The organism is Thalassobacter sp. (genome assembly GCF_982993085.1).
In genome coordinates, this window is the sequence record NZ_CEZFMW010000010.1 from 1 (window position 1) to 51,239 (window position 51,239).

The following is a 51,239-nucleotide window of genomic DNA, read 5'->3' on the forward strand; positions in this document are numbered from 1 at the left end:
CAATGAATGGGCGGGCTTTACGGGGCCATGTGGGGGGAGTCAAGCGCGATAGCCTCGACACGAGCTTGAACCCATGACGCAGACACCACGAAGCCAACCATTGCCGGGTATATATAGTAGAAAAAGCAAAAGGCGCCCGGTTCCTTGCGTGGAACCCAAAGCGCCCGGTCAGCACCACAGTGATGCGTCTATCACAGGTCCGTCCCGGGTGCGGTGTTCCACCATCTCCCCGGGAGTTCGCCAATGCACTGAGCATCGGGCTTGCGCCTCGAATACTCATGGCCTGTTATCGCCTGCCTACGATATTCGTTCTTATTTCTGGCTGCTCAAAGAACTTCCAACAAGGCTAACACAGCCGAATCACCCTGGGAAGGGGGTGATTCGCTACTGTGGATAAATATGTTGATTTTTTGTGGGCAGATTGTGGATAAGCGCCCAGATCGCGCTAAGCCAGAACCGCACCAGCAGGCCGCAAGCCCAGCACATAGCGCGCCAGAACAGCACCAGTGACAATCGCGGCCAACGCCAGCATGGCCGATAGGCTCAGAGTGGCAACGCCGCTAAGGCCCGCACCGATTGTACAGCCGCCGGCCAAAACACCGCCAACGCCCATCAAGACACCGCCTGCGCCGTAGCGCACGGTTTGCTGAGGCTCGGCAAAGCTGACCAAGGCCAGTTCAGACCGCACAAGCGCGCTCAGGAACGCCCCCACCATCACGCCACCAATTAGACCGGTGCCAAACCCAGCAGGAATGGCCGTTGAGGCGATGACCCAAAACAGGCTGTCCGTCCAAGGCAAGGTAAAAGCGATAGATTGCACCGGGGACGGATCGAACTCATCCATCAGCAGGGTTGAGGTGCCGACCCAGCCAGCAGCCACCAGCAGGCCAATAAACGCCCCCAGCGTCAGATGCGTGACAGATGCGCCGCCCCGCTTTGCCAACCACACACTACCTGCAACCAAGCCAAGCGGCAGCACAACGCCAATGCCCGGAACCGCCGCGATCGTGGCAAACGGCAGCTCAAATGAGATATCGCCAAGCGTCGTACGCAGCGGCGCCAGAATACCCTTCATCATCGCGTGGGCCGTGATGGCAAAAACCACCAAAACCGTCAGTGCGCGCATGTTTCCGGTCGCTGTCAGCACCGTCAGGCGCGTGACGCAACCGCGCGTCAGCACCATCCCAACCCCAAACGCGAGCCCCCCCAGCACAATCGCAAGTGCAGGGATATCGGGATTGAGATAGCGGGTTTCGTCCAGAACCGCATAGCCCGCGCCCACCGCGAATTGCACGGCGGCAATCGCCGTCGCAAGCGCCAGAAGCCAGACGGCCAGGCCCGCCCGATCCATGCCATCTTCGCCAGCAACCGAGCGCCGCAAACAAAACCGGGTAATCTGCGCTGCAATGCCAAACAGCACGCCCAGCGCCAATCCAAACAGAAGTTGAATATTCAGATCAGAGGGGATGTAATCCAGCAGCATGGGCGTACCTATTTCTTTGTGTTCGCACCATATGCGTTCTCACAAAGCAGAATACAAAGCCTCTGATCGGAAATATATTCCACCATTACGGCTGATGCCGGACGCACGTTCCGCTTTCTCAAGGATCACAGGCCAACGCGCGTGCAGCCCAGCCTCTGGGCAACACGCGCGTCCCTTTTTCGCTCCAAAAGGCGGGTTAGCCCCGCTGCCCCACGTAGCGCCCTGCCCCCTCGGGCCGGGGCATCCCCGCATGCGCCTGTGCAAACGTGGCCAACGCCTCGGCCACATCCCCCCGCGCAGGCGCGCTGCGCCGTGTGCTTAGGTCAACATGCAGAAGGAACGTTTCCATGGTGGCCGCGACATCACCCTCGGGGGTCATCATCCGGTGAAACAGATGCATCTTTTTGGGCCCGCCCTCTAGCACTTGAGTGCTCACACGGACGTGGTCGCCTGCGTGCATCTCATCCAAGTACTGCAAGTGATTTTCAGTGGTGAAATAGCTCAATCCTGTGGCGATATAGGCGGCATCGGCACCGATCATCTCCATAAAGCGGTCGGTCGCGGCTGCCCCTAGTTCAAGGTAATGCGCCTCATTCATGTGCCCATTGTAGTCGGTCCATGTCTGCGGGATCACCCGATCTTGGGTAATGGGCAAGGCCTCTGGCGTCGCACTTGCTTGCGGCAAGCTGGCCTCATGGGCCGCGATTACCCCACCCGCCGCGGCATTGGTCCGCTTAAGGCTGCGTAGAATGCCCACAAGGTTATCGTCGCGCAAACGCTCCAACTCCCGGATAGACAGGTGCCCCGACTGGGCGTCGGATTGCCCCGCGATCAGATCAACCAACTCATCCGTAAACTCGGGCACATCCATCAGCTTGGTCCACGGCCACTGCAACGCGGGGCCGAACTGCGCCATAAAATGCTTCATCCCGGCCTCTCCGCCCGCCACGCGGTAGGTTTCAAACAGCCCCATCTGCGCCCACCGCAGGCCAAAGCCCATCCGAATCGACTCATCGATTTCTTCCGTGGTCGCGACACCATCTTTGACCAGCCAAAGCGCCTCACGCCAAACCGCTTCAAGGAAACGATCCGCAATATGGGCGTCGATCTCTTTGCGCACATGCAGGGGCGAAAACCCGACGCCGCGCAACAGGTCCGCAGCCCCCGCAGGCACGTCGCCCACCAGTTCGATCAGCGGCAGCAGGTACACCGGGTTAAACGGGTGCGCCACGATACACCGCGCGCCTTGCGCCGTCAGCTCGGACGGTTTGAACCCACTGGTCGAAGACGCGATCACCGCACTTTCCGGGGCCGCCGCGTTCAACTGCGCCAAAACCGCGTGCTTAATATCCAACCGCTCCGGAACACTTTCCTGCACCCAATCGGCGCCTTCACAGGCGTCCTCTAGCGAACAAAAGCTCAGCGTGCCCTCGCTCGGCAACGCCCGATCATACAACGCGGGCAAGGACCGCCGCGCACCCGCCAACACTTCGTTGATCTTGCGCTCAGCCTCTGGGTCGGGGTCGGCCACCGCCACGTCCCACCCGTTCAACAGGAACCGTGCTGCCCAACCGCCGCCAATTACGCCGCCGCCAATAATTGCTGCCTTCATGTCATCCGCTCCGTATGGCCATCAACGGCCAGTGTTTGTCCTGAAATTCGCTTGCCCGCATCCGAAGTCACGAACAAAACCATATCCGCGATGTCCTCTGCGGTGACCCATGTGCGCAGGGATGTGCCCTCGGCATAAAGCGCGCGCATGTCCTCAACCGTGCAGCCCTTTGCGGCTGCCTCCTTGGCCAAGACCCGCTCCATCCGGGGGCCTTCAACCGCACCGGGCGCCACCGCGTTGACGCGTACGCCCGCCGGGCCCAATTCCATCGCGAGGGTCTTCATCAAGCCGATCACCCCCCATTTCGCCACGACGTAGGGCGCGCGCGAGGGCACGCCCCACAGCCCAGATGTTGAGGAAGTCAACATGATTGACCCCGCCCCCTGCGCAGCCATCAACGGCGCAGCCCAGCGCGTGGCCAGAAACGCGCCGTCCAGATTGGCCGCCAAAGTGGCGCGCCAATCCCCAAGGCTCATGTCCGCAATGCCCGCCGCAGGCCCACCGATGCCTGCATTCGCACACAACACATCCACGCCGCCCATCGCCTCCTCAACGCGGGCGAAAAACGCAGCCATCTGCGCCTCATCCGTGACGTCAGCAGCCACCCCCAACATGCCCTCGGGCACCTCGCCGGGATCAACATCACAATAGGCGACCCGCGCCCCTTGCTCTGCAAACCGCCTCGCCAAACAGGCACCAATCCCGGCGCCGCCAGCGGTGATGACAACCCGCGCACCTTCGTGCGTCATCGGGATGACTTATACGTGCCAGCCTCAATCGATGGCCAAGCTTGATCAAACGGCATGACACCCTCATGCTTCAGGTGCCAATGCGTGTCGATGCCGTCCCAGCCCTTGCCCCGGAACACATGCCCACACTCAGGGCAAGTCTTGCGCCCGGACGCGCTCTCCGCCGACACAGGGCCCGCAACACTGCGCGCATCGCGCAGATCATCACGCGGCGCACGCTTCACAAGCCCCAGCTTTTCGCGCACCTCAGCGGGGCCAATCACCCGCGCGCCCATGCCCTCGATCACTCCAACCGCACGCTCAACAAGCTGTGCATTGGTGGCCAAAACACCTTTTTCCAGCCAAAGGTTGTCCTCAAGACCCACCCGAACGTTGCCACCCGCCAGAACACTCGCCGCAACATAAGCCATCTGATTGCGCCCCAGCCCAAACGCACTGAACGTCCAATCCGACGGCACATTATTCACCATTGCCATAAATGTGTTCAGGTCATCCGGCGCCCCCCAAGGCACCCCCATGCACAATTGCACCAAGGCGTCAGAGGTCAAAATACCCTCAGCCACCAATTGCTTGGCAAACCAAAGATGCCCGGTATCAAATGCCTCAATCTCGGGCTTCACGCCCAAATCGGTCATCATCTGCCCCATTGCCCGCAACATACCGGGCGTGTTGGTCATCACATAATCCGCTTCGGCAAAGTTCATCGTCCCACAGTCAAGCGTGCAGATTTCCGGCAAGCACTCCGCAATATGCGCAACCCGTTCTGTCGCCCCCACCATGTCGGTACCCGAAGTCACAGGGAACGGCGCCTCGACACCACCAAACACGATGTCACCGCCCATACCGGCGGTCAGATTCAACACAACATCAACGTCCGCATCGCGGATCCGGTCCGTAACCTCCCGGTACAACCCCAAATCACGCGAAGGCACGCCGGTTTCAGGATCCCGCACATGGCAATGCACCACTGCCGCACCGGCCTTCGCCGCCTCAATCGCACTCTCCGCAATCTGGGCAGGCGAACGCGGCACATGCGGACTGCGATCCTGTGTTCTGCCGGATCCTGTGACGGCACAGGTGACAAACACCTCTCGGTTCATCGTCAGTGGCATGTCTTACTTCCTCGTCATCTTTGGTTTCAAAATATCCCCGCTGGAGGCCAGATTTTTCCTAAAAATCTGTGGCCACCCTAGCGCCCCGTCCAGACGGGATCGCGCTTCTCAGCAAAAGCACGCGCACCTTCTAGCTGATCCTCAGATCGGTACAGCCGTTCCACACTCTCGAACTGGCTGGATTTAATCCGCAGCAATGCATCCTGGAACTTCATGTCTTCCGCTTCGCGCACCACTTCTTTGATCGCCGCAAACACCAGCGGCGGCCCACTCGCAAGACTATCCGCCAAGGCCCGCGCCTCAGCCATCAAATCTTCAGCAGCGACCACCCGGTTTACCAGTCCCCAACGCGCGGCTTCCTCAGCCTCCAGCCAGCGCCCGGTCAACAACATTTCCATGGCGATGTGGTATGGAATGCGCTTGGGCAACTTGATTGACGCCGCATCCGCGACAGTCCCCGAGCGGATTTCCGGCAAGGCAAATGATGCACCCTCAGCGGCCAAGATGATGTCGCCCGACAAAGCCAGCTCCAACCCGCCACCACAGCAAATGCCGTTCACAGCCATGATCACCGGCTTGTTCAGCCCGCGCAGCTCTTGCAAGCCGCCGAAACCACCCTTGCCATAATCCCCGTCCACGGCGTCGCCATCGGCTGCGGCCTTCAAATCCCAACCGGGGCAGAAAAACTTCTCTCCCGCGCCCGTGACCAAAGCCACTCGCATCTCTGGGTCGTCCCGAAATGCTGTGAACGCCTCGCCCATGGCCCGGCTTGTCTCAAGATCAATCGCATTGGCCTTGGGCCGGTTAAGCGTGAATTCAAACACGCCACCGCGACGCTCGATGTGAAAAGGGGTGTCCATTTAGTTCTCCGCCATGCGCACCAATGCGTCCACTGCCACCGCACGGGTGGGTGTGCACAACACCGGGTTAATCTCAACTTCCCACAACGCATCCGCATGGGCCTGCGCGAAGTCCTGCACGGATTGCACCAAAGCCACAAGACCCTCCCGGTCAACACCCCGCGCCCCGCGCCAGCCCGCCAATTTCGGCGCAATCGCCAAGCGGCTAAGGGCTGCGTCAATCTCATCCGCAGTGCTGGGCACCAATAGCTGGACCGTATCGCCCCACAACTCCGTATCGACCCCGCCAGCCCCCAGCGTCAGCACAAAGCCATGGGCCGGGTCGCGCACTACAGCGACCAGCACTTCGGCCGCAGCGTCGGCAATCATTTCCTCCACCAAAACCTCACCACCCAGCGTCGCCTTGGCCTGCGCCAAATCACCCGCCGCGACGTTCAGCATCACGCCCCCGGCCTCAGTTTTGTGGGCAAGCCCCGTGGCCTTTACCACGAACGGCCCGGCCCCATCACCGCGCGGTACGACCACGCCATGCGCCGCCAAAGCCGCCTTGGACCGTGCCTCGCCCCACACCACGGGCAACCTGCTGCTCGGCACAGGCAGCAAAGGCGGCGGACCGTCATCGCGTGCCATCGAACCGACCACAGCAATAGCGGCCAAGGCCTCAGACATGCCCAAAAACGGCACAATACCCTTCGCAATCAACCGCTGTGCGACATCCTCCGGCAAAGCCTCTGGCAAACTCGACACCAACCCCATGGGGGTATCACTCGCTGCAGCGGCGGCCTCAAGCGCTTCAATCGCAGGCGTCCACGCATCCACGTCGCAGCGATCCCCGCGCGGAAAGTCCAACACCAGCACGCCCATATCCACGGCACCCGCCATCATGGCCGTATAGGTAGCTGTCATCGCTTCGCGGTCAGCCCAAATGTAGGTGTGGTAATCTAGCGGGTTGGCCAGCGCGACCTTGGGGCCCAGCGCCGCGCGCAGCCCATCTGATTGCCCCTGACACAGTGCGGGAAACGTCACACCCAATCGCGCACCCAAATCCGCCATCAGGCTCGCTTCGCCGCCCGAACATGACGCTGACACAACACGCGCACCCGCCAAACCGGCGGTGCAATGCAACAGCTTCAACGCCTCCAACAGCACCGGAAGGCTCTCAACCTCTCCAATTCCAAGGCGTGCAAACAACGCCGACGCCCCGGCACTTGATCCGACCAAAGATGCGGTATGCGACACCGCCCCCGCCTGCGCCTGCGCCGACCGGCCCACCTTCAATGCAACGATCGGCACCTCGACTTCGCGGGCAACTCCCACAAACCGGTCCAGATCATCGATCCCCTCAAGGTATAGCCCGATCGCGCTGACCCTTGGGTCGGCCGCCAACTCAGCGATCACGTCACTCACACCACGGCTCGCCTGATTGCCAAGCGTCACCACATAGGCAATCGGTAATCCCCGCGCCTGCATGGTAATGTTGAGCGCGATGTTCGAACTCTGCGCCACAATCGCCACGCCCCGTTCGACGGGCACGCCACCATGCTGATCAGGCCACAACCCAACCCCATCCAGATAGTTCAAAAGCCCATAGCAATTGGGCCCCAAGAAGGGCATTCCCCCTGCAGCTGCCAACAACGCGGCCTGCATTTCACCGCCGTCCGCCAACTCCGCCACGGCTTCCGAAAAGCCGGAGGCAAAACACACCGCCCCCCCGGCTCCCATCGCGGACAACGCAGCCACCGCCTCGACGGTTGCGGCCCGGTTCACCCCCAAAAACACAGCATCCGGCACGCCCGGCAGATCCTCGATCCGCGCGACATCCCCACGGGTGGGATGCACCCACCACACCGGCCCGTCAAAATCCCGGCAATTCGCAAGGACCGACGCACACCATGCGCCGCCCCCCACAACAGCAATGGACCGAGGCCGCAAAAGCCGCCCCAACCCATCCTTTGTTCCCAAAATACTCCCGCCGGAGGCTCCCACGCCTCAGCCCTCCAAAGGCCGCAACAACTCGCGCGATATGATGTGACGCTGTATCTCGCTGGTCCCGTCCCAAATGCGCTCCACCCGCGCATCGCGCCAGAACCGCTCAATCGGATAATCATCCATCAGGCCCATCCCACCATGGATTTGCAACACAGCATCCGTGACCCGCGCCAACATCTCCGAAGCATAGAGCTTTGCACTCGCAATCTCACGGTTCGCGGGCAGCCCCTCATCCAAACGCCACGCGCTCGCAAGCGTCAGATAATCGGCGGCATCAATTTCCGTGACCATATCCGCCAGCTGAAAACTCACCCCCTGAAACTTACCAATCGCTTGTCCGAACTGCCGACGCTCTGCGGAATAGCTCAGCCCCAAATCAAAACAGCGCCGCGCCCGGCCCACCGCCATCGCCGCCACCGTGATCCGGGTCGCATAAAGCCACTCGTTCATCACCGCAAAACCACCATCCACCTCACCCAAGACTTGGGCATCCGGCAGGCGGCAGTTGTCGAACTCAAGGATCATGTTCTTGTAGCCCCGGTGGCTGACGCTCTTATAGCCGTCCCGGATCGTGAACCCCGGCGTGCCGCGGTCCACCAAAAACGTGGTGAGCCGCTTTTTGGGGCCCTTTGGGGTTTGGTCCTCACCGGTCGCGACAAACACAATCACGAAGTCCGCGTGCTCCGCCCCCGAGATAAAATGCTTAGTCCCGTTCAGCACCCAATCGCCGCCATCGCGCACCGCCGCACAGGTCATGCCCCGCACGTCCGACCCCGCGCCGGGTTCGGTCATCGCCAACGCATCCATCCGCTCACCGCGCACAGCCGGCATCAGATACCGCTCGCGCTGCTCGCCTTCGCAGGCCATCAGAATATTCTGGGGCCGCCCAAAGAAATGCGTCAACGCCATGGACCCACGGCCCAATTCCCGCTCAACCAACGCAAAATCAACGTGGTTCAGCCCAGCGCCACCAACCTCTTCGGGAAAATTACAGGCGTAAAAGCCCAACTCTAGCGTCTTGGACTTGATCGCTTCGGCCACGGCGGGCGGCACTTCACCGGTCCGCTCAACCTCCGCCTCATGCGGATAAATCTCAGTTTCTACAAACGACCGGACCGTATCCACGATCATCTGTTGCTCGTCGCTCAACCCAAAGTGCATGGAATGTCCCCAGTTTTAGGGGCACCCTAGCAACCAAAACCGCAGATACCAGCCCGATAAAGACGTCCTAAACGCAGTTAGCGGCACCGCCGCTTGAATGCCCTAACCGCATTTTGAGTGGCCACAGTCCCGGCACGTCATGCACCCTTCGATCATCTGCATCCCGTATTGGCCACAACTCGGACAGGCAGGCCCCGCCGCTTGTCCGGGTAAGTTAACCACCTCGGCCTTTGGGTCGGCCTTTAGCCCCATCCCTTCACCCTCAATGAACCCGATAGAGATCAGGTGCTGCTCAATCACGCCCCCAATCGCCGCAAGAATCGATGGGATATATTTCCCCTCCACCCAAGCGCCCCCGCGCGGATCAAACACCGCTTTCAGTTCCTCAACCACAAACGACACATCCCCACCCCGCCGGAACACCGCCGAAATCATCCGCGTCAACGCAACCGTCCACGCAAAATGCTCCATGTTCTTGGAGTTGATGAACACCTCGAACGGACGCCGATGCCCGTTCAGGATCACGTCATTAATGGTGATATAAATCGCGTGCTCGGTGTTGGGCCACTTCACCTTATAGGTCTGCCCCTCCAACGACGCGGGTCGCCGCAACGGCTCCGACAGGTGAACAACCTCCGCTCCAGTTTCATAGGGCAGTATCGTCTCGGGGTCGCTGGGTCCATCGCCAAAAAGAAGCCATCCTGGAGAAACATTCAGCAATGTTGAAAACTGTTGCGCGCGACCTTTTGATAGCTCCTGCCTACCGCTCAAAACACGCGACACATGTGTACGCTCAATTCCCAATTTATCTGCAAAAACAGACGGCTTATCGAAACCAGCACGTGTCATCGCCCACTTCACACGTTCAATAACTGTCGGAAGTTCTGGCACTACCTCCTTCTCCTCCGATACACTCAACACCGATCCCGTCACCGCGTTCGGCCGGTACGTCGTACAGCCCTTACAGCCCTGATCCCAAGCCGCCATGTAGACGTCCTTAAAATCCTCAAAGCTGATATCTTCGGGGCAGTTGATCGTCTTTGAGATACTCGAATCGATCCACTTCTGCGCCGCCGCCTGCATCCGCACGTGATCTTGCGGCGCCAGCGTTTGGGCATTCACAAAGTAATCGGGCAGTTCCCGATCGCCAAACTTTTCGCGCCACATCTGAACGGCGTAGTCCACGACTTCCTCTTCGGTCCGCGATCCGTCTTTTTGCAACACCTTGCGCGTGTAGGCATAGGCGAACACCGGCTCGATGCCCGAACTGACGTTGCCCGCATATAGCGAAATGGTCCCCGTCGGCGCGATTGAGGTCAACAGCGCGTTGCGAATGCCGTGCTCTGCGATTGCGGCGCGGACATCGTCATCCATCGCCTCCATCGTGCCGCTGGCCAAATAGGCCTCCGCGTCAAACAAAGGAAACGGCCCCTTTTCCTGCGCCAATTGCACCGAACTCAGGTACGCGGCGCGTGCGATCCGGTGCAACCAGCGGTCCGTCAGACGCGCCGCCTCCTGTGATCCATAGCGAGATCCCACCATCAACAACGCATCCGCCAACCCGGTCACGCCCAACCCAATGCGCCGTTTCGCGCGGGCCTCCGCGGCCTGTGCCTCTAGCGGAAAGCGGGACGCATCAACCACGTTGTCCATCATCCGCACCGCAGTTCCGACCAAGGAAACCAAAGCCTCCTCATCCAAATCCGCCCCGTCCTCAAACGGCCGATCCACCAGCCTCGCCAGATTGATCGAGCCCAGCAAACACGCGCCATACGGCGGCAAAGGCTGCTCACCGCAGGGGTTCGTCGCCGCGATCGTCTCACAATAATTCAAGTTGTTAGCCGCATTGATCCGATCGATGAAAATCACGCCCGGCTCGGCATATTCAAACGTGGCCTGCATGATCCGGTTCCACAGATCACGCGCATCCATCGTGCGGTACACACGGCCGTCAAACACCAAATCCCAAGGCGCATCGGCCTTCACCGCCTCCATAAAGGCATCCGTGACCAACACACTCACGTTGAACATCCGCAACCGCGCCGGGTCCGACTTGGCTTCGATGAAATCAATGATATCGGGGTGGTCGCAGCGCATCGTGGCCATCATCGCACCGCGACGTGATCCCGCCGACATGATGGTGCGGCACATCGAATCCCACACATCCATGAACGACAACGGCCCGCTGGCGTCCGCTGCCACACCGGTCACGCTCGCGCCCTTGGGGCGGATGGTCGAAAAATCGTACCCAATGCCGCCACCCTGCTGCATCGTCAGAGCAGCCTCCTTCAGCATGTCGAAAATCCCGCCCATGCTGTCGGGGACCGTGCCCATGACAAAACAGTTGAACAAGGTCACCGACCGCGCCGTACCAGCACCCGCCGTAATCCGCCCCGCGGGCAGATACTTGAAATCCTCTAGCGCCGCATAAAACCGCGGCTCCCAAACCTCTGGCTCCGCCTCAACCGCCGCCAAGGCCCGCGCGATCCGCCGCCATGTGTCCTCCACCGAACGGTCCAGCGGCGTCCCATCCGCCTTCTTGAACCGATATTTCATATCCCAAATCTGTTCAGCAATCGGAGCGGTAAAACGGGTCATGGCAGTGATCCTTGTTTTCAATAACAGCGGAGACACACAATAGCTTGAAGACCTCTCAAAATCCACTACCATATGTTGTGAATTATGGGGACGACTCTGTGGATAAGCCTGTGCATCTTATCAAACTCTGCGTTGGAGCAGAAGCGGTTGAGGACCTTCTGGCGTGGCAAAACCACCCCCGCGCCAAAGGCCCAGACGGCATGCCGCGCCACGTCACACGCATGTGGCCCAAACGCGAACCCGAGATCGTGGGCCAAGGCTCGCTGTTTTGGGTGTTCAAGGGCCTTATCCTATGCCGCCAACCGATAGTCCGTTTCGATGAGGTGATCGGCCACGATGGCATCCGCCGCTGCGGCATCGTGCTGGACCCAACGATTACCCGCGTCACGCCCGTTCCCAAACGCCCGTTCCAAGGGTGGCGCTACCTCCAAGCCGCCGACGCGCCACTCGATCTGCGCGAAGGCCGTGAGGCTGACGACCCCTTGCCCGACACACTGGCACGCGAACTGGCGGACATCGGGCTGCTCTAACGCCGCCCGGCCTCCTTTGTTCCCAAAATACTCAAATGCTGCACCAGCGGCTATCTGGGGCCGCGCCCCAGATCCCCAGACACTTAGTCCCCAGTAACCGGGCGACCTACCAATGCGGCGGGCGCTGATCGGCCAGCGGAACGGTGCCGCCTGCGTCCAATTCGCTCTCGGCGGCGCGGCGCATCAACGCTTCAATCCGACGCTCCGCGACGTCCAGCGTCTTGGCGTGTCCGGCCACCACATCCGACAAATCTTCGACCACACGGGTCAGGTGCGCCACCTTTTCCTGCAACGCAATCATTTCCACATCACTCATCTCTCACCTCGTCCAATTGTCCCATTGCTTGCCCCCACGTACTGGGGCGGGTAAAGGCGGGGCACCTGATCAATCATCGGACCGACCCATGGCCAAACCCAAGAAATCCCCGCGCCCCAAGGCCGAACCGCCCAAGGGCTTTCGCGACTATTTCGGCACCGAGGTGTCCGAACGCAAGGCTATGTTGGATCAGATCGCCGCTGTCTACCATTTGTATGGGTTTGAGGCACTCGAATCTTCGGCCGTAGAAACGGTCGAAGCCTTGGGCAAATTCCTCCCCGACGTGGACCGCCCCAATGAAGGCGTCTTTGCGTGGCAAGAAGCCGACGAGCACGACAAGGGTGACTGGATGGCCCTGCGCTATGACCTGACCGCGCCGTTGGCCCGCGTCTATGCACAACACCGCAATGACCTGCCCATGCCCTATCGCCGCTTTGCGATGGGCCCCGTTTGGCGCAACGAAAAACCCGGCCCCGGTCGGTTCCGTCAGTTTTATCAATGCGATGCCGATACCGTCGGCGCCCCTTCGGTCGCAGCGGACGCAGAAATCTGCGCCATGCTCTCGGACACGCTCGAGGCCGTGGGCATTCCGCGCGGCGACTACCTGATCCGGATCAACAACCGCAAAGTGCTCAACGGCGTGCTTGAGGCCACAGGCGTCACGGATGACACCCAACAGGCCGACGTTTTGCGCACTATCGACAAGTTCGACAAAGTCGGTGAGGCAGGCGTACGCGAGCTGCTGGGCAAGGGCCGCTTGGACGCGTCCGGCGCCTATATCGACGGCGTTGGCCTGACCGACGCGCAGGCCGAACCGGTCCTCGCGTTCCTTACCTCCAAGGGCGCGACCTCTGCCGACACGCTCGCCAACTTGCGCGCGGCCATCGGCGACAGTGCAGTAGGCACCGAAGGCGTAGAAGAGTTGCAAACCATCGCAACCCTGCTCGAAGCCCAGGGCTACGCCGCCGACAGGATCGTGATTGACCCTTCGGTCGTCCGCGGCCTCGGCTACTACACGGGCCCAGTCTATGAAGCCGAACTCACCTTTGAGATCAAAGACGAAAAGGGGCGACCTCGGCAGTTCGGCTCCGTCGCAGGGGGCGGTCGCTACAACGGCCTTGTGCAACGTTTCACCGGCCAAGAGGTTCCCGCAACCGGCGTATCCATCGGCGTTGACCGCTTGCTCGCAGCGCTCCGCATGAAGGGCCGCGTCGCCGCCACTCCCCCCGGTCCTGTGGTCGTCACGGTCATGGACAAGGCCCGCATGGCCGACTACCAACAAATGGTGTCTGAACTGCGCGCCGCAGGCATCCGGGCCGAGGTGTACTTGGGCAACCCCAAGAACTTTGGCAACCAGCTGAAGTACGCAGACAAGCGGCTTAGCCCGGTGGCAATCATCCAAGGTTCAGACGAGGCAGAGCGCGGCGTGGTGCAAATCAAGGACCTGATCCTTGGGGCCAAAATCGCCGAGAGCGCCTCACTTGAGGAATGGAAAGCCCAACCCGCCCAACGCGAAATTTCGCGCGCCGATCTGGTGGAAGAGGTTCGCAAGTGCCTGGAGCAGTAGACAAAATCGCAGACCGGGCCGAAGCCGCACGGGTGCTAGAGGCGTTTCAACACGCCGGTGCCACCCCGGTGGAAACCGACCTTTTGCAGCCCGCCGAAACCCTGTTGGACCTATACGGCGAAGACATTCGGGGCCGTGCCTTCATCACCCAAGACCCCGATCAGGGTGAGATGATGCTGCGCCCCGATTTCACAGTACCCGTCGTGCAAATGCACATGGACAACATCGAGGCCGGCGGCCCCGAGCCCGCGCGCTACGCCTATATGGGTGAGGTGTTTCGCAAGCAAGAAAGCGACGCGACCCGCGCCCGTGAATACCTACAGGTTGGCTTTGAGCTGTTTGATCGTACCGATCCCGCGCGCGCCGACGCTGAGGTTTTTGCTCTGTTTTCAGAGGTTTTGTCGCCGCTCAATGTGCGGGCTGTGACCGGGGATATTGGCATCCTGATTGCGGTCGTAAATGGGCTGTCCACGTCCGAACGTCGCCGCGCAGCCCTGCGACGCCACATCTGGCGTCCGCGCCGGTTCCGCACGTTGCTAGACCGCTTTACGGGGCGCAACCCGGTGCCCGCGCACCGCGCAGCCCTAATCGCGGACCCGCGAGCGGCCTTGGCCGTGGCTCGGGACGCCGTGCAAGTCGGCAAACGCGCCCCGCAGGAGGTCGCGGACCGGATCGAAGCCCTTCGGGTCGACGCCGCAACCCCGCCCATCGGCGAAGCTGAGGCAGATGTGATCGACGCGGTGCTGGACCTTAAGGCCCCGCTGTCCGGCGCGCTGCAAATCCTGCGCGACATCGCCATCGACCTGCCCGCAATTTCGTATGCTACCGACATGTTTGAAGCCCGGCTTGAGGCACTAGACGCGGCCGGTATCACAATCGCCGACATCCCGTTTGAGGCCACCTATGGGCGCACCTCGATGGAATATTACGACGGTTTTGTGTTTGGATTTACCGGCGCACCACATCTGCCGCCTGTGGCCACTGGCGGGCGCTATGACGCACTGACCTCGGTGTTGGGCCAGGGCCGCGCAATCCCGGCTGTGGGCGGCGTCATTCGCCCCGCCCTTGTCCGCCAAATGCGGGAGAACCTCACATGACGCTCAAGCTGGGGGTGCCGTCCAAGGGGCGGCTGATGGAAAAGACATTTCAATGGTTTGGCAAGCGTGGGTTGACGCTGTCGCGCACTGGATCGGAGCGGGAATATGCTGGCGCGGTTGAGGGGGCAGACATCGAGCTGGTCCTGCTTTCGGCAGGTGAAATCCCGCGCGAATTATCCGCCGGGCGCATCCATTTGGGCGTCACGGGGTCGGACCTTGTGCGGGAAAAACTGAGCCTTTGGGACCAGCGGGTCGAAGAGCTTGCGCTGATGGGTTTTGGTCATGCGGACCTGATCCTAGCGGTGCCGGTCGCGTGGGCGGATGTGGACACCTTGGATGATCTGGACGCGGTTGCCGCCGCGTTTCGTGCGCAGCACGGTCATCGTCTGCGGATTGCCACGAAATATCACCGTCTGGTGCGTGACTATTTGCGCGACGCGGGCGTGGCCGACTATCAACTTGTCGATAGCCAAGGCGCGACGGAGGGCACTGTCAAGAATGAGACGGCAGAGGCCATCGCGGACATCACCTCAACCGGCGAAACGCTGCGTGCGAACCACCTGAAAGTTTTGGGCGGCGGGCCGATCCATCAAAGCCAAGCGACGCTGTTTCGGTCACGGGCGGCAGATTGGACAGTTGAAGACCGCGCTGAGCTAAAGCGACTTGAGGGTATTTTGGGCCTCTGACCCAATAGGTCACGCCTTATGTCCTATTGTTGCGCGCGCGCAACAAAGGGTCAGTCTATATTACTGATAATTAACGTATATTTAACAAAGTCCACATCGCATTAACCACAAGATGTGGGGCGGTGTCCCTCTATTTTGCGGTACGTTGGTGTCTTGATGCAACCGCGATCTGGTCATTGTGTTCATGTGTATTAAATGCCTGATCAGTGCAACCTGAGGCGCTGCATAATTCAGACCGCCTGCCCCCTATTTTGACGGCCAAATTCAGACGCCTTTACCCTCCCGCATCTCCACCATTGACCAAGCCCGAAAACCGCATCATATCCCCATCATGACCGACATCGACAAAATCCGAAATTTCTCCATCGTCGCGCACATCGACCACGGAAAATCCACGCTCGCTGATCGCCTGATCCAGGAGACGAACACCGTCGCCGTTCGGGACATGAAAGAGCAACTGCTTGATTCCATGGACATTGAGCGCGAGCGTGGCATCACAATCAAGGCCAACACCGTGCGGATCGATTACACCGCCGACGATGGTCAGGATTATGTGCTGAACCTGATCGATACCCCCGGCCACGTCGACTTTGCCTATGAGGTCTCCCGCTCTATGCGTGCGGTTGAGGGTTCTTTGTTGGTGGTCGACAGCACGCAAGGTGTTGAGGCGCAGACGCTGGCTAACGTGTATCACGCGCTGGATGCAGACCACGAAATCGTGCCGGTTTTGAACAAAATCGACCTGCCCGCGTCAGATTGTGACCGTGTGGCCGAGCAGATTGAGGATGTGATCGGGATTGATGCCTCTGAGGCCATTCAGGTTTCGGCCAAGACAGGCGTCGGCATCCGTGAAACGCTTGAGTCCATTGTCAAACATCTGCCTGCGCCCAAGGGCGATCCGGATGCGCCGCTTAAGGCGATGCTGGTGGACAGTTGGTACGATTCGTATCTGGGCGTGATCGTTTTGATCCGCGTTATTGATGGCCGCCTGAAAAAAGGTGAACGCGTTAAGTTTTTGTCGAATGGGACCACGCACCATGTGGACCGGATTGGCGTGTTCCGCCCGGCGATGGCCGAAATCGATAGCCTCGGCCCCGGTGAAATCGGGTTCCTGACGGCGTCAATCAAGCAGGTCCGTGACACGCGCGTGGGTGATACGATCACCCATCAAAAGTCCGAAGTTGAGGCTTTGCCCGGCTTTAAGCCCGCACAGCCAGTGGTGTTTTGTGGGCTGTTCCCCGTGGACGCCGCCCAGTTTGAGGACATGCGCGACAGCATCGACAAACTCGCGCTGAACGACGCATCCTTTAGCTTTGAGATGGAAACATCCGCGGCTCTTGGGTTTGGTTTCCGCTGTGGTTTCCTTGGGTTGCTGCACCTTGAGGTGATCCGTGACCGGATTGAGCGCGAGTATGACATCGATCTGATAACCACCGCGCCGAGCGTTATTTATGACATTCACATGAAGGACGGCACGGTCGAGCAGCTGCATAACCCTGCGGATATGCCAGACCTGACCGTTGTAGATCACATCGAAGAGCCGCGGATCAAGGCCACGATCCTGGTGCCCGATGAATACTTGGGCGACGTTCTGAAACTGTGCCAAGACCGTCGCGGCCTACAGTTGGATCTGACCTATGCAGGGTCACGGGCGATGGTTGTGTATGACCTGCCTCTGAACGAGGTCGTGTTTGATTTCTACGACCGCCTGAAATCGGTGACGAAGGGCTATGCCTCGTTCGACTACCAAATGATTGGTTACCGCGAAGACAATTTGGTTAAGATGTCAGTGCTGGTCAACGACGAGCCCGTGGACGCCTTGTCAATGATGGTGCACCGCGAACGCGCCGAAACACGCGGTCGTGCGATGGTCGAAAAGCTCAAGGAGCTGATCCCGCGCCACATGTTCAAAATCCCGATCCAAGCGGCCATCGGCGGCAAGGTAATCGCGCGCGAAACCCTGTCGGCCATGCGTAAGGACGTGACCGCCAAGTGTTACGGCGGTGATGCCACTCGGAAGAAGAAGCTGCTTGAAAAGCAGAAAGCCGGTAAGAAAAAGATGCGCCAGTTCGGCAAGGTAGAGATCCCGCAGCAGGCGTTTATCAATGCATTGAAAATGGATAGCTAAGGCTGTCCGTTTTGGCGGCTGTGCTGGCCATAAGGCGCGCACAGCCACCGATCCAGTTGACCCATATCAACGCGAGCGTCTGAGGCCGGGCGCATAGTTCATCCGCATAACGGAGGATGAACCCATGGCTGCAAGCCCAACCTATGCTGAAATAAAAACCCGACTGCTGGACAGACGTGCTCAGTTAACCCGTCAGATGCAGATCATCGAACGGGATCTGGACCAGCCCGCCCCCCGAGACGCGGAAGACGCTGCAAGTGAGCGGCAGGGTGATGAGGTCATGGAGGCGCTTGGCATCCATGACGCCCAAGAGGTTCGCGCGATTGATGCCGCCCTCGCCCGGATCGAAACCGGCGAATACGGCATCTGTCAAAAGTGTGGTGACGACATTTCCGCCGCGCGCCTAGAGGCCGTGCCCACCGCATCGCTGTGTCGAAACTGCGCGCGGTAGCAAAGCGGCAGTTCGCTATTGTACAGCGCGTTCGATGGCCTGCCCGGCGCTCGTGATGTCACGGCCCACGCCTTGGATTGTTCCACAGGCAGTCAGGGCCACCAACATTGCCACCATCACACAAATACGGGTCATGCCGCGTTCTCCTTTGGTCTTCATATGTATTAACCATATCCAAACGAGCGCGACCAGCGCCCTAGACTGGGTCGGCGAAAGGGTGCTGTTAGATATCCAGCACGCAAATGCCTTTGGCGCCGCCCTCACACATCGCGACCAATTGCGCCCCTGCGGTAATGTGATCGGGGTGAACTAAATACGCGTCACGGGCGGCCGCATCCTCAAAATCGATGGTGACGGCATGGGTATAGCCGCGCGCGGCGCCCTCACGGCTCGTATTTGGGCCGGCACGGACCGGGCCCATGCCAGCGACGGCGCTGCGCAGATCCTCTAGTTTCGCCCAAAGTGCGTCGATCTCAGCCTGCGGAATGCTGGCTTTGATCTGGCACAAAACGATGTGGCGTACGGGGTCGGGGGCTGGGCGCAGGCGGCCATTGATCTCTAGCAGATTGCCCTCTGGATCCTCGACATAGACGTGGCGCAGCCCGGGGATTGCGAACTCTCCGGTGACGGAATGGGGCACGCCCGCCGCGGCTAGCCGCGCGATCACACCGTCCAGATCATCGACCTGAAGCGCCACGTGGCCACCAATACTGGGGTTATGGGCCATGTTGTTTTTGGCCGCAAATTCCGGGTCTGGCGCGATCAGATGTAGGCCAGTGTGGCCCTCACGCCCGTCACCCAAAAGCGCGAGCTTGTCTGGATCACCCGGAAGGTAGCCGCGCGTTTCGGGAAAGGCCCATGTGCCCAGCGTCATGCCCAGAATTTCGGTATAGAACCGAGCGGTTTGCGGCACGTTGCGTGCCTCTAGATTGACGTGATGTATGGACCAAGCCATGCGCATCCCCCCGTTTCGCAGCAAGTCTATTGCGGGCAGCTTGCGACGTACGCTGAGGATTATCCAGCGTTCTTTGGCGGCAGGGCGGCTGCGTTAACGGATTGGCCACAATGGTTAAGGAATACCCCAACTTGACCACCCTAGCGTCACATTCTGGCCCTTTACCAAGGGCAGGCTGATCTTAGGCTTTTCGAAGCATGACCTCCTCCCATTGGGACCCGGTTGAGCCGAACGTTTTTGGCCCACCGGCGTTTCCAGAAAGGTCCGCGTGTCCCTCGCACGCGGGCCTTTTTGCGGCTTGGGACTGGCGGAGGGCAGGCAGCACCCCTAGCTTGAGGTCAAAGGAGATTTCCCATGACCAACCCGTTACTTGCCGATTGGACTGCCCCGCACGCCCTGCCCCCGTTTGAGGCACTGGAGGATGCGCATTTTGGCCCCGCGTTTGACGCCGCCGAAGCAGAAGGCCGCGCTGCAATTGCGGCGATTGCCGACGCCCCAGAGCCGCCGACATTCGCCAACACAATCGAAGCGTTGGAACGCGCGGACAAGCTGCTCGACCGGGTGGCGGGCGTGTTTTACAATATCGTAGGTTCGGACAGTAACCCCGAGCGTGAGGCGCTGATGCGCGATCTGGCCCCGCGCATGTCGGCCTATGCCAGCGAAATCACCAACAACGCGGCCCTGTTTGCCCGCATTCAAACTCTGTGGGATGCGCGCGATGATCTGGGCCTTAGCCCGGAACAGGCACGGGTTTTGATGCTGTATCACCGCAGTTTTGTACGCTCGGGTGCCGCACTAGAAGGTGCGGCTCGCGATAGGCTGACGGAGGTGAAATCACGTCTGGCAACACTGGGAACAACGTTCACCCAAAACCTGCTGGCCGATGAGCGGTCGTGGTTTATGACGTTGTCCGAGGATGATCTAGAGGGCCTACCTGATTTTGTGGTAGCCTCGGCGCGTGCCGCGGGTGAGGAAAAGGACGCAGGCGGGCCGGTCGTGACGCTGTCACGGTCATTGATCACGCCGTTTCTACAGTTTTCGCCGCGCCGGGATCTACGTGCCAAGGCCTTTGCGGCATGGACCGCGCGGGGCGCAAACGGCGGCGACACGGACAACCGCGCCATCTGCGCCGAGATCCTAGCCTTGCGCGCGGAGCGTGCCCAGTTGCTCGGCTACGACACCTTTGCCGACTATAAGCTTGAAACCGAGATGGCCCGCACACCGGACGCGGTACGCGGTTTGTTGATGCAAGTCTGGGAACCCGCGAAAGCCGCCGCCGACAAGGACGCGAAAATCCTAGAAGCGATGCTGCACAAGGACGGATACGAAGGTCCGTTGGAGCCATGGGATTGGCGCTATTACGCATCGATCCGGCGCAAGGCTGAGCATGACTTGGATGAGGCAGAGCTAAAGCCGTATTTGCAACTGGACCGCATGATTGAGGCGTCGTTTGCCTGTGCGAACCGGCTGTTTGGGTTGGAGTTTGCGCCCCTCGACGTCCCGCTTTACCACCCTGATGCCCGCGCATGGGAGGTCACGCGCAACGGCGCGCCTGTCGCGGTTTTCGTTGGCGATTACTTTGCCCGTGGGTCCAAACGGTCGGGGGCGTGGTGTTCAGCGATGCGGTCACAGTCCAAGCTGGACGGGGCCGTGACGCCGATCGTCGTGAATGTTTGCAACTTCGCCAAATCTGACCCCGCGCTGCTGTCCTATGACGATGCGCGCACCTTGTTCCATGAATTCGGCCACGCCCTGCACCAGATGTTGTCGAACGTCACCTATGGGCTGATTTCCGGGACCTCGGTGGCCCGTGATTTCGTGGAACTGCCCAGCCAACTTTATGAGCATTGGCTGGAGGTGCCCGAGGTGTTGGAAGAATTCGCAACCCACGCCGACACAGGCGCGCCGATGCCACGCGACCTGTTGGACCGCCTGTTGGGCGCGGCCACCTATGACATGGGCTTTTCCACCGTGGAATACGTAGCCTCGGCGCTGGTCGATTTGGCGTTCCATGAGGCCGCCGACGCCCCAGCCGACCCGATGCAAAAACAGGCCGAAGTGCTTGAGGCGATTGGCATGCCCCGCGCAATCCCGATGCGCCATGCGACGCCGCATTTTGCCCATGTGTTCGCAGGCGACGGATATTCCGCCGGGTACTACAGCTATATGTGGTCCGAGGTGATGGACGCCGACGCATTCGATGCCTTTGGCGAAGCGGGCGGCCCGTTTGACCCCGAAATCGCCGCCAAGCTAGAGGAATTCATCCTATCGGCGGGCGGCTCGGAAGAGGCGGATGTGCTGTATACCAAGTTCCGGGGCCGGATGCCGGGGGTTGAGGCTTTGCTCAAGGGACGGGGGCTGTTGACAGCCTGATCCATCCGTTAGGGGGCGGGTGCGCCTGCCCCCCACAAATGCGCCATGGGTGACCAGCCTTCGATGCCGCTGACGCGGACCTCGCACCAGCCGTCGGCGCATTCGCCCAAACGTGCCACCACACCTTCTTGGGCGTAGGCGACGATACGGGTGCTGGGGTCGGGTTTCGCGTGCAGGGGCAGTTTATCGAGCGTCACAATAGCGGTACGCGCCCCCGAAAGCAGCGAATAATGCATCCAACCGCCTGCCCCGTCGCGATCAACTACACGGCGCCAATGGCCATATTCACTGACGACTTGCAGGGGCATGTTGCGCCGTTTGAACACCCAATCCACCCGGTGCGTGCGCGAAGGGCCGCGCCGCACATTGCCCTCAGCCGCCTTGAGCGAGACAAAGCGCGGCAAAGGCAGATTGGTCACAGGGCCGCGTTCGGCGGCGGGTTGGGCCACGACCTCGGTGGCTTGTGCAACGGGCGCCCATGCCGTCAGCCCGATCAGTAGTGCGAACGCAAGCCTGCGCATCATGTGTGAGGTCCTGTATCGTCTGATCTGCGCCCGTTTCGGGCTGCGTTTCACGCCTTGCACGTGGCTGTCAGTTTGTCACTATGGGGGTTATAAATCTAGAGCAGAGCGCGTTTATGGCGCGACAAATCCTAAGCCAAGCGCACCAGCGGCGCGACAATTCCAACGGAGAGCGGTCAAATGGCAGGCAAAAAGCTGACAGTTGTGGTCACCCGGAGACTGCCTGAGGCGGTTGAGACCCGCATGATGGAGCTTTTTGATGTCGAGCTGCGCGAAGATGACACGCCGATGTCTCGTGCGGAACTGGTCGCTGCGATGGGGCGCGCCGACGTCTTGGTGCCTACGATCACCGACACGATTGACGCGGGCCTGTTGGGTCAAGCCGGGGACAGACTGAAGCTGATTGCGAACTACGGTGCGGGTGTCGACAACATTGATGTTTCCACCGCGCGGCAGCGAGGCATTTTGGTCAGCAACACGCCTGGCGTTTTGACCGAAGACACCGCCGATATGACCATGGCCCTCATGCTGTCCGTCACGCGGCGCATCCCTGAGGGCATGGCCGTGATGCAAAAGGGCAATTGGGATGGATGGTCGCCCACTGCCCTTTTGGGGGGCCGCTTGGCCGGGCGACGGCTGGGTATTTTGGGCATGGGGCGGATTGGGCAGGCTGTGGCGAGACGTGCGGCGGCCTTTGGGATGCAGGTGCATTATCACAACCGACGCCGCCTACATGCGGGCCTAGAAGAGCCTTTGGAGGCAACCTATTGGGAAAGCCTTGACCAGATGATTGCGCGCATGGACGTGTTATCGATCAACTGCCCCCATACGCCATCAACCTTTCACCTGATGAACGCGCGACGGCTGAAGTTGATGAAACCCACGGCTGTGATTGTGAATACCTCCCGCGGGGAAGTCGTGGATGAAAACGCGCTGACCCGGATGCTGCGCGCAAATGAAATCGCAGGTGCAGGGCTGGATGTGTATGAGCATGGCCGCACCGTAAACCCGCGCCTGCGCGAGTTAAGCAACGTCGTGCTTTTGCCGCATATGGGATCGGCCACACACGAGGGGCGCGTTGAAATGGGCGAGAAAGTCTTGATTAATATCAAGACGTTCGATGATGGTCACCGCCCGCCAGATTTGGTTGTGCCAAGCATGTTGTAGGGGGCTCTGCCCCCGGCCTTCGGCCTCCCCCGGGATATTTAAAAACCAAAGAGTTGGGATCAGGGGGTGAGGATCGCGTTGTCGATCAAGAGCACCGGGCCGAAGTCCGCTGCGAGCAACAGGACCGCGTGTGACGCAAGTGGGACGTTGGGCAGTTCTGAGAGATCGGCGGCGGCTCGGATATCTACGGATTGTAAGGTAGCGCGCGGTTCTGCCGTGATTTGAGCAGAAACTTTTTCAACGATTTGGCTGGGCGTGGCGCCCTGTGCAGCCATGGTTTGTGCCGCATTCAGCGCCTGTGACAGGACAATGCTGGCCGCGCGATCCTGTGCGTCGAGGCGCAGGTTCCGCGAGGACATTGCGAGGCCGTCGGGTTCACGGACGGTTTCGTGGGCCACGATTTCAACTGGAATTTCGAGATCGCGGACCATCTGGCGGATCACGAGGACTTGTTGGTAGTCCTTTTGGCCAAACCATGCACGGGCGGGTTGAACCAAGTTGAACAGTTTGGTGACAACGGTCGCAACGCCCCGAAAATGGCCGGGCCGCAGTGCGCCCATCAACATGTCCGCCAGTTTGGGTGTCTCAACAATTGTATCCGCGCCTTCGGGGTACATTTGCGCAGCCGTGGGGCAGAATACGAGATCGACGCCTGCGGCCTCTAGCTGGGCGAGGTCCTCTGAGAGGGTGTCGGGGTATTTGGCCAAATCTTCGGGATTGCCGAACTGCGTAGGGTTCACAAAGATCGACACGACCACAGCATCAGACGCGGCGCGCGCGGCCTGTACAAGAGCCATATGGCCTGCGTGCAGAGCCCCCATCGTGGGCACAAACCCGGTATTGGCGGGCAACAATGCGCGGGCGGCGCGCAGGTCGGATTTGGTGTGAACGACTTTCATGCGCGTCGCTTATCCGGCCCGGTTGCCTGCATCAATGCGGCATGAAGGGCGCAACTTTGGCGACAGGTCGTTTTCGGATGGGTTTGCGTCGGGTGGGATTGTGGGCGACGCGCTTTTTTGGACAATGTAGGCGCAACTAGATCTCCGGGAGTGTTGCAATGAAAACGGAAGTAAAAGCCCTCGTTGTTGGCGGTGGTGCCGTGGGCAACGGCATCGCCTATCATTTGGCAAAAGCCGGTTGGTCCGACGTGATGTTACTGGAGCGTGATGAGCTGACCTCTGGCTCAACGTGGCACGCAGCCGGACTGTTGCCCCTGTTCAACATGAGCTATGCCACGAGCCACATTCACGACTATTCCGTGAAGTTCTACAAGTCGTTGGAAGAAGAGACCGGCTTGAACGCGGGCTTTTCCGTGGTGGGCAATTTGCGCATGGCACAGACCCAAGCGCGCATGGATGAATACATGCTGTATGCATCCACGGCCGAAACCGTGGGCGTGCCCTATGAATGGATGACGCCCGCACAAATCAAGGAGCGGTGGCCACTGGTGCGCACCGAGGACCTTGAGGGCGCGATTTTTCACCCCACAGACGGCTATATCAACCCCGCCGACGTCACGATGGCCATGGCCAAGGGTGCCCGTCAGCGCGGCGTCACAATTGAGCGCAAATGGCAGGTCGATGGCTATGAATGGAAGGGTGATCACTGGGAAGTCACCTGCACCAAGATGGCCGACAAGGGCGGCAATCTGGTCGCGACCGAAGAACAGGTTGTGGTCAAGGCAGAGCATGTCGTCACCGCCACGGGCAACCACGCCCAACGCACCGCAAAACTGCTGGGCATCAAATCCCCTGCGATCCCTGTGGAACACCAGTTCATCGTGACCGAACCCGACCCGATGCTGCAAGAATATCGTAAAACCCACGGTGAGCACCCCGTGCTGCGTGACGCGGACGCCAAGTGGTACGTGCGTGAAGAACGCGGCGGCTGGATTCTTGGCCCCTATGAGAAAAACGCGCCTGCGTGTTTTGAGTACGGTGTGCCGGACAGCTTCCGTGCGGATCTGTTTCCGCTGGATCTGGAGCGGATCGAAGAAGAATACATGTCCTTCATCCACCGCATCCCCTCATCGGAGGAAGTCGGCCTTAAGGACGACTTCAACGGCCCGATCTGCTACACCCCTGACGGCAACCCGCTGGTCGGCCCCGCACCCGGTTTGCGCAACATGTGGCTGGCTGAGGGCTTTAGCTTTGGGATCACGGCTGCGGGTGGCACAGGCTATTACCTTGCGCAGATGATGGTTGAGGGTGAGGCTGAGATCGACATGGCCTCGCTTGACCCGAAACGTTTCGGTTCGTGGGTGACAACGGAATATGCGGCGCGCAAGAACGAGGAGTCCTATGACCACGTTTACATCCTTCACCACCCGGATGAAGAGCGCCCCGCCTGCCGCCCCCTAAAAACCGCGCCTGCCTATGACCGGCAAAAGGCGCGGGGGGCGCAGTTTGGCTGCGTGAACGGTTGGGAACGGCCCAACTATTTTGGCCCGCTTGATGCCCCCGATAGCTTTGACCACGACGCGCGGTCCTTTCGGCGTGGGGCGTGGTGGGACTATGCCAAAGACGAGGCGCACGCCATCCGCGAAGGCGTTGGCCTAATTGATGCGACGGCCTTTACCAAGCATGTGCTGTCCGGACCCGGCGCAACACAGTTCCTCGATTGGTTCACCACAAACAAGCTGCCCCGTGTGGGCCGCATCAACCTGACCTACGCGTTGACGGCGGCGGGCACGACGCGCACGGAATACACCATCGTACGCCGTGGTGAGGACAGCTATTACCTTGTGTCTGCTGGCGCTTGGCAAGCCTATGACGCCGATTTCCTGCGGGCCGCCATTGCGGACAAAACGGCCGAGTTTGGGGCGATGACGTTGCAGGACGTGACATCGCAGTATGGTGTGTTTGCGATTGCGGGGCCAAAATCCCGCGATGTGTTGGGCGCTTTGATCAGTGATGCGAACCCCGAAACCGCGCTGTCTAACAAGCGGTTCCCGTGGCTGTCGTCGCAGGACATTGAGCTAAAGATGTGCCCCACAATGGCGATCCGCGTGGCCTACACCGGTGAGCTGGGCTGGGAGCTGCACCACCCGATTGAAATGCAGAACTATCTGTTTGATCAACTGATGCAAGCAGGTGAGCCGCACGGGCTGAAACTGGTTGGCGCGCGAGCGCAAAACTGGCTCCGGCAGGAGAAATCCTATCGCGCGTTTGGCACCGAATTGGGGCGCGATGCGACGCCGCTAGAGGCCGGGCTGGACCGGTTTGTTGACCTGAGCAAGGATTTCCACGGCAAAGCGGCGATGGAGGCCATTGGCATTCGCTCCAAGTGTGTGACGCTTTTGGTGGATGGGCCTGCGGATGCCGATCCGTGGGGCCGTGAGGCGCTGTATGCTGGCGACACCAAGGTCGGACGTCTGACCTCGGGCGGATATTCGCCAGCGTTTGGACGGTCCATCGGGATGGGCTATGTGCGACCTGATCTGGCGGAACCGGGCACCAAGCTGATGGCCAAAATCCAAGACAAACTGTGGCCCGTGGAGGTGACTGTCGACAGCCCCTATGACCCGACCAACGCCACCATCCGCAAGGACGGCTAGGCCATTTGAAGCAGAAGCCCGTGGGGCGGCGATGCCGTTCCCGGGCTTACTTTTCTGATTGATCCACCTTGCGGGCAATCAGCATGATGTTGTTGGCTGGCATCGGATAGGTCGAGACACGCAGCTGCAGCGCCTCTAGGACCGAAGCCACAGCCCCCAAGTCCTTGTATCCAAGCCCCTCGTGCCGCGCGAGAAGTTCGGAATGGAAATCTGCATCTCCCGGCGATGTGGTCATCCCCTCGCGCAGGAACGGCCCATAGATCGCGAGCATCCCATTGGGCGACAGGCTCTGGCTGGCCTCATCCAGCAAAACCGCCAAGTCTGCATCTGTGATCAGGTGCAAAAGGTTCACCACGATCACGACATCCACTGGCCCGCGCTGCTGCGCCCAACCTTGGGCGCAGGCATCCATGTGCACAGGTGGTCGGACGTTTTCGAGACCCATTACCGTGCGATACGCTTCGATTGACGCACGGCGCATGGCGCTGATGTCCGTCGGCTGCCACATCAGCTCTGGAAAGGCCGCGCCATGGGCCACGATGTGCTGCCCTGTACCAGACGCGATTTCCAGCACCCGGCCACTGCTGGGCAAGTATTTGGCCAATACGTCTTGGATCGGCTTGATGTTCCGTTCTGCTGCGACAGAAAACTTCTGAGCAATGATGTCATCAGACTCAGGGACTGTGCTTGGGGCCCGGTCGGAGGGTTTTGGTGTCATGCAAATCGCTCCGGAGCAAAGGCTTTGACTGTGGTGGTTTCTAGTTCGGGTGGGCGGGCACCGATGATATCTGCCAAAAGACGAGACGCCGCAGGAGCCGTTTGGAACCCATAGCCGCCCTGTCCCGCGCACCAGATGAACGACGGCTCAGCCGGATCAGGGCCCAGCACAAGACGGCGGTCTGGGGCAAAAGTGCGTAGCCCCGCCCATGTCGATAGCGGGCGTGTTACCTCGGGCGTGACGGCCTCTTGGTAGCGGGCAAGCCCCTCAGCCAGCGCCATATCATCGGCGAAGGCGTCCATGGGCGCGCTCGGCTCTTCTTCTGCGGGGGAAACCAACAACGCGCCTGCATCAGGCTTGGCATACCACGTTTCATTTGCGCCGATCATCATTGGGTAGTCCGCCGTGGGTTGCCCACCGGGGGCAGCTAGCCGCGCCATGGACCGCCGCATCGGCGTCAGGCCCATTGGCCTTACTCTGGCCATCGCTGCCACACCGTCCGCCCAAGCGCCAGCCGAATTGACCACATGCCGCGCAGTTACGGTGACAGCACCCGCACTGACGCGCCATCCGCCCTTTAGTTTATCGATCGCTGTGACTGTTCGGCCCGTCTCAGTCGCCCCACCAGCGGCGCGAATGGTGCGCGCGCCGTCTTGGATCATTCGGTCAGTATCCAGATCATAAGCAGCCGAGTGGTACCCGGCCCCCGCCAGCGCGTCCCCATCTAGGATGGGGATCATATCGACCGCCTCAGACGGGCTAAGCGGGGTCAAGCCATAGGCCGCGATATCCCGCGCCAAATCTTCCGCTTGTGCGGGCGTGCCCAAAAACAACAAGCCACGCGGCGAGGTATAGCCATTGGCATGATGGACTTGTCCGCTGGCTTTGTTGAGAGCGATCACCTCTGCAAGGCCGTAGGATTCCTCAAACAGCGCCGCGGACCGACCCGAGGCGTGATATCCCAACGCAGCCTCACCCTCCCACAGGCAAACGGACCCAAGCGCGGACAGCGCGGCACCTGCGGATGTTCCGGCAATGCCGCCGCCTATAATCAAGAAATCGATATCCATTCTTGCCTGAAGTTACACAAAATATGAGGTGATCCAACCTATCCAAAAGTTATATTTCAATCGGAACCCATTTTGCGAAACAACGTAAAGGTTTGAATGCTTTTGTGTGCCTGATGAAAACAAAAGGGCGCGCCAGCTTTCACTGACACGCCCCGTTGCACCGCATTTTCAGCGGCTAGATCGTGACCCGACTCAGTTCGGGATGTCGCCGGTGATACCTTCGACGTAGAAATCCATCGTCACCAGTTGCACGTCCGTAGCAACTTCGCCCTCAGCCAAGAACGGTGTGCCGTCTTGCTTGGTGATGGGGCCTGTGAAGGGGTGATATGTGCCGTTGGAAATAGCCTCGACCATCGCAAGAGCTTCGGCTTTGACCGACGCGGGAACTTCATCTGTGATCTCACCGATGACCACTTCGCCTTCGGGCATGCCGCCCCAGCTTGCGGTTTGCTCGTAGGTGCCATCCATCAGTTGGCCAACGCGCTTGATGTAGTAGGGCGACCAATCGTCGATGATCGACGCGATGCGCGGCTTAGGACCGAATGCAGCCATGTCAGAGGCTTGGCCAAAGGTGAACACGCGGCCACCGTTTGCGTTGGCTTCCTGTGCTGCCGCCTGTGGTGCCGTCGAGTCAGTGTGCTGCAGGATCACGTCAACGCCTTGCTCGATCATCGCTTTTGCGGCGTCGGCTTCTTTGGCGGGGTCGAACCATGTATAGGCCCAGATCACGACCATTTCGACGTCAGGGTTCACCTTGGACGCATGCAGGTAGGCCGAGTTGATGCCTTGGATCACTTCGGGAATGGGGAACGAAGCGATGTAACCGATTTTGTTGGTTTCGGTCATGTTGCCTGCGATGTGGCCCAGAACGGCGCGGCCTTCGTAGAATCGCGCGTCATAGGTCGAGACGTTGTCGTGCAGACGCTTGTAGCCTGTTGCGTGCTCAAACTTGATGTCGGGGAATTTGGCGGCGACGTTGTTGGTCGCGTCCATGTACCCGAACGATGTGGTAAAGATGATGTCCGCGCCAGACAGCGCCATCTGCGTCATCACACGCTCGGCGTCAGGACCTTCGGGGACGCTTTCTTGGAACACGGTTTCGACCGCATCGCCAAACTCAGCTTCGACAGCAAGACGGCCCTGATCGTGCTGGTAGGTCCAGCCACCATCACCGATGGGTCCGACGTACACAAAGCCGACTTTGGTTTTCTCGTGGCCATCCGCGAATGCGGTCGTAGCAAGGCCCACCGCCAGTGCGGCCGAGGCCAGAAGTTTCGTGAGTTTCATGGGTATCCCCCTGTTGGATGTGCCCCTAGTGAGAGGCATGGAATGATTTGCCAAGATCGGCTGGTGCGTTGTGCGCCGCGCGTTTTCGGTCCGCCGAGATCACGACCAGCACGATGATAGTTATGAGGTAAGGCGACATGGACAAGACCTCCACAGGAATCTTGGCCCCTGCGGCCTGAAGGTTGAGCTGCAAAACCGTGATTCCGCCAAAAAGATAGGCACCCACGATAATTCGACCCGCCTTCCAGCTGGCGAATACCACAATCGCCAGCGCGATCCACCCCGCACCAGCCGTCATACCTTCGGTCCATGAGGGCACGCGCACAAGGCTCAGGTACGCACCGCCCAAGCCCGCACAACCGCCGCCAAAGGCAATCGCCATCAGCCTAACGCGGATCACGTTATAACCAAGCGCGTGTGCCGCATCATGGCTTTCGCCCACTGCGCGCAGGATAAGCCCCCCGCGCGTAAATTTTAAAAACGCCCACACCGCGACGACAATAGCGATGGACACATAGACCATGGCGTCGTGGCGGAACAGGATCGTGCCCAAAACCGGCAGGTCAGACAGCGGCCCAAGGTCCAGCTTGCCAATGCCCGGCGCCTTGATCCCGATGTAGCCTTGGCCCATCAACGCCGACAGCCCCAGACCAAACAGCGTCAGGGCAAGGCCCGTTGCCACTTGGTTTGACATCAGAAACTGCGTCAACACCCCAAACAGCATCGACAACAGCGCGCCGCCCGCAGCAGCCGCGACAAACCCCAGCGGCGCAGAGCCGGTTTCGACCGCAATCATAAAGCCGCAAACCGCGCCCATGATCATCATGCCCTCAACCCCAAGGTTCAGCACGCCAGCTTTTTCGACGACCAATTCACCAATAGCGGCCAACAGAATGGGCGTTGCCGCCACCATGAGAGAGGCCAGCAAGAGAAGCCAATTGATGGAAGACAGGTCCATTATGCTGCTCCTAAACCGTGCGCAAAAACATGCAAGACACCAAAGCCAAGGCCAGCGCCACACAGCATTTGGCCCACATGATGCAGCGATGGTTTATGCACCCTCAGCCACGCGGGCGACCGGCCAATCCAGCGCACGACCACAATCGCCGAAATCGCAACGCCCAGCGCGATCGCAACATGAGCGAGCACAAACCAAATGATCGCGCCAGCGCCAAGCCCGTGCACCATGAACGGCATCATAACGCCCATCGTTGCGCCCATTCCTAAAGGAGCCATCCGGGTCATCAGACCACCCCTTTCCGGCCAAACCGCACGCGGTAGTGCGTGGCCACGTCCACCCCTAAAAGGAAGAACAGCAACATCCCTTGAAACGCCTGAATAGCCGCGCCAGGGATCGACAGCATAAAGGACGCAAGTTCTCCACCAATGTAGGTGAGCGCCATCAAAAGCCCCGCGAGCAAAATTCCAATCGGGTGAAGCCGTCCAAGGAAAGCGACGATAATCGCGGTGAACCCGTAGCCCACGTTAAAGTCGATGCCAATCTGACCCGCAGGCCCCGTGACCTCAAACAAACCCGCGAGCCCTGCAAGCGCGCCCGACAAGCCAAGGCACACAAGAACCAGCAGACTGGGGTTCACGCCCGCAAAACGGGCCGCACGCGGCGCCTCGCCTGACAGACGGATATGAAACCCAAGGATGTGCTTGGTAAACACGACATAGGCAAAAATGACCGCGATCACCGCAGCCATCACGCCCCAATGCGCGCCAGTGCCCGCAATCAACTCAGGGTTAGCCGAGGCATCCCATTGGCTCAGGTTCCGTGAGCCAGGAAACCCCGCCCCATCAGGGTTCTTGAGCCACCCAACTGCGGCAGAAGCCAAGATATTCTCGGCCACATAGACCAACATCAATGACACAAGGATTTCGTTAGTACCAAAACGCACCTTCAAAAGACCCGGGATCATCGCCCAAGCCCAGCCACCGAATGCGCCTGCGACGACCATCAGGGGAAAGATCAAGGCTGACTCCGAAGGGTACAGCGCCAAGCCCACAGCTGCACCCACGATGGCGCCCATAATATACTGACCCTCTGCGCCGATGTTCCAAATCCCTGCGCGGAACCCGAACGAAAGCCCGATTGCGATCAAAATCAGAGGCCCCGCCTTTACCAACAATTGCGGCCGCGAAAACGATGCGAACTGCTCATGAAACAGCGGGTCCCAAAAAATCGTGCGCAGCGCTTCAAACGGGTTCTTGCCCAGAATGGCAAACATGATACCGCCCGCAATCAGCGTCAGGAAAACGGCCACGATCGGGCTGGCCGCCGACCACGTTCGGCTCGGCGCAGGGCGCTTCTCAAGCCAAATCAAACCCGACACTCCAAAACAAAACGACCCGGCCGTTCCTTTGTCCCCAAAATACTCAAATTCCCAGCCTCACGCCTGTTCCATCGCAGTGGTCTGCGCGCCACCTAGCATCAATCCGATCTTCTCCATGGTCAGGTCACCCGTGGGCACCTCCGCGCTCAGTCGACCTTCATTCAGGGCCGCAAATCGGTCCGATATTTCCATCAATTCATCAAGGTCCTGACTGATCACCACAACGCCCGTGCCCTTCGCCGCCAAATCCAACATGGATTGTCGGATAAAGGCCGCAGCGGCAGCATCCACACCCCAAGTGGGCTGGTTCACGATCAAAACCTCGGGGGCTTGCATGACCTCTCGGCCAATTACGAACTTCTGCAAATTACCACCCGACAGCGCGCGCGCAGCAACATTTGGCCCCGGCGTGCGGACGTCAAAGGCACCAATGACCTTTTCGGCAAACCCCTTAGCCGCACCCCAGTTCACAAACCCACGGGCCAGCATTCCCTGACGCCGCGCCGCCGTTAGGGCTGCGTTTTCCGTTAGGCTCATGTTGGGCGCAGCCGCGTGACCTAGCCGTTCCTCTGGCGCACTCAGAACGCCGATCCGGCGGCGCATATCTGCAGGCCGCGTGCCGATGTCTTCGCCGTCAAAATACAATGATCCCTTGGGCAGCTTTCGCTCTCCCGACAGGGCCATCAACAATTCGTCTTGTCCATTGCCAGCGACGCCGCCAATGCCCAGCACTTCACCGCGCCGCAATTCAAATGAGATATTGCGCAGCGGTGTGCCGAACGCGCTTGCGCTTGGCATCGATAGATCTTGGGCCTTCAGAATGACATCCCCTGGCGCAGCACCGCCGCTTTTGGGCGGCTTAAGCGAGGTCCCCACCATCAATTCAGCCAATTCCGAGGCCGTCTTTTCCCGCGGGTTACAGCGCGCCACCACCTTGCCCAGCCGCAGGATAGTCGCCGCATCACACAGGCTGCGGATTTCCTCTAACTTGTGCGAGATATAAAGGATCGCCGATCCCTCAGCCCGCAACTTGCGCAATGTCGCAAACAGGATATCCACTTCCTGCGGGGTCAGCACCGAGGTCGGTTCATCCATGATCAACAACCGCGGGTCTTGCAGCAGACAGCGTATAATCTCGACGCGTTGACGCTCTCCCGCACTCAGATCACCAACCCGACGGTTCGGGTCCAGCGGCAGGCCATATGTGTTCGACACTTCGGTGATCCGCGCCGCAAGCGCGCTCGGCTTAGGCGGGTTCTCCATCCCAAGTGCGACGTTCTCTGCCACGCTCAGCGCCTCAAACAATGAGAAATGCTGGAACACCATCGCCACACCAGCCGCCCGCGCGGCACGCGGCTCAGCCGGGGCAAAGGGCGTGCCGTTCAGCATCATCGTGCCCGCATCGGGGCGCACAAGCCCGTAGATCATCTTGACCAGCGTGGACTTGCCCGCACCATTTTCACCCAACAGTGCGTGGACCTCACCCGGCTGGATGGCAAAGGTCACGTCGTCATTGGCCACAACGCCGGGATAGGCCTTGCGCAGACCGCTCAGGTCAAGAAGGGGCGTTTGGCTCATGTGAATTCCTCTGCTGCGACCGGGTCCGCCGCCGCGGCATAGATTAGGCCAGCCACAACGCCAAGCGCAATGGCCTCCGGGCGCCGTCCCAGCTTTGGATCACCAATCGGGCATGTAATTTGGGCGATTGTATCCTCTGCGTGCCCCAATTCGCGCAAACGCTTCTGAAATCGGGCCCATTTTGTTTGCGACCCAATAAGCCCCGCACTGGCAAACCCATGGCCAAGCGCCGCATGACACAGCGCAAGGTCCATCGCATGACTATACGTCAAGATCAGGTGATGGGCATTTTTGGGCGCCAACTCCAAGGCCCGTGCCGGGTCCTTGGCCGGCAAACAACGGACCCTAGCCGCTTCTGGGAAACGGTCTGGGCCCGTATCAACCCATGTCACACCAAACCCGGGCTGTAGGCTCAGCACATCAACAATGGCCCGCCCCACATGCCCTGCGCCATAAATCCAAACGGGCGTGACGGGGGCATCCGTGCTCTCGAAAAACCACCCCCCTTTGGTACCGGGCAAGGTAGATGGCGGGGCCGGACGCATAGCGCCACTCTCCAATGGCTGCGCGACAATTCCTGGGCTGGGCAACATCTCAGGTGTGTACAGCACCACCGCGATCTGCACCGCACCGCCACAGCATTGCCCCAGCTCTGGGCCCAGCGCAAAGCGCCGCACCCGAGGCGCCCCATCGCGCAGAGTCCGCAACGCAATCTCGGTCGCGTCCCACTCCAACTGCCCGCCCCCGATCGTGCCAGACTGCCCATTCGGCCAGATCAGCATCGACGCCCCAACCTCACGCGGCGCCGAGCCGCGCACATCTGTCACAACAACCCGGACCACACGACCCGCATGGGTTAGTGCGGCTTGCAGCGCCTCAAGGTCGAAACTCATGCCCGAACGGCCTCAACCGCGGCCAACAACCGCTCCGGCGTGGCAGGTGCGTCCAACGCAGGGAAACGATGGCCACAGGCAGCCACCGCATCCGACAAGGCCATCAAAGCGGACATCCCCAACATAAAAGGCGGCTCGCCCACAGCCTTTGATCGATAGACCGTGTCCTCTCGGTTGGCTCCATCCCACAAATGAACATTAAACTCAGCGGGGCGGTCGCTTGCCGCCGGGATTTTGTAGGTAGAGGGCGCATGGGTGCGCAGCCGGCCTGTGTCGTCCCACACCAACTCCTCCATCGTGAGCCACCCAGCGCCTTGCACAAACCCGCCTTCAATCTGCCCAACGTCTAGTGCCGGGTTCAAAGAGGATCCGACATCATGCACAATATCCGTACGCAAAATACGGTTCTCTCCCGTCAGCGTATCCAACACGACCTCCGTCAGGGCCGCCCCATAGGCAAAGTAATAGAACGGCCGCCCCTGTCCCTTATCCCGGTCCCACGCGATATCAGGCGTTTTGTAAAACCCCGTCGCCGAAAGCGGCACACGCGCTTGATAGGCCGCATTCACCACCTCGGCAAAGGGCCGTGCCACGCCCTTGGCAATCACCATGCCATCCACAAAACGTGTCTGCGGATCGCCCAGCCAATCCACAATCGCAGCCTTGATCTTGTCACAGGCGACCTGCACCGCCATTCCATTCAGATCAGACCCGCTTGACGCCGCAGTGGCCGAAGTATTTGGCACCTTTCCAGTATCCGTCGCAGTAATCTTAATCGCCTCAAGCCCTACGCCAAATCGGTGCGCAGCAACCTGAGCCACCTTTTGGAACAACCCCTGCCCCATCTCAGTGCCACCGTGGTTCAAATGCACCGAGCCATCTTGATACACATGCACCAACGCCCCAGCCTGATTGAGATGCGTCAAAGTAAACGAAATCCCAAACTTCACCGGCGTCAACGCAAGGCCACGTTTCAAGATCGGCTCACGCGCATTCCACGCATCCACCGCCCCGCGCCGCGCTGCATACCCGGCACGACCCTCAAGGTCCGCAACCAATTCGCCCAAGCAGAAATCAGACACTTCCTGCCCATAATGCGTCGTGTTTCTCTTTGGTTCTAAAGTATCCCGGGGGGGTCCGGGGGGGCTGGCCCCTCCGGCCTCGTCATAGAAATTCACACACCGTACAGCCAAAGGATCGCGCCCCAAATGATGCGCAACACGCTCCATCACCCGCTCGATCCCAAGCATGCCCTGAGGGCCGCCAAACCCACGAAAAGCGGTCGCGCTTTGCGTGTGGGTGCGCAGCCGGTAGCTCGTGATCTCAACAGCAGGTAGAAAATAGGCATTGTCGGCGTGCAACATAGCACGGTCCGCGACCGGCAGGCTCAGGTCCTGCGCCCACCCACAGCGGACGAAATGCGTGAACCGCACGCCCAACAAACGGCCATCGTCATCAAACCCCACCTCATAGGCGACCCGGGCGTCATGCCGTTTGCCCGTAATCATGAAATCATCGTCGCGGTCGTAACGCATCTTGCAGGGGCGCCCGGTGCGGGCGGCGGCAACGGCACACGCAATCGCCAAGGCGTTGGCTTGGCTCTCTTTGCCGCCAAAGCCCCCCCCCATGCGGCGAACCTCAACCCGAACTGCGTGCATCGGCACACCCAAGGCATGGGCCACTTTGTGCTGAACTTCCGTGGGGTGCTGGGTTGAACTGTGCACAACCATATCGCCACCCTCTTGCGGCAGCGCGAGAGCGGCTTGACCCTCAAGGTAGAAATGCTCCTGCGCGCCCATCTCAATTGCGCCCGTCAGGCGATGCGGCGCATCCTTTAGGGCCGTGTCCAGATCACCTCGCGCATAGACGCGTGGGCCGCCGTCAAACCAGCTTTTTGCAGCCATCGCGTCCTCGATGCTGAGGATCGCCTTGGCAGATGTGATATCCGCACGGACCAATGCCGCCGCTCTGCGTGCATTCAGATGGCTATCCGCCACAACCATGCACAAAGGCATCCCAAGGTATTGGACTTCACCGGTGCACAAAAGCGGCTCATCATGGACCGAGGGCGAGCAGTCCGGCATGGGCGAAAGATCATCGCCCGACCACACAGCATGAACGCCCTGTGCGGCACGTGCAGCCACTAGGTCCAGCCCGTTCAATGTGCCATGAGCCACGTCAGACAAAGCAAATGCGATGTGCAGCGTGCCCTTAGGAGTGGGAATATCATCAACGTAGCGCGCGGCCCCCGTGACGTGGAGCGCAGCCGCATCGTGGGGCAGAGGTTTCGTAATGCTCATGGTCGGACCTCCAACACATTGGTTCGATGGCCTGCATGTTCCGCCATGATCCGGCGCAACATGTTTTGCGCAGACGTCAGCCGGTACTGAGCACTCGCCCGCATGTCAGATAGCGGATCAAAATCACGCGCGAAGGCTTTGATGGCGGCATCGACGCTTGCGTCGGTCCACGGCTGGCCCGTAAGGGCAGCCTCCACTTGCGAGGCCCGCTTTGGAATGCCGGCCATGCCCCCGAACGCGATCCGTGCAGATGTAACGTGGCCATCCTCGATAACCAGATTGAACGCCCCACAAACCGCTGAGATGTCTTGATCAAACCGCTTGGACAGTTTGTAGACATTTAGGGTGTCGGGTTGGCGCGGAATGCTCACGGCTTCGACGAACTCACCGGGGGCTCGGTCTTGCTTGCCGTATTCTATGAAAAAATCTTCAAGAGGTAGACTGCGCCGTGTGTTTGCATGGCGTAAATGCAACGTCGCCCCAAGCGCGATAAGCGCGGGCGGGCTATCACCGATGGGCGAACCATTCGCGATATTGCCACCTATAGTGGCAGCCCCCCGCACTTGCTCCGAGCCGTAGCGGCGGATCATCTCGGCGAAAGCCGGGTGATAGCGCGCCATCACGGGCCGCAAGTCGCGCAGAGTTACGCCTGCGCCGATCCGGATTTCGGTATCATCGATGGAGATTTCTTGCAGGTCTTTGCATCGATTGAGGAAAGCCACTGGGCCCAGAGCGCGATGGTGTTTGGTCACCCAAAGCCCCACATCGGTGGCCCCTGCGACTAGCGTGCCTTCGGGGTGGGCGGCGTACCAATCGGCCAGCGCGTCGATCGTTTCGGGGTGGGCATATGGGGGCTCTGCCCCCCGGCTATTCGCCTCCCCCCGGGATATTTCGGAACCAAAGAGCGGTTTGATATGGGGAGGTACGGGAGTCGTTTCGATGGATTTTGCTGCGCGCAGGATCGGCGCGTAACCGGTGCAGCGGCAGAGGTTGCCTGCGAGTTGATCGTCGTGGTCCGTTGCACCGTTGGCGTGGGCGGTGGCCATTGAAACCGCGAAACCGGGCGTGCAAAATCCGCATTGGCTGCCGTGATGAGCCACGAGAGCCTCTTGGGCCGGGTGGGGTGTGCCGTCTGGAGCGGCGAGACCTTCGACAGTTGTGACGGCTTTGCCATCGATCTGCGGTAGAAACAGGATGCAGGCGTTAAGCGCGCGGGGACCTTGGGGGTCTGTCACCATGACGGTGCAGGCCCCGCAATCGCCTTCGTTGCAACCTTCTTTGGTGCCCGTCAGGCCGCGGTCCTCTCGGAGCCAATCAAGCAAAGTCACCGTCGGGTCGCTCACCGAAACCCGGGTGGTTTCTCCGTTCAGAAGAAACGTTATCTCCATATTATATGCCCGCCGCGTTACTCGGTTGATGGCCTCCGGTCGTGCGCTGTCGATGCGGCGTAGAGAGCGCGGGAGGAACTACCCACAGGAAAGCGGGGGTTTGAGCTTCATGCAAGTGCTTTCACGCTTTTCCAAGGGGCGCGCCCTACATATGGTGGTGGCATGGCACAGAAACCGCGATTCATTCACCTGCGTTTGCACACGGAATACTCTCTTTTGGAAGGGGCCGTTCGGCTGAAGAAGCTGCCGGGCCTGTGTGAGATGGCCGAGATGCCTGCCGTGGCGATCACTGATACGAACAACATGTTCGCCGCACTTGAGGCCTCCGAGGGGCTGAGCAAGGCGGGTGTGCAGCCGATTATCGGCTGTCAGTTCGATGTGATGTATGACCCCGCCGAGCCGGGCCAGAAGCCGCGCAACCCTGCGCCGATGGTTTTGCTGGCGCAGTCCGAATTGGGTTATGAAAACCTGATGAAGCTGAACTCATGCCTGTACCTTGAGCGGCCCGAGATGCTGCCGCAGGTGACGGTGGATGAGTTGGAGAAATTCGCCGCTGGGGTGATTTGTTTGACGGGCGGGCCGGATGGGGCCTTGGGGCGGCTGATTGGCGGAGGGCAAATCCCCAAGGCCGAGGCGCTACTGACGCGCCTTAAGGCCGCGTTTGGCACACGTTTGTATGTTGAATTGCAACGACACGGCGGCGTCCACCCAACCGAGGCAGAGACGGTTGAACTGGCCTATGCACACGACCTGCCGCTGGTCGCAACCAACGATGTCTACTTCCCCAAAACCGAGATGTATGAGGCCCATGACGCGCTGATCTGTATCTCGGAAGGGGCGTATGTCGATCAGCAGGCGAACCGCCGCAGGCTAACGGCCGAGCATTACTTCAAATCGCAGTCCGAGATGGTCACGTTGTTTGCGGACCTACCCGAAGCGATTGAAAACACCCTGGAGATCGCCAAGCGGTGCGCCTTCAAATCCTACAAGCGCGACCCGATCTTGCCCAAGTTTGCCGATGATGAGGTCGCCGAACTGCGCCGGATGGCCAATGAGGGTCTACAAAAACGGCTTGCGGTGATCCCGCATGCCGCCACGCTTGAGGAATACCAAGCGCGGCTCGACTTTGAGTTGGGCATCATCGAGGGCATGGGGTTTCCGGGCTATTTCCTGATCGTTGCCGACTTTATCCAATGGGGCAAAGATCAAGGCATCGCCGTGGGGCCGGGCCGGGGGTCGGGCGCGGGGTCACTCGTGGCTTATGCACTGACGATCACCGACCTTGATCCGCTGCGGTATTCCCTACTGTTTGAGCGGTTCTTGAACCCTGAGCGGGTATCGATGCCCGACTTCGACATCGACTTTTGCATGGATCGCCGCGAGGAGGTGATCCAATACGTGCAAGAGAAGTATGGCCGCGACAAAGTAGGCCAGATCATCACCTTTGGTGCGCTTTTGTCCAAGGCCGCGGTGCGTGATGTGGGCCGTGTTCTTCAGATGCCTTATGGTCAGGTGGATCGCCTGTCCAAGATGATCCCGGTGGAGGGTGTAAAACCCGTATCCATTGAAAAGGCGCTGGCTGATGAGCCGCGCCTGCGCGAAGCCGCCCGGGACGAGGAAGTCGTGGCGCGCCTGCTGAACTACGGCCAACAGGTTGAGGGGCTGTTGCGGAACGCATCGACCCACGCCGCTGGTGTCGTGATTGGGGACCGCCCGCTGGACGCGCTGGTTCCGCTCTATAAAGATCCGCGTTCGGACATGCCCGCCACCCAATTCAACATGAAATGGGTGGAACAGGCCGGGCTGGTGAAGTTCGACTTTCTGGGTCTAAAGACCCTGACCGTTATCGAAAACGCGATTGAGATCATCCATGCGCAAGGGCGTGAAATCCACCTGAGCGCGGATGGGACCGAGCTATATGTGCCCGCACCTGGCACCGAGGGCGACATCAACGCGATCCCCTTAGATGATGAGGCCAGCTACAAGCTGTATTCCGACGCCCGCACGGTCGCCGTGTTTCAGGTGGAATCGAGCGGCATGATGGACGCGCTGCGGCGCATGAAACCCGACTGCATCGAGGACATCATCGCGCTTGTGGCGCTGTATCGGCCCGGCCCGATGGAGAACATTCCCAAGTTCTGTGAGGTCAAGAACGGCAAAAGCGAACGCGACAAGCTGCACCCATCGATCGACCACATCCTTGATGAGACGCAGGGCATCATCGTTTATCAGGAACAGGTGATGCAGATCGCGCAGGAAATGGCCGGCTACAGCCTTGGCGGCGCCGACCTGTTGCGCCGCGCGATGGGTAAAAAGATCCAAGAAGCGATGGACGCCGAGCGCCCCAAGTTCCTTGAAGGGTCTGCCAAGAATGGCGTCGACAAGGCCAAGGCTCTTGAGGTTTGGCACCTGCTCGATAAGTTCGCCAACTACGGCTTTAACAAATCGCACGCGGCCGCCTATGCGGTTGTCAGCTATCAAACCGCGTGGCTGAAGGCGAACCACCCGGTTGAGTTCATGGCCGGCGTCATGAACTGCGATATCCACCTGACGGACAAGTTGTCAGTTTACGCCGAAGAAGTCCGCAAGCCCAGCGAACGTGGCGGGTTGGGCCTGACGATTGTGCCCCCGTGTGTGAATCGCTCGGATGCGCGGTTTTCCTCCCGGGAGGGGCACCTGATCTATGGGTTGGGCGCGCTAAAAAACGTCGGCGTGGACGCGATGGAGCTTGTCGTGAAGGGGCGCGATGACAAACCCTTTGCCACGCTTTATGACTTTGCCCGCCGTGTAGACCTTAAGCGGGTGGGTAAACGCCCGCTTGAGATGCTCGCGCGGGCTGGTGCGTTTGATGAAATCGACAGCAACCGCGCCCGCGTTTTGGCCAATCTGGATGGGCTGGTCGGATATTCCGCAGCGATCCATGAACAGCGCGCGTCGAACCAAGTCTCGCTCTTTGGGGAAGCCGGCGACGACCTGCCCGAACCGCGCATGCGTGAGTTGAACGATTGGCTCCCCGCGGAGCGTTTGGCCGAAGAATTCAAAGCAATTGGTTTCTACCTGTCCGGTCACCCTCTGGATGACTACATGCCCGCGCTGCGCCGCAAAGACGTCAAAACCTTGGCCGAGATCATGGACCTGACGCGCGGTGGCCCGCTGGTCGCACGAATGGCCGGTGTTGTTGCCGGCCGGCAAGAACGCAAATCCGCCAAGGGCAACCGTTTTGCGTTTATCCAGCTGAGCGACCCGACCGGTCAGTTTGAGGCGACGATGTTCTCAGACACGCTTGAGGCCTCGCGTGATCACCTTGAAACGGGCAATCGCATCACAGTTCAGGTCGAGGCGACGCTTGAAGCCGATCAGCTCAAGCTGCTCGCGCGCGGTGTGACACCCGTGGATGACGTGGTCGAGATGGGCCAAGGCCCCATGGGTTTGCGCGTTTTCGTCGATCAGACCGAGGCGGTTAGCTCTGTGGCGAACCTCTTGGAGCGGATGAAAACCGAGAGCAAAACAAAAGGGCGCGCGCCTGTGCACCTATGCCTCATGGCGCCTGACTTGCCCGGTGAGGTTGAGGTGATCCTGCCCGAACCCTTCCCCGTGTCACCCCAGATCAAAGGCGCACTAAAATCACTGCCCGGCGTGTCGATGGTTGAAGAGGTCTAGGACCGCAATTCAATCCACCGGAATTGCGGTCGTTTTGAACACCGTCTTGAGCGCAAAGCTGGACTGCAATTGCGCAACTCCCGGCAGCCGCGCAAGCGATTGACGGTGAATGCGCGCGAAATCCTCGGTGTCTTTGGCGACGACCTTTAACAGGTAATCGTAGCGCCCGGTCATCAGATGGCATTCCAGTACGTCTGGGATCAAAGCGACCTCTTTTTCGAACCGATCCAACAGCTCATCTGCCTGCCCGCTAAGGCTAATCTCAACGAACACAGTGGTTGAGCGTCCAAGTTTTCGCGCATTCGTGAGGGCGACATAATCCCGGATCACACCCGCCTTTTCCAACCGCTGAATACGCCGATGACATGCGGAGGGTGATAGATGCACAATCTCTGACAGCGCCTGCATGGAGATTCGCCCATCGCGCTGTAAACACGTTAGCAAACGGCCATCGATTGCGTCCATTTCCTCATTCATGCGAAATTGTCCTGCCAAATTGCCATATCACACAAAATTCATGCGTCGACGTACTCTGACACGCCGATCAATTCAAAGCAATTGTCTTGGGTCTCTTCTATGTTGCCCGCAGCGAGACTCAATGATGCGTTTAGGGAGATCATCACAATGCTCATCGGTTGCCCCACAGAGATCAAACCCCAAGAATTCCGCGTCGGCATGACGCCCGCTGCGGCGATGGAAGCCGTTCGTCACGGCCACGAAGTCGTGATCCAAGCCGGTGCTGGCACAGGCGCTGGCTTTGCCGATGCCGATTATGTTGCCGCTGGCGCACGCATGGCCGACACGGCCGAAGAAATCTTTGCGACGGCCGATATGATCGTAAAGGTCAAAGAACCCCAAGCGGCTGAGCGCGCGATGCTGCGCGAAGACCAACTGCTGTTCACCTATCTGCACCTCGCACCCGACCCCGAGCAGACCCACGACCTGCTGAAGTCTGGCGCGACCTGCATCGCTTATGAAACTGTCACCGACGCGCGCGGCGGCCTGCCCCTGTTGGCCCCAATGTCCGAAGTGGCTGGTCGCTTGGCCCCACAAGTCGGCGCCTACACGCTGCAAAAGGCCAACGGCGGACGTGGTGTCCTGCTGGGCGGCGTCCCCGGTGTGGGCCCTGCGAAGGTTGCTGTGATCGGCGGCGGCGTTGTGGGCACCCACGCGGCGCGTATCGCGGCTGGTATGGGCGCGGATGTCACGGTTCTGGACATGTCGCTTGACCGGATGCGGTATCTTGATGATGCGTTCGGCTCTGTGTTCCGCACGCGCTACGCGTCTTCTGGAAACACCGCCGAGCTGGTCGCAGAAGCAGACATGGTTATCGGCGCGGTTCTCGTGCCCGGCGCTGCGGCCCCCAAACTGGTGTCGCGCGCGCAGCTGTCCACCATGAAGCCGGGTGCAGCCATCGTGGATGTCGCCATCGACCAAGGCGGTTGTTTTGAAACGTCCCGCGCGACGACCCACGCCGACCCCATCTATGATGTCGACGGCATCATGCATTACTGCGTGGCCAACATGCCCGGCGCGGTTGCCCGGACGTCTACTATCGCACTGGGGAACGCCACTATGCCATTCATGATCGCCTTGGCGAACAAAGGCTGGCGCGAAGCCTGCCTTGCCGATCCGCACCTGCGTAACGGCCTGAATGTGCATGCTGGCAAACTGACCTATGCCGCAGTTGGTGAGGCGCTGAACCTCGCAAGCGTCGATCCAAGTTCGGTCCTGGCCGCTTAAAGACACAACACGACCGTAGAATAGAAAAGGCCCGCCGGATTGGCGGGCCTTTTGCTTAGCTGGCCTTTTGTTTGGCCAGGGCGTCGCGAATTTCCAACAGGACATCAACTTCCGAAGGCCCTTTGGGCTCCTCTTCTTTGACCTCAGGTTCTTCTTCAGCAGCGGCTTTCACGCGGTTTACGGTCTTCACCAACATAAACACAACAAAGGCCACGATCAGAAAATTAATCACCGCCATGATGAAATTCCCTATGGCAAAGACCGGCGCACCCGCCTCCTGTGCTGTGCTTAGGGATGCATATGTCTCTCCATCAAGCGAGTAGAACCACCCCGAGAAATCGATCCCCCCGGTAAAGAGCGCGATCAACGGATTGATCAGATCCCCGACCAATGATGTCACAATCGCGGTAAACGCGGCACCAATGATAATCCCCACCGCCATGTCCATGACGTTGCCTTTGGCAATGAATTCTTTGAATTCGTTTAGCATCTTTTCCCTATCTCTTTTGTTCACAATCTACCGGTGCCGTTCGTGTTCCCCAAACACCACCGCATACTACTCTGTCCAAAAACGCACAGGTGTCACGTCTTTTGTCCAACGAAAAAGAGCCTAGGTGTATTCGCAACCCAAGGAGACACTCATGTCATTCATAACAAATCATCCCATCAACAAGCGCTGGCCCGCTTCTGATCCTTCGAAATTGCAACTCTACTCTTTTCCCACGCCAAACGGGGTCAAAGTATCCATCGCGCTTGAAGAAATGGGCATCGCCTATGAGCCGCATCTCGTCACTCTGTCTGACAAAGACGTCAAAAGTCCTGAGTTCCTTGCGCTCAATCCCAACAACAAAATCCCAGCGATTATTGATCCTGAAACACAGATCACACTATTCGAAAGCGGTGCAATCCTGCTGTATCTATCGGATAAATCCGGACAATTCGGCGGAAACACACCTGCCGAGAAAGCCCAAGTCAAACAATGGCTCATGTTCCAAATGGGCGGCCTCGGTCCGATGTTTGGCCAGCTTGGCTACTTCAGCAAATTTGCTGGCGCTGAGATCGAAGACCCACGGCCCCGCCAGCGCTACATCGATGAAGCCAAGCGCCTCCTCGCGGTACTAGAGGCTGAGCTAAGCACGCGCGACTGGATTGCAGGAGAGTATTCCATTGCCGATATGGCGATCGCACCTTGGCTACGCGCGCTTGATTTCTACGGCGTAAAGGACACGCTTGGGTGGGACGATTACACAAACCTCGTCGCGTATCTTGAGCGATTTCTTGCCCGCCCTGCCGTGCAAGTCGGGCTGAATGTACCCGACCGCAACAGCTAGACCGAGTTAACCGGGCAGTTTTCCAGTTAACACATAGTTCAAGATTTCGACCACTTGCCGCGGTTCTTCACACACCGCAAGCGCCGCGGCATCCACCTCTTTGAGGGGGTGCTGATGCTCTGCACCATGCAGGATGATCAGTGATTTACCCAGCGCCGCAGCATAACCTGCATCGAACGCGGCGTTCCACTGCTTATACTTCTCACCAAACCGCACGACGACAACATCCGCTTCCGAAATACCTTTGCGAGTTCGGATCGCGTTCACCATCGCGCCCTTGTGATCGTGCCAATACTTGTTCGGCTCCGCGCCCAAGATCGCAACACCACAGTCGTCGCTCGCACCGTGATCCGTCACCGGGCTCTCAAACGTCACATCCAAAGCCGCGGCCCCTTCTGTGATCTGCTCGCGCCAATCGGTGTGAATTTCGCCCGACAAATAAACCTTCAATGTCATCTCAAACTTCCTCCGCTTCTTTGGTTCACAAATATCCCCGCCGGAGGCTCCTCGGCCTCAGCCAGAACCAGACGTCAGCCGCGCAGTGCGCCGCCCGTCGCCTTGGACACCTTTGCGATCACTTTCTCCGACACCGCCTCGATGTCTTTTTCCGTCAAGGTTGCATCTGTGGGCTGCAAACGCACCGTCACCGCAAGGGATTTCTTACCCTCACCCAACGCGCCACCGATGAATTCGTCAAACACGCGCACATCTTCGATCAGCGCCTTATCAGCACCGGCAGCCGCATTTACCAGCGTTAGCGCCTCAACCTCAGCATCGACCACAAACGCAAAATCACGTTCTACCGCCTGCAAATCACGCAATTCCAACGCAGGTCGCGTTGTGGATTTCGCCTTTGGGAAGGGCGGCTCGGCAAGGTACACGGTAAAGCCAACTGCCGGGCCCTTCACATCCAGCGCGTCCAGCACTTTGGGGTGAATTTCACCAAACTCGGCCATAACTTTTTTCGGGCCAAGGCACATCTTGCCCGACCGACCCGGATGCCACCACGATGGCACACCGCGCAAGATCTGTACTTTGGCAGGGGCACCAATTGCACTTAGCACAGCCTCAGCGTCCGCCTTGGCATCAAACACGTCAACGCCGCGCCGCTCTCCACGCAGGTCCTTGGGACCAGAGTGGCCGACCAAAAGCCCCGTTGCCAACACGTGCTGCTCACCCGGCTCACCGCCTTGGAACGCAGCACCGACTTCGAACAGGGCTAGATCCATATATCCGCGCGCTTGATTGCGCGCCGCAGCCTGCAACAGCCCGGGCAACAGCGCGGGGCGCAGGTGGCTCATCTCAGAACTGATCGGGTTTTCCAGCTTTGTCGCGTCAGTACCGCCCTCGAACACTTTGGCTGCATCCGCGTCGATAAAGCTGTAGGTGACACATTCATTGTAACCCAGCGCGGCAATCGTGCGTCGCGCCGCACGTTCGCGCAGCTGCATCGGCGTCAGGACCGGCTTGGGCACACCCGCCACCCGCGGCATCGGTTTTCCCACAAGTTTCGTCAGCGAGGCGATCCGCGCAACCTCTTCAACAAGGTCTGCTTCACCCCGAACATCGGGCCGCCACGACGGGACATGCGCCATGTCGCCTTCCAGCGCAAAACCAAGTGTTTCCAACGTCGCGCGTTGCGTCTCCGCAGGGATTTCCATCCTCACAAGGCTTTGTACACGGTCAGTATCAAGCTTATAGGCGCGCGCCACATCCGGCACCGCACCCGCGCTGATCACCTCAGACACTTCGCCACCTGCATGATCCACAATCATCCGAACCGCATGCTCAAGACCCTCGGCCGTAAAGGCCGGGTCGATCCCACGCTCAAACCGATAGCGCGCGTCCGAATTGATTTTGAGCGCACGGCCCGTGTAGGCAATCTGCACCGGGTCCCAATAGGCGCTTTCGACAAAAACGTTGACGGTTTCATCCGAGCAGCCCGTCGCGGCACCGCCCATGACGCCTGCAATGCTTTCGGCCGCATTGTCATCCGAAATGACCATTTGGCCAGCTTGCAGCGCGTAGGTTTTGTCGTCCAGCGCGACGATCTCTTCACCACCCGCCGCGCGGTGCACCCGTAAGTTGCCCGCGACCTTGTCCGCGTCAAACACGTGCAGTGGGCGGTTCAGATCGTAGGTAAAAAAGTTAGTCACATCCACGAGGAAATTGATCGGGCGCAGACCGATGGCGCGCAGCATATCCTGCAACCATTCGGGCGAAGGGCCGTTCTTCACACCACGGATCAAGCGACCCGTAAACAACGGACAGCCATCCCGTGTATCATCATCAATGCTTACGCTCATGTCAGCCGCAAACGCAGCAGCCACAGGGGTAACATCACGCGCGATCATCGTACCCAGGCCACGGGCCGCAAGATCACGGGCAATACCGCGCACACCCAGCGCGTCAGGGCGGTTCGGCGTAATCGCGATCTCAATGACAGGATCAACCTTGGCCGGATCATTCTCTGCCAGCCAATCAACGAACCGGTCACCAACCTCGCCGGAGGGCAGCTCGATGATGCCATCATGCTCATCGCTCAGCTCCATCTCCCGCTCGGAGGCCATCATGCCAAAGCTTTCAATCCCGCGGATTTTGCCCACGCCGATCGTGATATCGATACCGGGCACATACACACCGGGTTTAGCGACCACGACCGTGATACCCTCACGTGCGTTGGGCGCACCACAGATGATCTGCTTTAGCCCTTCGTCCGTTTCGACCTGACACACGCGCAGGCGATCCGCATCGGGATGCTTTTCGGCTGAGATCACTTTACCGATGGTAAAATCGGCCAGCTTGGCGCCGCGATCCTCAACGCCCTCCACTTCCAGTCCAAGGTCCGTGAGAGCGTAAACGATCTCATCCAGCGTGGCATTGGTGTCGAGGTGGCTTTTGAGCCACGAGAGCGTGAATTTCATGGGGCGTGCCTTATGAATTTAAGCCAAGTCGCGGCGTGCTTAGCCCATTGGCCGCACAGGGGAAAGACCTGCTGCACAAACGCGCCGCTTGAGCGGTGGAAATAGTCGGATTAATCGACCTTCGTAGCGATCAATCCCGATTTTGGTTTTGTCCTCGCTTGGCGTCGAGCCATTTGTCCACCAGCAAGATGGGCGCGAGAACAATGGTCCAACCAATGGCGTTCAGAACAGTGAAGGCGAGCTTGGTCGATGTCTCCATCCCGGACCGCCACAAAGCCACGTGCGCCAATACGATGCAAACGACCAACCCCGTGACCAACCATCCGCGCAGCTTCATGTCTCGCCCCTTGTCCTGATGCCCATAGACATAGGCGTCAGGCGGCGCGTGTCACCCTAGCGGCTTAGGCCAGCGTGCAGGCTGGGTGCATCTAGCGATGCAAAACCGTAGTTCCGCAGCCAACGCAGATCGCTATCAAAGAACGCGCGTAGGTCAGGGATGCCGTATTTCAGCATCGCAATCCGATCAATACCAACGCCAAAGGCAAAGCCCTGATAGACGCTCGGATCGATGCCACCGGCCTGTAGTACCTTGGGGTGAACCATGCCAGAGCCGAGGATTTCGAGCCAATCGTCGCCCTCGCCCACTTTTAACTGGCCACCTTCCCATGAGCACCGGATATCCACCTCGGCCGATGGTTCGGTGAAGGGGAAATGCGAAGCGCGGAAGCGCAGTTCAACATCATCCACCTCAAAGAAGGCCTTAACGAATTCCTCAAGGCACCATTTTAGGTTCGCCATCGAGATGTCTGTATCAATCGCCAAACCCTCGACCTGATGGAACATTGGCGTGTGTGTCTGATCGTAGTCCGCGCGGTATACGCGTCCAGGGCAGATCACCCGAATGGGCGCGCCCTGCTTTTCCATCGAGCGGATTTGCACCGGGCTGGTGTGGGTGCGCAGCACATGGGGTGGACGGTCATCACCTTCGGCACGTGCCATGTAGAACGTGTCCATTTCGGCGCGCGCAGGGTGGTGACCCGGAATGTTGAGCGCATCGAAATTGTACCAATCGGTTTCAACCTGTGGCCCCTCAGCCACCGAAAAACCCATGTCGGCAAAGATCGCGGTGACCTCTTCGGTCACTTGGCTAATCGGGTGGATAGAGCCACGGCGCATATGGCGCGCAGGCAATGTCACGTCCAACCATTCGCTCCGCAACCGCTCATCCAGAGCGGCATCCGCCAACGCCGCCTTTTTGGCCGCAATCGCAGAGTTGACCTCATTCTTGAGTGCGTTCAGCGCGGGCCCTGCAACCTGCCGCTCTTCGGCTGTCATCTTGCCCAGTTCACGCATCTTGAGAGCGATCTCACCCTTTTTGCCGACAGCCGCGAGGCGGATAGCCTCAAGCGCTGCTTCATCGGCGGCGGCCGCGATTTGGGTCAGGTATGTATCACGCAACTCTTGCATCAGACGTCTCCGGATTGGCTTGGAAGGGTGCTAGCGGGGATGGGCGTGGGGTGCAAGGGTTGGGGTCAAACCGCCTTCAGGATGCGCCGAGCACTGACATGCAAATGATGGTAGCAGTCACAATGATTTAGCCACCCTATCACCAGTACATTGGTTTGGCTGATGCCATTGCATGACCCAATCGAAGACCTAAATTTAGAAAGAACCAACGAGAGGATGTGAACGCTATGCAATGCCCGATAGATGGTACTCAACTAATGATGTCGGATCGCAATGGGGTCGAGATTGACTACTGCCCACAGTGTCGTGGCGTGTGGCTCGATCGTGGCGAGTTAGACAAAATCATCGAACGCAGCGTACCGGCCGCAGCCACCGCCAGCCCTTCGCCACAACGCGGCTACAATCAAAGCTATGAAGAGCGCCCCCGAAAGAAAAAGCGCGATAGCTTCTTGAGCGATATTTTTGACTTTTAGTCGCCTCATCAATGCATTTAATAGGTAGAAAGCCCCAGCACTTGTGCCGGGGCTAACGGGTTCTCAGAGACTAGCAAATGCAGATTTTGATCTACCCACCTAAGACGGCTCCATATTACGCCCTCAACAAGCCATCTGAAATGGAGGCCAGTTGCGAGAGCTGAGATGCCTTCAAGTGTCTGCCTCCCGATCCACACGCTCCGCCAAGGCTTCAAACACTTTGATAACATCGGACGATGTCGCGCGGTCCAGCACCCCATCAGATATGTCCTGTCGGGACCAAATGAGAGATTTGGCAGGATCGTGTAGCATAGCCCAATTCGCGAACATCCTGCGCGAAACGACCCGCGAGACAAGCTTGCGGGGGCTCACATGCCGATCATCGCGAAGGATGCGGGCGTAAGTTGCCTCAACCTCTGCGGTGGGGCCTTCGAGAAGCTGAAGGAAAATGTCGTGACGGCAAACCAAAGCCCCCGTCACACCATCGCGCTCGTTGCAACGGCGGGCATCGAGCAGGATGTTGCTCAGAATGGCCGCATCATACCCAAAGGGTTGGGATACATAAATTATTTGAGAAAGATCGGTGATAATCGTCACTCCTTTCGGATCGGTGCGCCGAAAACCACGAACTGAAAATCAGCTGTGAATACCGCTCCATGTATAACACTTAGGCTCGTCCCGCCCGCATGTCTTGCTCAAACTGGACAAAAGCAAAAAGCCCCCGCGTTTCCGCGAGGGCTTTTTGAAATTCAACACTAGATCGGCTTAGGCCAATGCAGCTTTCGCTTGGTCCACAACCGCACCGAAAGCGTCGGGCTCATGGACGGCAAGGTCGGCCAGAACTTTCCGGTCCACTTCGATACCGGCTTTTGCCAGACCGTTGATGAACTTGGAGTATGTCAGGCTCTCGTCGTGCGAACGCACAGCAGCGTTGATCCGCTGAATCCACAAAGCGCGGAAATTACGCTTACGATTCTTACGGTCGCGTGTGGCGTATTGATTTGCCTTGTCCACCGCTTGCGTAGCTGTGCGGAAGGCGTTCTTGCGACGGCCATAATAACCTTTAGCGGCTTTGATGACCTTCTTGTGACGGGCGTGGGTAACTTTACCAGATGTAACGCGGCTCATATCTCGAACTCCTGCTTAGCGGTCGTAGG

General features: G+C 59.5%; 43 protein-coding genes and 2 pseudogenes. 13 read left to right on the top strand and 32 right to left on the bottom strand.

The genetic code is table 11. From position 1 onward, the window contains the following. Positions 1-445 precede the first annotated feature (445 nt). The 8 genes and pseudogenes from AC4GMC_RS03035 to AC4GMC_RS03070 form a co-directional block, all read right to left on the bottom strand. The gene (locus AC4GMC_RS03035) at positions 446-1,483 is read right to left on the bottom strand and encodes a YeeE/YedE thiosulfate transporter family protein (RefSeq protein WP_487877731.1); all 1,038 of its coding nucleotides are present in this window, start codon (positions 1,481-1,483) and stop codon (positions 446-448) included. A 196-nt stretch (positions 1,484-1,679) separates the two neighbouring features. Next, complete coding sequence (locus tag AC4GMC_RS03040) at positions 1,680-3,095, bottom strand: carnitine 3-dehydrogenase (RefSeq protein WP_487877730.1); 1,416 nt, start codon at positions 3,093-3,095, stop codon at positions 1,680-1,682. Then, positions 3,092-3,844, bottom strand: a complete 753-nt coding sequence (locus AC4GMC_RS03045; RefSeq protein ID WP_487877729.1) for an SDR family oxidoreductase — start codon at positions 3,842-3,844, stop codon at positions 3,092-3,094. Before AC4GMC_RS03045 ends, AC4GMC_RS03040 begins: the two co-directional genes overlap by 4 nt. A 209-nt stretch (positions 3,845-4,053) precedes the next feature. Further along, positions 4,054-4,956 (bottom strand): annotated as a pseudogene (locus AC4GMC_RS03050) (beta-keto acid cleavage family enzyme); the annotation flags it as partial. Between the two features lie 77 nt (positions 4,957-5,033). After that, positions 5,034-5,816, bottom strand: a complete 783-nt coding sequence (locus AC4GMC_RS03055) for a carnitinyl-CoA dehydratase (RefSeq protein ID WP_487877728.1) — start codon at positions 5,814-5,816, stop codon at positions 5,034-5,036. After that, positions 5,817-7,778, bottom strand: a complete 1,962-nt coding sequence (locus tag AC4GMC_RS03060; protein WP_487880196.1) for an acetate--CoA ligase family protein — start codon at positions 7,776-7,778, stop codon at positions 5,817-5,819. 27 nt (positions 7,779-7,805) lie between these two features. After that, on the bottom strand, positions 7,806-8,966 hold the full coding sequence (locus tag AC4GMC_RS03065; protein WP_487878353.1) for an acyl-CoA dehydrogenase family protein: 1,161 nt from the start codon (positions 8,964-8,966) through the stop codon (positions 7,806-7,808). A gap of 102 nt (positions 8,967-9,068) precedes the next feature. Then, on the bottom strand, positions 9,069-11,564 hold the full coding sequence (locus AC4GMC_RS03070) for an adenosylcobalamin-dependent ribonucleoside-diphosphate reductase (protein WP_487879437.1): 2,496 nt from the start codon (positions 11,562-11,564) through the stop codon (positions 9,069-9,071). A gap of 98 nt (positions 11,565-11,662) precedes the next feature. Between AC4GMC_RS03070 and AC4GMC_RS03075 the strand changes: the two genes are divergently transcribed. Further along, positions 11,663-12,094 carry a DUF1489 family protein gene (locus AC4GMC_RS03075; RefSeq protein ID WP_487876901.1) on the top strand — a complete coding sequence of 144 codons (432 nt, stop codon included), beginning with the start codon at positions 11,663-11,665 and terminating at the stop codon, positions 12,092-12,094. Positions 12,095-12,200: 106 nt separating this feature from the next. On the opposite strand, the gene AC4GMC_RS03080 is transcribed toward AC4GMC_RS03075, so the two are convergent. After that, positions 12,201-12,410 carry a SlyX family protein gene (locus tag AC4GMC_RS03080; protein WP_487876900.1) on the bottom strand — a complete coding sequence of 70 codons (210 nt, stop codon included), beginning with the start codon at positions 12,408-12,410 and terminating at the stop codon, positions 12,201-12,203. An 88-nt stretch (positions 12,411-12,498) separates the two neighbouring features. On the opposite strand from AC4GMC_RS03080, the gene hisS reads away from it, so the two are divergent. The 5 genes from hisS to AC4GMC_RS03105 all read left to right on the top strand — a co-directional run bounded on the left by hisS (position 12,499) and on the right by AC4GMC_RS03105 (position 18,339). Then, entirely contained in the window at positions 12,499-13,977 is a 1,479-nt protein-coding gene (gene hisS, locus AC4GMC_RS03085) for a histidine--tRNA ligase (RefSeq protein WP_487876899.1), read from the top strand. Next, on the top strand, positions 13,962-15,074 hold the full coding sequence (locus AC4GMC_RS03090; RefSeq protein WP_487876898.1) for an ATP phosphoribosyltransferase regulatory subunit: 1,113 nt from the start codon (positions 13,962-13,964) through the stop codon (positions 15,072-15,074). Before hisS ends, AC4GMC_RS03090 begins: the two co-directional genes overlap by 16 nt. Continuing rightward, positions 15,071-15,760, top strand: a complete 690-nt coding sequence (hisG, locus tag AC4GMC_RS03095; protein WP_487876897.1) for an ATP phosphoribosyltransferase — start codon at positions 15,071-15,073, stop codon at positions 15,758-15,760. Before AC4GMC_RS03090 ends, hisG begins: the two co-directional genes overlap by 4 nt. Positions 15,761-16,091: 331 nt before the next feature. Then, positions 16,092-17,888: a translation elongation factor 4 gene (gene lepA / locus AC4GMC_RS03100; RefSeq protein ID WP_487876896.1), complete on the top strand. Its 1,797-nt coding sequence runs from the start codon at positions 16,092-16,094 to the stop codon at positions 17,886-17,888. 124 nt (positions 17,889-18,012) lie between these two features. Beyond that, the gene (locus AC4GMC_RS03105) at positions 18,013-18,339 is read left to right on the top strand and encodes a TraR/DksA family transcriptional regulator (RefSeq protein ID WP_487876895.1); all 327 of its coding nucleotides are present in this window, start codon (positions 18,013-18,015) and stop codon (positions 18,337-18,339) included. Between the two features lie 15 nt (positions 18,340-18,354). On the opposite strand, the gene AC4GMC_RS03110 is transcribed toward AC4GMC_RS03105, so the two are convergent. Both AC4GMC_RS03110 and AC4GMC_RS03115 read right to left on the bottom strand, forming a co-directional pair. After that, complete coding sequence (locus AC4GMC_RS03110) at positions 18,355-18,474, bottom strand: entericidin A/B family lipoprotein (protein WP_072936595.1); 120 nt, start codon at positions 18,472-18,474, stop codon at positions 18,355-18,357. Between the two features lie 88 nt (positions 18,475-18,562). After that, the gene (locus AC4GMC_RS03115) at positions 18,563-19,294 is read right to left on the bottom strand and encodes a Dabb family protein (protein ID WP_487876894.1); all 732 of its coding nucleotides are present in this window, start codon (positions 19,292-19,294) and stop codon (positions 18,563-18,565) included. A 354-nt stretch (positions 19,295-19,648) separates the two neighbouring features. On the opposite strand from AC4GMC_RS03115, the gene AC4GMC_RS03120 reads away from it, so the two are divergent. Continuing rightward, a complete protein-coding gene (locus AC4GMC_RS03120; RefSeq protein ID WP_487876893.1) occupies positions 19,649-21,667 on the top strand; it encodes a M3 family metallopeptidase in 2,019 nt (672 codons plus the stop codon). A gap of 8 nt (positions 21,668-21,675) precedes the next feature. Here AC4GMC_RS03120 and AC4GMC_RS03125 read toward each other — a convergent pair whose 3' ends face one another. After that, positions 21,676-22,188, bottom strand: a complete 513-nt coding sequence (locus tag AC4GMC_RS03125; protein ID WP_487876902.1) for an SH3 domain-containing protein — start codon at positions 22,186-22,188, stop codon at positions 21,676-21,678. A gap of 180 nt (positions 22,189-22,368) precedes the next feature. On the opposite strand from AC4GMC_RS03125, the gene AC4GMC_RS03130 reads away from it, so the two are divergent. Next, positions 22,369-23,355, top strand: a complete 987-nt coding sequence (locus tag AC4GMC_RS03130; protein ID WP_487876892.1) for a 2-hydroxyacid dehydrogenase — start codon at positions 22,369-22,371, stop codon at positions 23,353-23,355. Between the two features lie 59 nt (positions 23,356-23,414). Here the strand turns inward: AC4GMC_RS03130 and panC are convergent, their stop codons facing one another. Further along, positions 23,415-24,254: a pantoate--beta-alanine ligase gene (panC, locus tag AC4GMC_RS03135; RefSeq protein WP_487876891.1), complete on the bottom strand. Its 840-nt coding sequence runs from the start codon at positions 24,252-24,254 to the stop codon at positions 23,415-23,417. A gap of 158 nt (positions 24,255-24,412) precedes the next feature. Between panC and AC4GMC_RS03140 the strand changes: the two genes are divergently transcribed. Beyond that, positions 24,413-26,911, top strand: a complete 2,499-nt coding sequence (locus AC4GMC_RS03140) for a GcvT family protein (RefSeq protein WP_487880306.1) — start codon at positions 24,413-24,415, stop codon at positions 26,909-26,911. A gap of 46 nt (positions 26,912-26,957) precedes the next feature. On the opposite strand, the gene AC4GMC_RS03145 is transcribed toward AC4GMC_RS03140, so the two are convergent. The 10 genes from AC4GMC_RS03145 to xdhA form a co-directional block, all read right to left on the bottom strand. After that, positions 26,958-27,629 carry a DUF938 domain-containing protein gene (locus tag AC4GMC_RS03145; RefSeq protein WP_487876888.1) on the bottom strand — a complete coding sequence of 224 codons (672 nt, stop codon included), beginning with the start codon at positions 27,627-27,629 and terminating at the stop codon, positions 26,958-26,960. Further along, complete coding sequence (locus AC4GMC_RS03150; protein WP_487876887.1) at positions 27,626-28,699, bottom strand: NAD(P)/FAD-dependent oxidoreductase; 1,074 nt, start codon at positions 28,697-28,699, stop codon at positions 27,626-27,628. The genes AC4GMC_RS03145 and AC4GMC_RS03150 overlap by 4 nt, the downstream gene beginning before the upstream one ends. Positions 28,700-28,891: 192 nt before the next feature. After that, on the bottom strand, positions 28,892-29,986 hold the full coding sequence (locus AC4GMC_RS03155; RefSeq protein ID WP_038004363.1) for a BMP family ABC transporter substrate-binding protein: 1,095 nt from the start codon (positions 29,984-29,986) through the stop codon (positions 28,892-28,894). Between the two features lie 25 nt (positions 29,987-30,011). Beyond that, positions 30,012-30,944: an ABC transporter permease gene (locus AC4GMC_RS03160; RefSeq protein ID WP_487876886.1), complete on the bottom strand. Its 933-nt coding sequence runs from the start codon at positions 30,942-30,944 to the stop codon at positions 30,012-30,014. Further along, positions 30,944-31,231 (bottom strand): hypothetical protein, encoded by a 288-nt coding sequence (locus tag AC4GMC_RS03165; RefSeq protein ID WP_487876885.1) that lies wholly within the window; start codon positions 31,229-31,231, stop codon positions 30,944-30,946. The genes AC4GMC_RS03160 and AC4GMC_RS03165 overlap by 1 nt, the downstream gene beginning before the upstream one ends. Continuing rightward, positions 31,231-32,316: an ABC transporter permease gene (locus AC4GMC_RS03170; RefSeq protein ID WP_487876884.1), complete on the bottom strand. Its 1,086-nt coding sequence runs from the start codon at positions 32,314-32,316 to the stop codon at positions 31,231-31,233. Before AC4GMC_RS03170 ends, AC4GMC_RS03165 begins: the two co-directional genes overlap by 1 nt. A 66-nt stretch (positions 32,317-32,382) precedes the next feature. Further along, positions 32,383-33,903 carry an ABC transporter ATP-binding protein gene (locus AC4GMC_RS03175; protein ID WP_487876883.1) on the bottom strand — a complete coding sequence of 507 codons (1,521 nt, stop codon included), beginning with the start codon at positions 33,901-33,903 and terminating at the stop codon, positions 32,383-32,385. Further along, positions 33,900-34,796 (bottom strand): xanthine dehydrogenase accessory protein XdhC, encoded by an 897-nt coding sequence (gene xdhC / locus AC4GMC_RS03180; RefSeq protein ID WP_487876882.1) that lies wholly within the window; start codon positions 34,794-34,796, stop codon positions 33,900-33,902. The genes AC4GMC_RS03175 and xdhC overlap by 4 nt, the downstream gene beginning before the upstream one ends. Continuing rightward, entirely contained in the window at positions 34,793-37,096 is a 2,304-nt protein-coding gene (gene xdhB, locus AC4GMC_RS03185) for a xanthine dehydrogenase molybdopterin binding subunit (protein ID WP_487876881.1), read from the bottom strand. The genes xdhC and xdhB overlap by 4 nt, the downstream gene beginning before the upstream one ends. Further along, positions 37,093-38,484 (bottom strand): xanthine dehydrogenase small subunit, encoded by a 1,392-nt coding sequence (gene xdhA / locus AC4GMC_RS03190; protein ID WP_487876880.1) that lies wholly within the window; start codon positions 38,482-38,484, stop codon positions 37,093-37,095. Before xdhA ends, xdhB begins: the two co-directional genes overlap by 4 nt. A 162-nt stretch (positions 38,485-38,646) precedes the next feature. Here xdhA and dnaE point away from each other — a divergent pair, with 162 nt between their 5' ends. Beyond that, entirely contained in the window at positions 38,647-42,144 is a 3,498-nt protein-coding gene (gene dnaE / locus AC4GMC_RS03195) for a DNA polymerase III subunit alpha (protein WP_488047515.1), read from the top strand. A 9-nt stretch (positions 42,145-42,153) separates the two neighbouring features. On the opposite strand, the gene AC4GMC_RS03200 is transcribed toward dnaE, so the two are convergent. Then, a complete protein-coding gene (locus AC4GMC_RS03200; RefSeq protein ID WP_487878542.1) occupies positions 42,154-42,621 on the bottom strand; it encodes an Lrp/AsnC family transcriptional regulator in 468 nt (155 codons plus the stop codon). A gap of 147 nt (positions 42,622-42,768) precedes the next feature. On the opposite strand from AC4GMC_RS03200, the gene ald reads away from it, so the two are divergent. Next, entirely contained in the window at positions 42,769-43,887 is a 1,119-nt protein-coding gene (ald, locus tag AC4GMC_RS03205; protein WP_487878541.1) for an alanine dehydrogenase, read from the top strand. Between the two features lie 55 nt (positions 43,888-43,942). Here the strand turns inward: ald and mscL are convergent, their stop codons facing one another. Beyond that, positions 43,943-44,377, bottom strand: coding sequence for a large conductance mechanosensitive channel protein MscL (mscL, locus tag AC4GMC_RS03210; RefSeq protein ID WP_487879168.1), 435 nt, complete (start codon positions 44,375-44,377; stop codon positions 43,943-43,945). A gap of 151 nt (positions 44,378-44,528) precedes the next feature. Between mscL and AC4GMC_RS03215 the strand changes: the two genes are divergently transcribed. Further along, positions 44,529-45,218: a glutathione S-transferase family protein gene (locus AC4GMC_RS03215; protein WP_487878531.1), complete on the top strand. Its 690-nt coding sequence runs from the start codon at positions 44,529-44,531 to the stop codon at positions 45,216-45,218. A 6-nt stretch (positions 45,219-45,224) separates the two neighbouring features. Here the strand turns inward: AC4GMC_RS03215 and AC4GMC_RS03220 are convergent, their stop codons facing one another. From AC4GMC_RS03220 to pheS, 4 genes are all read right to left on the bottom strand, one after another. Then, the gene (locus AC4GMC_RS03220) at positions 45,225-45,674 is read right to left on the bottom strand and encodes a YtoQ family protein (protein WP_487878530.1); all 450 of its coding nucleotides are present in this window, start codon (positions 45,672-45,674) and stop codon (positions 45,225-45,227) included. A gap of 74 nt (positions 45,675-45,748) precedes the next feature. Next, on the bottom strand, positions 45,749-48,142 hold the full coding sequence (pheT, locus tag AC4GMC_RS03225) for a phenylalanine--tRNA ligase subunit beta (protein ID WP_487879167.1): 2,394 nt from the start codon (positions 48,140-48,142) through the stop codon (positions 45,749-45,751). A 130-nt stretch (positions 48,143-48,272) separates the two neighbouring features. Then, entirely contained in the window at positions 48,273-48,479 is a 207-nt protein-coding gene (locus AC4GMC_RS03230; RefSeq protein WP_487878612.1) for a phenylalanyl-tRNA synthetase subunit beta, read from the bottom strand. 56 nt (positions 48,480-48,535) lie between these two features. Continuing rightward, positions 48,536-49,609 carry a phenylalanine--tRNA ligase subunit alpha gene (gene pheS, locus AC4GMC_RS03235; RefSeq protein WP_487878611.1) on the bottom strand — a complete coding sequence of 358 codons (1,074 nt, stop codon included), beginning with the start codon at positions 49,607-49,609 and terminating at the stop codon, positions 48,536-48,538. A gap of 227 nt (positions 49,610-49,836) precedes the next feature. On the opposite strand from pheS, the gene AC4GMC_RS03240 reads away from it, so the two are divergent. After that, a complete protein-coding gene (locus AC4GMC_RS03240) occupies positions 49,837-50,082 on the top strand; it encodes a TFIIB-type zinc ribbon-containing protein (RefSeq protein WP_487878610.1) in 246 nt (81 codons plus the stop codon). Between the two features lie 171 nt (positions 50,083-50,253). Here the strand turns inward: AC4GMC_RS03240 and AC4GMC_RS03245 are convergent, their stop codons facing one another. From AC4GMC_RS03245 to rplT, 3 genes and pseudogenes are all read right to left on the bottom strand, one after another. Then, a complete protein-coding gene (locus AC4GMC_RS03245; protein ID WP_487880498.1) occupies positions 50,254-50,394 on the bottom strand; it encodes a hypothetical protein in 141 nt (46 codons plus the stop codon). Between the two features lie 57 nt (positions 50,395-50,451). Further along, positions 50,452-50,679: pseudogene (locus AC4GMC_RS03250) on the bottom strand (BLUF domain-containing protein); the annotation flags it as partial. 168 nt (positions 50,680-50,847) lie between these two features. Beyond that, entirely contained in the window at positions 50,848-51,210 is a 363-nt protein-coding gene (rplT, locus tag AC4GMC_RS03255) for a 50S ribosomal protein L20 (RefSeq protein ID WP_038004340.1), read from the bottom strand. Positions 51,211-51,239: the final 29 nt, after the last annotated feature.

What these genes read in the sequence shown, in the direction of transcription:
- xdhC (WP_487876882.1), bottom strand. Translation starts at nt 34,796, where the DNA reads ATGAGTTTCGACCTTGAGGCGCTGCAAGCCGCACTAACCCATGCGGGT.
- AC4GMC_RS03055 (WP_487877728.1), bottom strand. Translation starts at nt 5,816, where the DNA reads ATGGACACCCCTTTTCACATCGAGCGTCGCGGTGGCGTGTTTGAATTC.
- AC4GMC_RS03110 (WP_072936595.1), bottom strand. Translation starts at nt 18,474, where the DNA reads ATGACCCGTATTTGTGTGATGGTGGCAATGTTGGTGGCCCTGACTGCC.
- xdhA (WP_487876880.1), bottom strand. Translation starts at nt 38,484, where the DNA reads ATGGAGATAACGTTTCTTCTGAACGGAGAAACCACCCGGGTTTCGGTG.
- AC4GMC_RS03125 (WP_487876902.1), bottom strand. Translation starts at nt 22,188, where the DNA reads ATGCGCAGGCTTGCGTTCGCACTACTGATCGGGCTGACGGCATGGGCG.
- AC4GMC_RS03070 (WP_487879437.1), bottom strand. Translation starts at nt 11,564, where the DNA reads ATGACCCGTTTTACCGCTCCGATTGCTGAACAGATTTGGGATATGAAA.
- AC4GMC_RS03140 (WP_487880306.1), top strand. Translation starts at nt 24,413, where the DNA reads ATGAAAACGGAAGTAAAAGCCCTCGTTGTTGGCGGTGGTGCCGTGGGC.
- panC (WP_487876891.1), bottom strand. Translation starts at nt 24,254, where the DNA reads ATGAAAGTCGTTCACACCAAATCCGACCTGCGCGCCGCCCGCGCATTG.
- dnaE (WP_488047515.1), top strand. Translation starts at nt 38,647, where the DNA reads ATGGCACAGAAACCGCGATTCATTCACCTGCGTTTGCACACGGAATAC.
- AC4GMC_RS03160 (WP_487876886.1), bottom strand. Translation starts at nt 30,944, where the DNA reads ATGGACCTGTCTTCCATCAATTGGCTTCTCTTGCTGGCCTCTCTCATG.
- pheT (WP_487879167.1), bottom strand. Translation starts at nt 48,142, where the DNA reads ATGAAATTCACGCTCTCGTGGCTCAAAAGCCACCTCGACACCAATGCC.
- pheS (WP_487878611.1), bottom strand. Translation starts at nt 49,609, where the DNA reads ATGCAAGAGTTGCGTGATACATACCTGACCCAAATCGCGGCCGCCGCC.
- AC4GMC_RS03120 (WP_487876893.1), top strand. Translation starts at nt 19,649, where the DNA reads ATGACCAACCCGTTACTTGCCGATTGGACTGCCCCGCACGCCCTGCCC.
- AC4GMC_RS03080 (WP_487876900.1), bottom strand. Translation starts at nt 12,410, where the DNA reads ATGAGTGATGTGGAAATGATTGCGTTGCAGGAAAAGGTGGCGCACCTG.
- hisS (WP_487876899.1), top strand. Translation starts at nt 12,499, where the DNA reads ATGGCCAAACCCAAGAAATCCCCGCGCCCCAAGGCCGAACCGCCCAAG.
- AC4GMC_RS03240 (WP_487878610.1), top strand. Translation starts at nt 49,837, where the DNA reads ATGCAATGCCCGATAGATGGTACTCAACTAATGATGTCGGATCGCAAT.
- AC4GMC_RS03155 (WP_038004363.1), bottom strand. Translation starts at nt 29,986, where the DNA reads ATGAAACTCACGAAACTTCTGGCCTCGGCCGCACTGGCGGTGGGCCTT.
- AC4GMC_RS03220 (WP_487878530.1), bottom strand. Translation starts at nt 45,674, where the DNA reads ATGACATTGAAGGTTTATTTGTCGGGCGAAATTCACACCGATTGGCGC.
- AC4GMC_RS03215 (WP_487878531.1), top strand. Translation starts at nt 44,529, where the DNA reads ATGTCATTCATAACAAATCATCCCATCAACAAGCGCTGGCCCGCTTCT.
- AC4GMC_RS03175 (WP_487876883.1), bottom strand. Translation starts at nt 33,903, where the DNA reads ATGAGCCAAACGCCCCTTCTTGACCTGAGCGGTCTGCGCAAGGCCTAT.
- AC4GMC_RS03150 (WP_487876887.1), bottom strand. Translation starts at nt 28,699, where the DNA reads ATGGATATCGATTTCTTGATTATAGGCGGCGGCATTGCCGGAACATCC.
- lepA (WP_487876896.1), top strand. Translation starts at nt 16,092, where the DNA reads ATGACCGACATCGACAAAATCCGAAATTTCTCCATCGTCGCGCACATC.
- AC4GMC_RS03040 (WP_487877730.1), bottom strand. Translation starts at nt 3,095, where the DNA reads ATGAAGGCAGCAATTATTGGCGGCGGCGTAATTGGCGGCGGTTGGGCA.
- AC4GMC_RS03115 (WP_487876894.1), bottom strand. Translation starts at nt 19,294, where the DNA reads ATGGCTTGGTCCATACATCACGTCAATCTAGAGGCACGCAACGTGCCG.
- AC4GMC_RS03065 (WP_487878353.1), bottom strand. Translation starts at nt 8,966, where the DNA reads ATGCACTTTGGGTTGAGCGACGAGCAACAGATGATCGTGGATACGGTC.
- AC4GMC_RS03230 (WP_487878612.1), bottom strand. Translation starts at nt 48,479, where the DNA reads ATGAAGCTGCGCGGATGGTTGGTCACGGGGTTGGTCGTTTGCATCGTA.
- AC4GMC_RS03165 (WP_487876885.1), bottom strand. Translation starts at nt 31,231, where the DNA reads ATGACCCGGATGGCTCCTTTAGGAATGGGCGCAACGATGGGCGTTATG.
- rplT (WP_038004340.1), bottom strand. Translation starts at nt 51,210, where the DNA reads ATGAGCCGCGTTACATCTGGTAAAGTTACCCACGCCCGTCACAAGAAG.
- AC4GMC_RS03105 (WP_487876895.1), top strand. Translation starts at nt 18,013, where the DNA reads ATGGCTGCAAGCCCAACCTATGCTGAAATAAAAACCCGACTGCTGGAC.
- xdhB (WP_487876881.1), bottom strand. Translation starts at nt 37,096, where the DNA reads ATGAGCATTACGAAACCTCTGCCCCACGATGCGGCTGCGCTCCACGTC.
- AC4GMC_RS03045 (WP_487877729.1), bottom strand. Translation starts at nt 3,844, where the DNA reads ATGACGCACGAAGGTGCGCGGGTTGTCATCACCGCTGGCGGCGCCGGG.
- AC4GMC_RS03200 (WP_487878542.1), bottom strand. Translation starts at nt 42,621, where the DNA reads ATGAATGAGGAAATGGACGCAATCGATGGCCGTTTGCTAACGTGTTTA.
- ald (WP_487878541.1), top strand. Translation starts at nt 42,769, where the DNA reads ATGCTCATCGGTTGCCCCACAGAGATCAAACCCCAAGAATTCCGCGTC.
- AC4GMC_RS03245 (WP_487880498.1), bottom strand. Translation starts at nt 50,394, where the DNA reads ATGCTACACGATCCTGCCAAATCTCTCATTTGGTCCCGACAGGACATA.
- mscL (WP_487879168.1), bottom strand. Translation starts at nt 44,377, where the DNA reads ATGCTAAACGAATTCAAAGAATTCATTGCCAAAGGCAACGTCATGGAC.
- AC4GMC_RS03130 (WP_487876892.1), top strand. Translation starts at nt 22,369, where the DNA reads ATGGCAGGCAAAAAGCTGACAGTTGTGGTCACCCGGAGACTGCCTGAG.
- hisG (WP_487876897.1), top strand. Translation starts at nt 15,071, where the DNA reads ATGACGCTCAAGCTGGGGGTGCCGTCCAAGGGGCGGCTGATGGAAAAG.
- AC4GMC_RS03145 (WP_487876888.1), bottom strand. Translation starts at nt 27,629, where the DNA reads ATGACACCAAAACCCTCCGACCGGGCCCCAAGCACAGTCCCTGAGTCT.
- AC4GMC_RS03035 (WP_487877731.1), bottom strand. Translation starts at nt 1,483, where the DNA reads ATGCTGCTGGATTACATCCCCTCTGATCTGAATATTCAACTTCTGTTT.